The organism is Salinibacter grassmerensis (assembly GCF_947077765.1).
Taxonomy (GTDB): Bacteria; Bacteroidota; Rhodothermia; order Rhodothermales; family Salinibacteraceae; genus Salinibacter; species Salinibacter grassmerensis.
Genome location: NZ_CAMTTF010000003.1, coordinates 403207 through 460480 on the forward strand (window position 1 = coordinate 403207; position 57274 = coordinate 460480).

The following is a 57274-nucleotide window of genomic DNA, read 5'->3' on the forward strand; positions in this document are numbered from 1 at the left end:
AGTGCCGGCGAGGAACAGGCGCGTCCCCGCCTCGAGGGGGGCGGCAGCGTCGACGGCCGTCTCGAACGTGCCGTCGAGCCAGGCTCCAACCACTCGTACCCCGAACCGCTCCGAAAGCTGGAGGTCACGGAGCGAATGGTTTTGGGACGGGCCGTGCCGACTCACGATGAGTTCCGCAAAGTCGACTTCAGGCTCCACCGTTGCTTGCTTTTCGACGTTGGCCGCCGCGGCCACAGGAACCTGCGCGGCGAGGCTCCGCCCGAGCAGTTGCCGGGGCGACAGCGCCACGTCCGCCCCCGCCGCCCGATGGTATCGGGTCGCCGAGGCATCCTCGGCGAGCGTGATGATACGGCGTTCTGGACTGGCCTCACGGGCCGCGAGCACGATACTGGCATTTTCATCGTCGGCGACGTCGGCCACCAGGGCTTTCGCCGCCCCGACGGAGGCTCGCTCCAGGACGGCAGTCGACGTTGGGTCCCCCTCCATGACTTCGTAGTTCTGCTCGTGGAGCGACGCGGCCTGCTCCGTATTGGGTTCAATGAGCACGTACTCCTGCCCCCGCCCAATCATTTCGTCGATAAAGACCTCCACCCGGGGTGTGTAGCCGCACACGATGACGTGACCGGATCGACCCGGGAGCCCTTTTGGGGCCGTGGGCCGGAGGGCCTCGCGGAGCCAGGGCACCACGAACACGTCAACGGCACTGAGAATGAATCCGATGCCCGCGAGTTGGATGACGACCACAAGCAGATTCATCTGGGGACTGGTCCAGGGCGCGTCCTCGCCGTATCCGGTCGTCGTGAACGTCTGCACCACCACCTCCAGCGCCTGGTACCACGGCCGCGGCCGTCCCTCCCACACGCTCATGCCCAGGCTGTACGCCCCCGTTAGTCCCACGGTTGCGGCTACGAGCACCAGAAGGTAGTAGGCCGTGCGGCGGGTCAAGGACGTCATCACGCCGAAGAGTCGTCGGGAGGAGGAAATCAGAGTCTGAGGTGGTCGGCCGAACCGGAACTGGCCCCGTGGCGATTGGGGTAGCGGACGGGTTTAACCTATGCTTCGGCGCCCCAAGGAACAACGTCCTCGTGAGGCCTCCGTCCGACCGGCCGTCTCTGGAGCCGTACGGAACGACGCGACGGGCGTACAAATGCAACCAGAGCATTCACTTGCACATCACTTCTCCTCTGGTCGATGTCCGACGCCCCGGAGGCCCACCCCGAAGATCCTTCATCGAACCAAGGGGCTCCCTGCCAGAATTGCGGCGCGCCCCTCGTCGGCGAGTACTGCCACCAGTGTGGGCAACGGCACGTCTCTAAGCTTCGGGTGCTCTACCTGGTGCGGCGCTTCCTCGAATCCGCGCTGGACCTGGAGGACCTGGAACGGGGCGTCGGGCAGACGCTTCGTCGCGCCGCGCAGAATCCAGGCCGCGTGGCCCGCCGGTACGTGGACGGGGAGCGCCGGGAGTTCGTAAATCCCCTCGGCTATTTCTTGCTGACCGCCACGGCCACGTTTCTCGTCTTCTCAGTCTTCCAGGAGGCGTGGGTACAGGGGCAGGCCGAGGCGTACGAGACGATGTGGCGTTCCCTAAACGTTAATCCCGACGAGATCTTTCGAGCCGGATCCCCGCTTCGATCGTTCGGCTGGTCGTCCACTCAAGACCTGGCAAGGGGCCTTTTCCAGTGGTTTCAGCAATTACAGACCTACGTTGGCCTCGTCAACTGCGTCGTAGCCGGCCTGCTTCTCCAGTGGTCGCTCTCGGGATGGTCTTTCGCCGAGACCCTCGTGTTCGAGCTCTACGTCACGGCCCAGGCTACACTGTTCCTGGGCGTCCTCGGCCCCCTCTTCTTCTGGGGAGCCCCCGCCTTCATCGGTGTCCTGCCCCTCCTATTGCAGGCTGGCCTCCGTGCCCACGGCGCCGGGGCTTTTTTTGGAACGCGGTGGACGAGGCGACTTCTCCCCGTCTGCACCTACATGGCGAGCACGGTCGTGCTCATCGTCGCCTCAAGCCTTCTTACTGCAGAACTCCTCGCCTACTGGGCATGAGGTTGCGGACATCCACACACCGGCCGGCCCTTATTTCTCTACGGGGTGACGCGTCTCCCCCTGTCCGTACACCACAAACTTTTCGGTGGTGAGTGCCTCCAGGCCCATCGGGCCGTAGGCGTGCAGCTTGGTGGTCGAGATCCCGATCTCCGCGCCCAGCCCCAGCTCGCCCCCGTCCGAGAAGCGCGAGGAGGCATTTACGAGCACGACCGACGCGTCGACCGAGCGGACAAAGCGGCGGGCGGTCGGGAGACGGTCGGTCACGATGACCTCGGTGTGATTGGAGCCGTACTCGGCGATGTGGTCCAGCGCCTCATCGTCGCTCTCGACGACCCGCGCCGCGAGAGTGAGGTCGAGATATTCGGCGGCGTAGTCGTCCGGGCCCGCGGCTGCCACCCCCGGCAGGAGCTTTTGGGTCGGGTCATCGCCACGGAGCTCGACGCCCGCCTCTTCCAGGAGCGCTCGCGCACGGGGCAGTAAGTCCTGGGCCACTGCCTCGTGGACGAGCATCGTCTCGAGCGCGTTGCAGACGCTAGGGCGCGAGACCTTGCCGTCGAGCAGAAGGTCCTCGGCGACCTCCAGGTCCGCGTCTTTGTCGACGTAGAGATGGCAGACGCCCTTGTAGTGCTTGATGACAGGAATCTGGCTCGTCTCGTCCACGAAGCGGATCAGGCCCTCGCCGCCGCGCGGGATGACGAGGTCAAGGTGCTGGTTGAGCGTCAGCATCTCCTGCACCGCCGCGCGGTCGGTGGTGGGAACGAGCGTCACGGCCGCGGGCGGGACGCCCTCCGCCTCCAGCGCCTCATGCAGCGCCGACGCGACGGCCTGGTTCGAGTGGAACGCGTTGGAGCCGCCTCGCAGGAGCACGGCGTTGCCCGCTTTGAAACAGAGCCCGGCGGCGTCGGCCGTGACGTTGGGGCGGGCCTCGTAGATCATGCCAATGACACCCAGCGGAATGCGCATCTTCCCCACCTCGATGCCACTGGGCCGCCGGGTGGTGCCGCTCATTTCGCCCACGGGATCGGAAAACGATGCCACGTCGCGCAGCGCATCGGCCATCTTCCCAATGCGTTCGGGATTCAGGATCAGGCGGTCGATCAGGGCATCCGAAATCCCTTCGTCGCGGGCGGCCCTCACGTCCTTGCCATTGGCGGCCAGAATGGCCTCTTCATCTGCCTCCAAGGCCTCGGCCATGCGGCGCAGCGTACGGTTTTTCGTTTCGGTCGAGAGCGTGCTCAGCTCGCGGGCGGCCGCCTTGCAGTCCGCGGCGAGGGCGTCGACGGAGAGCGCTTCGGAGGTCGTGTCGGACATAGGAATGGCTGAACCCAGATGACATGGTGTCGGCGTGAAGAAATCATACACAGAGCTGCGTGTGGTGCTCCACACAAGTCCGCGACAGGTCCGCGGTGCGCAAGGCATCCGGCGCAGGCGGCCTATGGCGCCCCTAAACACATAGGGTGGAGGACCCTACGGCTCCACCACCAGATCGTCGCGGTGAATCACGTGGTCGGCGGGCACATTGTCGAGAACCTCGGCGATGGCAGAGCTCTGTTGCCCCTGAATCCGCTCCAGGTCGGCGGACCCGTACTGCGTGATGCCCTTCGCCACTCGAGTCCAACCCCCCTCCTCCCCGACCACAATCTCCACGGCGTCGCCTCGGGCAAAGCGGCCCTCCACCGCCACGATGCCCGACGGCAGCAGCGAGGCGCCATCGTGGCGCAGCGCGTTGGCCGCCCCGGAGTCGACCGTCAGGCAGCCCGCTGAGGGAAGCGCGTGGAGCATCCAGTGCTTGCGCGCCGAGAGCGGCTGCTCGGATCGTCGGACGAGCGTGCCTGGCATCTCGCCGCGCCCCAGCGCGTCGAGGTGGCTGCCCTTGGTCCCATTGACCAATACGGTATCGATCCCACGGTCCGTCGCTTTTTCCGCCGCCTCCACCTTCGTCTGCATACCACCCGTGGCCACCGCACGGTGCGAGGGTCCGACCATGTCGTAGATCTCATCGGTGATTTCGTCGACCTCTGGCAGGCGCTCTGCGTCCGGGTCGTCGTGGGGATCGGCGGTGTAGAGGCCATCCACGTCCGAGCAGATCACGAGCAGGTCGGCCTCGGCCAGCACCGCCACGTAGGCGGCGAGGTTGTCGTTGTCGCCTACCCGCAACTCCTCGGTGGCGACGGTGTCGTTTTCATTCACGATCGGAAGCGTGTCTCGGTCGAGCAGCTCGGCAATCGTGTTCTTGGCGTTCACGAAGCGGGACCGGCGCTGGAGGTCGTCGTAAGTGAGCAGGACTTGCGCGCAGGGCATATCGAAAAGACGGCGCCAGTGGGCCATCAGTAGCGGCTGGCCGAGCGCGGCGAGGGCCTGCCGCTCCGGGATGGTGAGGCCCGTGCCCGGTCCACTGCGGCCCTGTTCGGCAAGCCCGGCGGCCACGGCGCCGGAGGAGACCAGGATCACTTCCTTGCCCTGCCGACGGCTCTCCATGATGAAGCGTGCAATGGGCAGCAGGTGCGCTGTGCTACAGCCCCGTTCATCGGGCGCAACGAGCGCGCTGCCTACCTTCACGACGGCACGGGTCCAGTCCGAGAGCTCAACGGCGGCCATACGCGTCAAGGCGGTCGAACAGCAGAAAGAAAGAGGCAGGTGCTCCAAATGTACGGACGCCTCCGGATAACGTGAAGCCCTGCGGGCAGGGTCTCCCCCTTCGATCTTCGGACTTATTTCACAGAAACACCGGCCTGGGATATAATATCGCTTTCCTGGTCCTCGTTGCTTACCGATGGCATTCCGTTTTCCCCTGTAACTCCATGTCCACCATTCGTTTCACCCAACGGCGTTTCTCCTCATGAGCATCGCTGCGTCGAACCTGAGCAAGGTCTACGGCACCCAAAAGGCCGTTGACGACGTGAGCTTTGAGATGAGTACCGGCGAGGTGCTTGGGTTTCTCGGCCCCAACGGGGCTGGCAAGACGACGACGATGCGCATCCTAACGTGCTACCTGGATCCGACCGCCGGCACCGCGACGCTCGACGGCTACGACATCCACGAGCACCCGGAGGAGGTGCGGCGTCGAATCGGATACCTTCCCGAGGACACGCCGCTGTACACCGACATGCCGGTGATTGAATACCTCCGCCTCTCGGCGCGGCTGCAGTCGGTCCCCCCCGCGAAGATCGACGGGCGTATTCAGACAATGATGGACGTGTGCGGCCTCGGCCCCGAACGCCACAAGCGGATTGGCGAGCTGTCCAAGGGCTTCCAGCAACGGGTCGGCCTTGCACAGGCCCTCCTCCACGACCCGCCGGTCCTCATTCTCGACGAGCCAACGACCGGCCTCGACCCCAACCAGATCGTCGAGATCCGAGAACTGATCAAGGAGATCGGTACGGAAAAGACGGTCATGCTTAGCTCCCACATCCTGAAGGAGGTGGAGATGACCTGTGACCGCATTCTCATTATCGACCAGGGACGCGTTGTGGCCGATGCGCCCACCGAAGAACTGCGGGAGCAGTTTATGGGCGGCACGCGGCTGCGGGTATCGGTCGATGCCCCTGCGGAGGCCAACGTGGACGCGGCCTTCAGGGCCCTTGAGGGCGTGGCCTCGGTCCAGCACACGAACGGCACCTACGAGCTCTCTGCGTCGGGAGACGCCGATGCCGCCGCCCGCGTCTTCCACCTCTGTGCCGACCGCGACTGGGTGCTCACCGAGCTGACCCCCATCGAGTCGAGCCTCGAAGATGTCTTCCGGGATCTCACGGAGTCGCCAGAATCCCCCTCGGACACGACGTCCTCCCCCGACGCCCCGCCGGGAGCGCCAACAAACACGGTCTGAGCCCGGAGGCGTGATGAACGGAGCCCAAGCAGGTGTGCGCGCCGCCCATTCATCACGCAGCCCACATCCCGATTACGCACCACTCATTCCGCACCACTCATCTGCGACCATGTCCGCCGTCTGGACAATTTGCAAGCGCGAGATCAGCGCGTTCTTCGACTCCCTTACCGCGTACGTGCTCCTGGTGATCTTTCTCGGGCTCAGCGGCACGTTTACGTGGCTCTTCGGACAGGGCGACATCTTCTTCGTTGGGGAGGCGTCCCTCGATGTCTTTTTTCAGGTGTCGTTCTGGACCCTCTTCTTCTTCATCCCCGCGGTGACGATGGGCATGATTGCCGAGGAGCGCCGCAGCGGCACCCTCGAGCTCCTGGCCACCAAGCCGATCGACGACCTCGAAATCGTGACCGGCAAGTGGCTCGCGGCGTGGGGACTCGTCGCCATCGCCCTCGCCTTCACGCTGCCCTACTACGTCACCGTGGCCCAGCTCGGCCCCATCGACCACGGCGCCACGGTCAGCGGCTACCTGGGGCTCCTGTTCGTCAGCGCGGTGTACGTGAGCATTGGCCTCTTCGCATCGAGCCTCACGGGGAATCAGATTGTCGCCTTTTTGCTGAGCCTCTTCGTGGCCGCGTTCCTGCACCTGCTATTCGGGCAGATGGCCGCCATTCTCCCCGGTCCCGTCGCCAACGTCGCCGAGTTCCTGGACCTACAGGGCCACTTTCGCACGATGTCGCGGGGCGTGCTGGACGCGGCATCGGTGCTGTACGTGCTGACCCTCACGGGGCTCGGCCTGCTGGGGGCCACGGTGTCCCTGAAGAGCCGACGCTGGGGCTAACCTTCAGCCTCGCCCTGAATTCAAAACGCGAATCGATCCTCGGTCTTTTCCCATGTCGAACGCATTCGCAGGCTTCCTTGCGAACCGGCGCGAAGCCCTCCTCCAAGTGCTGCTCATCGCGGGCAGTCTCGTCGCGCTCACCTATACGGCCAGCCAGTTTTTGTGGCGGGCCGACCTCACGGAAAACAACCGCTACACCCTTGCGGGCGCGAGCCACGACGTCGCCCAGACCCTGGACGATCCGGTGACGGTCACCGCCTACTTCACGGACGACCTCCCGGCGCGCTTCGGGCGCACGAAAGAGGAATTTCGGGCACTCCTGCAAGAGTTTCGGGCTGCGTCGGACGGCAATGTGGAGTTTACGTTCGTCAACCCCAACGAGAGCGACGACGCGGCGCAGGAGGCCCGGCAGGCCGGCATCCGTCCGGTGACCATCGACGTGCGGGAGCGCAACCAGATGACGCAGAAGCGGGCGTACCTCGGGGCGGTCTTTCAGTATCAGGACCGGCGCGAGGTGGTGCCGTTCGTCGAGCCGGGGTCGGCGATGGAGTACACCATCGCGAATACCATGCAGAAACTGACCCGCTCGGAGCGTCCCGTTCTCGGCGTGCTGCAGGGGCACGGGGAGCCAGGGCTCGACGCGATGACCCAGCTCCGAGACGCACTGTCGGGCCGCTACGACGTTCAGACGGTTTCGGGCATCGACACCTCCGGGGTTCCGCCCGAGGTGGACGTGCTGCTCGTGGCTCGTCCGCAGGAGAAGCTCTCTGCGGAGGCGGCCCTGGCCGTTGATCAGTACGTGATGCGCGGCGGGCCGACCCTCTTTGCCCTCAACCGAGCCGAATCCAATATGCGCTTCGGCCAGGCCCGCCCAAAAACGACCGGCCTCGAACCACTTTTGGAATCCTACGGCCTGCCCATCCGCCCCGACCTCGTGCGCGACCGCAGCGCCAGCGCGGTGCGGGTGCAGCAGCAACGCGGCGGCTTCAACGTGGTGAACCAGGTCCGATACCCCTACATTCCCCAGGTCGCCGACTTCTCCTCTCACCCCATCAGTGAGGGGCTTGACCAGGCCGTCTTCCGGTTCGTATCGTCGCTGGACACGGCGCGGGCCGACACGACCGCGGACCTGACGGTGCTCGCCCGGTCGTCGGGACAGTCCGCTCGCGCCTCCCTCCCGACCAATATCCGCCCTCAGCAGGAGTGGACTGTCAGCGACTTTTCAGAGGGGGCCCTGCCGGTCGCCGGCCTGCTGGAGGGCACCTTCGCATCCGCGTTTGCGAGCTCGGACACCCTTGCCGTGGAGCGAACCCGGAGCCCAGAGACGCGGCTCATGGTCGTGGGCGACGGCGACTTTCTCGTGAACGGGACCGGGCAGCGACAGCAGCGCCTGCCCAACGGCAACATCAACCTCGTGGCCAACAGTATCGATTACCTCGCCGGCGACACTGGCCTTCTTGCGCTCCGCACACAGCGGGTTACCAGCCGCCCCCTCATGCAACTCACCCCCACGACCCAGACGATCCTGAAGTACACGAACGTGCTGCTCCCCCTTCTGCTCGTCATCGGATACGGGCTGGTGCGATACCGACGGAATCGAGCCCAACGGCGGCGCTGGAAGGAGGGCGGGCTAGACGCCTGACGTACTTTGCTGTTCTCGCTCACTGTCGCACGCTGCCCCTGCACTGTTTGAGACCCTCGGCATGACGAACGCAACCAAGACCCTGGCCCTCTTTTTTGCCGCCACGCTCGTCTTCGCCCTCGCCACCACCTGGGGCGGGGGCACCGCGTCGAGCGCGGCCTTTCAGGACAAGCTGCTCGCCGTGGACACGAGCGCCGTACAGGCCATCCAGATCGAGCGTCCGAACGGCCCCTCGGTTCGACTGGAGCGGTCGAGCGGGAACTGGTCGGTGCAGTCCTCCAATGCCTCCACGGCCTACCCGGCCAGTGCGCAGACCGTCCGTCAGACGTTGAACACGCTGCCCTCCCTAGAGGTCGGCGCGGTGGCGACCCGGCGGCCGGACAAGCATCCCCAGTACGGCGTCGACTCGACCGGCACGGCCGTCACCCTGCTCGGCGCCGCGGACGAGCCCCTGGGGCGACTCATTGTGGGCCGGACCCGCGTTCGGCAGTCCCAACCCGAGGGCTCGTCCCCAAATCCAGTTCAGCGACGCCGCCGGGGCACGCCCGTCACGTACGTCCGCACTCCCGACCGGCCGGACGTCTACTCCATCGAGCAATCCCTCCGATCGGTGACGTCCCGAGACGTGGAGGACTGGCGCGACAAGCAAATTTGGGGCCTCACCCGCGCGGACATTCAGCGGATCGACTTCCGCTACCCCGCCGACAGTTCCTTTGCGATGCAGCGGGTCACCATGAGCGATACGATGGCGGCCTCAGGCGCGTGGGTGTCGGCGGGCGACACGCTGTCGCAAACCGAGGTCTCGTCGATGCTGCGCGTTCTCTCCTCACCCCAGGCCGACGGCTTCGCGGAGTCGACCGGGCCCGACGACTTCGGCGAGGCGCTGTACGAGGTGCGTCTTCGCCTAGCGGACGGTGCTCGGCGGTCCATTCGCCTGCGCCCCGCCCCCGACGCGCAGCGGTACCTCGCCGTAGCCGACAGTCTCCCGTACGTCGTTGAGCTTCAGGCGCCTACATGGGACCAATCGGTTCTTCGGGGCCGCTCGGCCCTCCTGGATTCCGGTTGAGAAGCACTCTCGTTTGGTCATTCACGAGGGGGGCTTCTTCGGTCGTTTAATCGCTTTGAACCGACGGTGCAACTCCAAGCGGGGCTTCCTGTTTTCCCATGGCGTGTTGTCCGTCATTCTTCCCTGTGCCTCCATGGCCGCCCCCACGCAATACCGTGCGATTTGGATTTCCGATGTCCACTTGGGGACCCCGCAGGCCAAGGCCGCCTACCTGCTTGACTTTCTACGCAACCACGATGCCGACCGATACTACCTTCTCGGCGACATCATTGACGGGTGGGCGCTAAAGCGGTCCTGGTACTGGCCCTCGTCGCACAACGACCTGATCCGGGGCCTGCTCCAGAAGGCCGAGGGCACCAACGTCACCTACATCCCCGGCAACCACGACGAGGTGGCGCGCGATTTCCCTGGCCTCCAGCTCGGCGGCATCACCGTTCAGCGGAAGACCCAGCACACCACGGCGGACGGGCGTCGCTTTCTGGTGGTGCACGGCGACGAGTTTGAGGGGGTCGTGCGCCACTCCAAGTGGATCGAGCTTCTGGGGAGCTGGGCGTACACCGGCGTCCTCGCGGCCGACCGCTGGTACAACCGTCTGCGACGTCTCCTGGATCTGCCCTACTGGTCCCTCGCCAATTACATAAAGGAGACCCGTCACATCCGACAAGTCATTGCGGAATTCGAGGAGACGGCCGCGCGGGAGGCAGACGGCGAGGGGTTCGATGGCGTGATTTGCGGCCACATTCACCGGCCCCGAATGCGGGCCGTCACTAACACCCAGTACGTCAACACCGGCGACTGGATCGAGAACTGTACGGCGTTGGTGGAGCACCGGGACGGGCGGCTCGAACTCCGCCAGTGGATTCCGGACGGGGTGGGCCCGCGAGGCGCGATCGCGACGGAAGCATCGGCACAGCAGAACGGCACCCCCTCACTGGTCTCGTCCCTCGACACCGACCCACGGGACGGATAGCTGTGCTCGGGGGGCGGCCGTCCACCGATTTCTTGCCCGTTATTCGGCGACGGTTTCGGCTCCCTCCGCTCGCTGCAGGAGCCGATGCAGCTTCCCCGGAAACTCCTTGTCCAGAACCGACTCCACACGGGCCGACGCACGTCCCACCTCATCCCGGTCGACGCCCGTCTCAATCCCGAGTCCGTCGAGTAGATAGGCGGTGTCTTCCGTGGCGATGTTGCCGGTGGCCCCGTCGATGAACGGGCACCCCCCCATCCCCGCCAGGGACGTGTCGAAGCGCTCCACGCCGCACTGCAGCGCCGCGTAGACGTTGGCGAGGCCGAGGCCGCGGGTGTCGTGGAGGTGCAGCACAAGGGGCGTGTCGCCGATGACCTTCTGCACGGCCCGGACTCGCTCTTTGATCATTCGGGGATGCGCGAGGCCCGTGGAGTCGGCGAGGGACAGCGACTCGACGTTCAGGTCGGCGAAGTGGCGGCTCATGTCCACGACCTGGCCAAGCGGGGTGTCGCCCGGGGCCTCGTATCCGAATACAGTCTGGAACCCCATCTGCACGTTCAGCCCGTGCTCGTGGGCGTATCGCACCATGTCTTCCGCCTGCGCAACCGCCTCGCCGACTGTCCGGTTGGCGTTGTCTCGGCTGTGCTGGTCGTGCGTCGCAATCGAGAGGTCCACCTGTGACAGACCAGCCGCGTGGGCGCGCTCCAGCCCTCGCTGGTTGAGCGCGAGCCCAGTGTACGTCACGTCCTCACGGTCGGGCAGGCGGCTGCACACCTCCTCCGCGTCTTTCATCTGTGGGACCCACTTCGGATGGACAAACGAGGTGACCTGGATGCGCGGCAGGCCGGCGTCGGCCAGTGCCGTGATGATGTCGACCTTGCGGTCGGTCGGAATGAACTGCTCCTCAAACTGGAAGCCATCGCGGGGCCCGACGTCGCAGAGCGCAACGGACTGTGGGAGGGACATGGGGGGACACAACGCTGTGCACGAGAATGAACGGTACTCCAATGCCCCAGCGCGCCTGAACGTTCGGCCGGACGCTTCCTCTACACAATCAACCCAGAACGACGAAACGCCCGAGGCTCTACGGAGAGAGCCCCGGGCGCTTGTGGCGTTTCGCTTTTTCTCTCGGGGCACTACTGCGACGCACCGCCGCTCGACGAGGAGCCGAGCGTGAAGAGTCCGTCCTTCAGGTCCGCGTTGACATCGAGACTCTGGATGGTGGCCGTGACGGTGTTCTCACCGTCTCCCGTCGACTGGACCGTCTCGGTCGTGAACGGAAGCCGGACGCCACTGACGTCGCGGAAGTCGGTGAACGTCTGGGTTACTTGCACCTGCTGGCCCGTCCGCGGGTTGGTTTGCTTGAGCGTGAGACGCTCCGGCCGCATCGTCTCGGCGCTGAGGTAGAGGGTATACTCGGACCCGGCAGGGGGCTTCACGCGAGCCTGCTGGTAGCTCGTACCCCCCACGGTCGTGTCTCCCTGGGCCGTGACCGTCAGGCCGTCGTGGTCCAGGTTTGCCATGAGGTAGGGAAGACTGCGCCAGAGCTGACCCATGATCTGGCCACGGGCCGACGGCGGGGCGGTGCGGGTCCCCTGCGGGGTTTTCATCTTCATGGTCTCGCCGTCGTTGACCACGGTGATGTTGCCCATGGCGGTGCTGACCTCCGTCCGCAATTGATCGGGGAGCCGAACGACGAGCGTGCTCTCAGTTCCCTTTTGCTTGGTGACGACCCGCATGTTCTGGATCTGGTCGAAGGCCGACCCGCCAAGGGCCTCCTTGGCGCCCGCCATCAGCTTCTGCCCCGCCATCGCAGCCTCCTCCTCGGCGGCCGTCATCTCGGCCTCGTCCTCGCCGGGGGCCTCGCGGGGAATCGAGATGTCGAGGGTATCGACCGTCCCGTCCTGGCTGAGCGTAGACAGGTTCTCGCTAAACTGATCGCCGTTCCCGACGACCAGGATATGCGACTCGTCGGGATGGAGGTACGTCTGCGCCGCCGACAGCACATCATTCGGCGTTACCTCTTCGATGGCCTCCCGGGTCCGCTGCAGAAAGTCGGCGGGATAGTCGTAGTACTCGTAGGTCGCCCGACGCCCCAGAATTTCCCGCTCCGAGTCGAAGTTGAAGACGAACGAGTTTAGGTAGCTGTCCTTGGCGAGCCCGAGCTCCTCCTCGGTGGGCGGCTCCTCCCGCATCCGCTCCACCTCCGTCATCACTGCGTTCGTCGCCTCGACGGTGCTAGCACTCTGGGACGCGACGCCCGCGTAGAAGCGACCCGGCCGGTTGTAGCCCGCCGTGTAGGCCCCGCCGACGGAATACGCCAGGCCCTTTTCGCGACGCACCTGCTGAAACAGGCGACCGGAGAAGCCCCCGCTAAGCACCTCGTTCATCATCTGCACCGAGGCGTAGTCGTCACTCCGACGGGTCAGCTCCCCCGGGTGCCCCATGCGGATGTTGCTCTGGTTGACGTCGCTTTTCTGAACGAAGTTGACGGAATGGGCGCGCTCGGCATCCGGCTCCGGCGGGGTCGGCGGCTCAAAGTCGGCCGGGGCCTCCCAGTCTCCGAACTGCTCGCGGAGCTTCTGCTCCATCCGATCGGCCTCGAAGTCGCCCCACACGCTCAGGATGACGTTGTTCGGGTGAAAGTACTGGTCGTGAAACTCAACCAGGTCCTGCCGCTCGATCCGATCCACCGTGTACAGTTCCGGGGTGCGGGCGTACGGACTGTCGTCCCCGTACAGGACCTTGTCGAACTCCCGCCCCACAATGGAGCTGGCGTTGTCGTTCCGGCGCGAGATGCCCGACTTGACCTGGCTCTTGGCCTGCTGCAGCCGATCCTCCGCGAAGGCGGGGCGGCGGAGCACCTCGGCGAACACGGGAAGGACCGTGTCGACGTGGTCGGCGAGGGTGGACATGTAGGCCGACCCGGAGGTCTCACCGATGCTGGTCTCAACGGTGGCCGCGATGTTTTCGAGGACTGTGTTCAGGCTGTCCGGCGCCATCGATTCGGTTCCACCGGTCCGCATGACGGTTCCTGTGATGGAGGCAAGGCCCCGCTTCTCGGCGGGCTCGTAGACGGAACCCACCCCGACCTGGGCCGCTGCGTTTACCTGAGGCAGCTCAGGGTCCTCCAGCAGAAAGACGATCATGCCGTTGTCAAGCTCTACACGCTCCGGCTCCGGAACCTCGAAGTCGCGAAGCTCCGGGTACGTAAGCTCCGTCACATCGTAGTCGGCCGTCTGGATGTCCATCTCTTGGGCCGAGGCCGAGTGCACAGCCCCCAGTCCCATCAAGAGGAGACCCAGGGCCATCACGGACAGCAGACGAGAAGGCGAAAAGCGATCCATTGTACAAAGGGATTCTGGTCAGCGGGAGATACCAAAAGGGATGCGGAGGCAACAGGACGCGTCAGTTCGCGGCGGCCGTGGGCTGCTGCTCATCGTCGGTCGTTTTAATCATGGCGACGGTGCGGTTGCTCTGCTTGAACGTGTTCTGTGCCACCCGTTGCACATCGTCGGCCGTGATGGATTCGATGGCGTCGAGCCGCCGAAACACCGAGCGCCAGTCCCCCTTCAGCTCCTCCATCTGGGCAAATTGCAGGGCGAGTCCCTGATTGGAGTCGAGCTGTCCGATGAGATTGGACCGTGCCCGCGTCTTCGCCCGCTCGAGCTCTTCCTGCGTGATGCCGTTCTCCTTGATGGCTTCCAATTCATCGTAGATCATGTGCTCCACACTATCCGGCGAGACTCCCCGGTTGGGCACCCCGAAGATGCCGAACATGGTGTCGTACTTGCTACCCGGAAAAGCCGGCAGGGCCTGGACCTGAAGGGCCTTCTCCTCGGTCACCAGGCTCTCGTAGAGACGACTCGTGCGGCCGCCCGTCAGCACATCCGAAAGCACATCATAAACGGGCGCGTCCTCGTTCTGCATACTGCCACGATGAAACCCGACCATTACGAACGGCTGGGTCTGCTCGCGGATAACAGTCCGGCGTTCGCTAATCTGCTCCGGCTCTTCGGTCCGGACCGGAAGCGGCTCACCCCCACCGGTCAGGCTTCCAAAGTACTCCTCTGCGAGGGACCGCATCTGCTCCGGGTCGACGTCCCCGGCGATCCCGACAGTAAGGTTGCGCGGGCCGTAGTGCTTCTCAAAAAACTTCTTGGCGTCGGTCCGCGACAGCTTTTCGAGGTCCGACATGTGGCCGATGGTCGGATTGCCGTAGGGATGCGCCTTGAAGGCTGTGGTCAAGAACTCTTCGACCAAACGGCCTGTGGGACTCGACTCGGTGCGCTGGCGACGCTCCTCCATGACCACGTCGCGCTCAGTATAAAACTCGCGAAGGACCGGGTTCGCGAATCGGTCGGATTCGAGGGCAAAAAACAGCTCTGCCTTGTTGGCCGGCAGGCTGTAAAAGTACCGGGTCGCGTCGGACGACGTACTGGCGTTGATTCCGCTCGCCCCATTCCGTTCCAGGATGTTTTCAAACTCTCCCTTCTCAATGTACGACTCGGCCTCTTGCGTGGCCTGCTCAAACTGTTCCTCTAGCTCCGTGATGCGGGACGAGTCGGCCTGCGGGCCTTTCGCCCGCTCCCGTCGAAGCTGCAGGTAGACCTCCTCCTGGCGCTCCAGAGCCTGCATTTCGTTCTCGATGTCCTTCGTGCTGATCGTGGTCGTGCCCTTGAACGCCATGTGTTCGAACATATGGGCGATGCCAGTCTTGCCCTCCGGCTCGTCGACCGACCCCACGTCGGCGTACGTCGCGAACGAGGCAACGGGCGCATCATGGCGCTCGATCACCACGAAGTCCAACCCGTTGTCCAGCGTGAAGGTGGTTACCTTGTCCTCAAATTGCTGCAGCAAGTCTTGCCCCTGCGCGGGCAGTGCCGCACCCGCCAGCAGGACCAGGAGTGCCGTGAACGTGAGGCCGATCCGCGACCCGTACTCGCGAAGCGAAGTCCAATCCATAAAACACGGAGACGCTTTGAAATGAGAGTGACATCAAGCATGGTTAATAACGGCCCTACTCTGCTGATTTGATACAGCCCCACCCCCGCCCGCACTGTCGTTTATTGACAATTTCACACTTTCCCTACGTCCTGCTCCGAAGAACGAACCGATACCGCGACGCGTAAATGGGTTACCAAGGGCTTTCAAACCAACCTTCTTCTTTGATGCAGTTTATCAATCAGCCGGACGCCGAAAACGACGAGGCCTGGTGGGACCGTTTTGAGGAATTGCTCGACGACCAGAACGACTGGCCGACACAATACACCTTCAAATTTATCGCCCCGGCGGCCCGACTGGACGACCTGAAAGCCGTGTTCGACGACCACCCGGTCCGGGTTCGGGAGTCCAGCAAGGGAAACTACAAGAGCGTGACCGCCCACCTCCGCATGTCGTCCAGTGAGGAGGTCGTCGAGATCTACGAACGGGCCTCCGGCATTGAAGACGTGATCGCTCTGTAGGCGTCCTCTTCTTTCTTCCGAATGCCCTTCCCAACGATGCACAGGCTCTTCGCGTCGCTGCTGTGTGCGGTGGCCCTCCAGGCCGGTTGCTCAGAGGCACTGACCTGGCGGGCGGTCGACCACATGATCGCAACCGACTACCCAGATGTCACCGCCCTCACCACCGACTCGCTCGCCGAACAGTTGGCCGACGATGCATCCCCTACTCCTGTCTTGTTAGACGCCCGCTCGCCCGAGGAATACGCTGTGAGCCACCTGCGGGGAGCACGGCGTGTGAGCCCGTCGGCGGAGGCTTACCCGGCACTGGACAGCCTCGCAGCGGACACGCCAATCGTGGTGTACTGCTCGGTCGGATACCGGTCCGCAGGCGTGGTGGCGGCGCTGCAGACGCAAGGCTTTTCCCACGTCTACAACCTAGAGGGCTCCATCTTCCGCTGGGCAAACCAGGGGCGACCGGTCTACCGGGACGGCAAGCCGGTGTCCGCCGTCCACCCGTACGATGCGTCCTGGGGCCAGCTGCTGACGGATTCCTTGCGGGCCTACCAGGCGCCCGGGGACCGTACACCGCAAGAGCAGGGGTCCCTCGACGAATTGTAGATCAACCTGGGAGCTTCTATCCTTATCATAGCGCTATCACTGCAATAACAGAAGTAAGTGGCTCCCCTCGACGGGTACGCGAGGCCGCGGGGCGTTGGAGAGGGCCCTCAACTAGACGGCTTTCCCGACGGACAGTCCAGAGCTTTCGGAGACTACCCGCAATACTATTGGTCACCGAGCAAGGCCGTTCGCAAAGCGAGATGCTCATGTGCGCAGCTTAGGAGATCTGCTCGGCCTCCGTACACAATTGGATGCACAGCCCCCCGGACCCGGCGATGTAGTGAGGGTTCGGAGAACGGCGACGCCCGAATCGGGGACTGCAAGACCACCTTCAGCCAGTCGAAACGTAGAGAGAAGCTGCCCAGCTGACTGGCCCCGACCAATACAGTACGTTGAGCCCCGAAAGACGGGCTCATGGTGTAGACAGCGCTATTCGTCGGGCCCCGGTCGTTCAGACCTGTGAGGTTCGCTCGTGGAGGAGGCGAGGGCTCAGCGTATGTCCGTCTCGCGGATTGCATCGCCCTGGAAGCGTCTTCAGACTTCGCAGCGGGTGCGCATCCGGAGGTTACTGTTCTGAGTCCGCCGGGGCGGGGCGCATGACTCCATTCTCATCCCGCTGCAGCGGCTGGTCGTGTTCGGGGAGGGGCGCACCGGGCGCCTCGTCCATCGTTACGCCGTGCTCCCAGTCGGGCGGGCAGATGGCGACGTAGCGGGCATAGCCACCGGTGCCCCCCTTCGGCTTGGCAAACCCGATGGCGATAAGGGCACCACGCTCCGGCACCTGGTCCAGGTTCGTCACCCCCTCGGCCTGCGCATAGTTGTTGTTGAGGATCCAGTCTTCGGTGACAAGGCCAGCGGTCGTATCTGTGTCGAGCGGCTCGTGGCCGTGGAAGAGAATGTCCCGCTCCTCGTGGAGATACTTGGCCGTCTCCAGAGCCACACCGGGGAACGGCGTCTGGTTGTAGCGGTCCGGCTCGGTCGTCCACCGCTCGTGCCAGTCGGACCGAAACATCACCACCGCCCCGGCCGGAATCTCTCCGTGCTCCTCCTCCCAGGCCTTCACGTCGTCCACTTTCGCGTGGTAGCCCGGCTCCTTGGCAACCTTCTCATGCACGTCTACCACCACGAGCGGACGGACCGCGTAGGTTGGGGGCAGGTCGCTGATCGTAGCACCGCGCTTGTTCCAGTGAGCCGGCGGGTCGAGTTGCGTGCCGTACTGATCGGTTGGCAGCACGTAGGAGGTGGCGACGAAGCCATGCTCGTCGTAGGTGTACGTCTCCCCCTCCTCCACGTACCCCGGGATGGCGTTTCCGGCCGCCGCGGCGCCAAACTTGGCGTTGTTGAACCCGGGCCAGACGGGACTCGTGGGTTCGAAGGCGAACGTAAGGTCCACGTACTTCGCTCCCTTCAGGTGGTGCTGATACATGGTCCAAAGCCCATGATCCTGGGCCTGCGCGGAACCGGCTAGAACGAACGCTAAGAGAAGCAATCCGCAGCGGCGCATGGAACGAGGCATCAGTCTGATGAGCGAGGATTGACCGAAGAGCAGAGGGCGGGAATCCTTGATTCTTAACGTAGTCCTCATTCCGCACAGGGTCAATTCCTCTTGCCTGAACGCCACGTCCACGGCCGACAAAGAAAACCCCTCAGCCTCACAGGGAGACCGAGGGGGGACAGCAGATTAGAAAAGGCCTGCCCGGGAGGATTCGAACCCCCGGCCTCAGCCACCGCAAGGCTGCGCTCTGTCCAACTGAGCTACGGGCAGGTATGGTGATCGCGTCGTCTCTTTGCAAGAAGCATCGTATACACGCCCCGTCAAACCCAAAAGATCCTTTCGTCGACGGTCTTACGAAGTGTTCATGCTGTCGAGGCCCAGCGGCTACGTCGACACGGCGGTTACATCGGTCTCGGCAAGGGCCGCCTCGGGGTCGAGGTGAAAAAAGTGGTTCGTGGGCCCCCGTCCGTGCCCGAGCGGCAGGGCGTGGCGGATGGCGCCGGTCACGTACCGCTTTGCCCGGTCCACGGCCGCGCCCAGGTCGTGCCCCTTCGCCAGGTGAGCGGCGATGGCGGAGGCGTAGGTACAGCCAGTGCCGTGGGTATGCTCCGTATCGATCCGTGGGGCCTGGAAGCGCCGGGTCGTCTCGCCGTCTGTGAGCACGTCCACCGCATCGTCGGCTCCGGACAGGTGCCCTCCTTTTACGAGCACGGCGTCCGGGCCGTGCTCCAGCAGCGCCTCCGCGGCCGCCCGCAGGTCATCAGGCGTTTCGATCTCCACGTCGGTGAGGTGCTCCGCCTCGTGGACGTTCGGCGTGACGAGGGTGGCCAGGGGAAGGAGATCGTTGACCAGCGTGTCAATGGCCTCGTCCTGTAGCAGCTTGAATCCCGTCTTTGATATCATGACCGGATCAACCACGAACGGGCGTAGGTCGTGGGTCGCCACTCGATCGGCCACCGCCTCGATAATTGGGGGCGCCGAGAGCATCCCGGTCTTGGTCACCTGGACGTCCATGTCGGTCACGACAGCGTCGATCTGGGCGGCCACGAGTGACGGCGGCAGGTCGTGCGCCTGCGCAACCTCTTCGGTGTTCTGCGCCGTGATGGCTGCGAGGGCCGACGTGCCAAAGACGCCGTTCGCCTCCAGGGCCTTGAGATCGGCCTGGATGCCGGCGCCCCCTCCAGAGTCGCTTCCGGCGATGGTGAGGGCTACTGGTTTCGTGGGCATAAGCGAGACGGATGTTGGTCAAGGCAGTGCGGTAGTGGTGGAGCGCCTCCTAGGCGTGCTCGGCGAGTGCGCGCAGGTAGGCACGAGCCGCGGCGCGGGGCGTGTCTACGTTCATGATTCCCGACAGCACGGCCACCCCACGGGCGCCGGCTGCCCGGCACACCGAAACCCGTTCGGGGGTGATGCCGCCGAGGGCAAATACAGGCACCGGGGCCGCGGCGCGACAAAAAGCGCGAAGCGGCCCTACACCCGCTGGGGGCTGATCCGGCTTGCTGGAGGTTGGAAAAACCGGACTAAAAAAGTAATAATCAACCCCCTGTGTGCGTCCCCCCTCCGCCTCAACATGTTCGTGGGCGGAGTAGCCGATGAGGGCCCCCGCCCCCAGCAGCTCACGGGTCTTTTCCACCGAGGGCCCTCGCCACCCGACGTGTGCCCCGCCTCCGAGCGCCTCCGCGACATCGACGCGACTGTTGACCGTAACGGTGACGCCGTCGGCCGCGGCCCGGAGACGATCCGCAAGAGTGTGCGCCGCCGTCGCGAATGCCTCTGGGCCCGCCTCATGATCCCGCAGGTGCACCCAGCGCACCCCCGCCCGCACCGCCTCGATCGCCCGATCAGCCCGGGCGTCGCTCGTAAAGCCGTCGGCAATGAGGGCCAGGCGGGGATATGGAAGGGCGCCCATGAGTGGCATCGAAGAACTTAGGGTTCACTGCTGACGACACGTTCAGGGAGTACGCACCGGGAGGTCCGCAAAGGATGCACACCGGGAGCCCTGTTCTCCTTGTCACGTCCCAATCCGTCCCTCCATGGACGACGACGCATCGGCGTACAGACGCCGTGGCATGCGTCCGGCGTGGTGGGCCGTCCGCCCGGCCTCAACCGCCCGGCGCATGGCACGGCCCATGTCGACCGGATGCTGGGCCTGGGCAATCGCCGTGTTGAGCAGGATGCCGTCGTAGCCCAGCTCCATCGCCGTCACGGCGTCGCTCGCCGTCCCAATCCCGGCGTCGACGATCAGGGGCGTGTCCTCGATCATCTCACGGATGATGCGCAGGTTGTACGGATTGACGATGCCCATGCCACTCCCGATGGGCGATCCGAGGGGCATGACGGCCGCACACCCGAGGTCCGCCAGCTTGCGGCACGTAATGGGGTCGTCGTTGGCGTAGGCGAGGACCGTAAAGCCGTCGTCGACGAGCGTCTTTGCGGCGTCAAGCAGCTGCTCTACGTCCGGCATGAGCGTCTCGTCGTCCCCAATCACCTCCAGCTTGAGGAGGTCCGTGCCCAGGGCCTCTCGGGCAAGGCGCGCCGTCAAGACCGCCTCGCGGGCGGTGTAGCAGCCCGCCGTGTTCGGCAGGATCTCGTACCCGCCCCTGCGAAGAAGATCAAGGTGACTCTCGGGGGCCGGATTCTCGATGTTGACCCGCCGGATGGCAACGGTGACCAGTTCGGTCCCCGTCGCCTCCAGGGCATCAAGCATGACCTGCGGGTTTGGGTAGCGGCTCGTCCCCACGATGATGCGGGACGAGAAGGAATGGTCGCCCACCACGAGGGCGTCGTCCGTCTCGTTCGCGACCGTTCCGTTGGCGTGCGTGGCGTCACTCATAATCAGACTGTTCAACGCAAAAGACCTCGGTGCTCTCGATCCCCCGCTCTTACCCGCCCGGCTGTGCCTGGATCACCTCAATCGAGTCCTCCTCGGCCAGCCGCACGTCCTCCCAATCCTGTCGGCGAACCACGCTCTCATTGAGCGCCACCGCAACCCCGGCGGTCTCGTCCTCATTATCGGGATCGATCTCCAGGTCCCGGAGCAGCTCGGTCAACGGATACTCCTCGGGCACAGTGCGCCCGTTCCCGTTGACCGTGATGGGAATGGAGGTGTCGGTCGGGGAACTCATGCAGACCTTGTCGGGGACTTGGCATCGGAAAAACGACGGGGAGAAAACGGCTGTAGCCAGTCCGAGGTTTCTCCGGTGCGAATCAGTCGCGCCATCTCTTCGGCCGTGATGGGCGTCAGCAGGATCCCGTGACGATAGTGCCCAGTCGCCATGAGCACGCCGGGCGCCGCCGACCGTCCCAGGAGGGGGGCGTGGTCGCGGCTCGCGGGCCGCAATCCGGCCCATGTCTCGTCGACCGGCAGGTCTCGGATGCCCGGCACCACTTCCCATCCGCCCTCCAGGAGGTCGTAGAGCCCCCCCGCCGTCACCGTCGTGTCGAAGCCCATTTCTTCGCTCGTGGCCCCCATCACGATCCGCCCGTCACTCTTGGGAGCAAGGTATGCCTCCGGCCCCCGAATCACGTGCCGAAGGTCGAAGGGGCGTTTGCTGCGCAGTTGAATCGACTGTCCCTTCACGGGACGCACCGGCGGCGTCGCGTCGGGCGTGAGGCCGTCCAACTCGCGAGACCAGACGCCCGCCGCCACCACGACACGTTTTCCCTCGATGCGCTCGCCACCGGCCGTCCGGACCGCCGGGACCTCCCCGTCCGGCACGACGGCCTCAACGGGTGTGTCTTCGTGCAGCGTGCCCCCCTCCGCCTCGAACGCCGTCCGCAGGGCCTCCACGAGGCGGCGGTTGTCAACCTGGTGATCCGAGGGCGCGTACACGGCGGCGGCGAGGCTCGGGGACACGAACGGCTCCACGTCGCGCGCTTCCTCCCCGGTGAGCCACTCCACGTCCAGGCCCTGGTCTCGCTGGAACTCGTAGAGCCGTTCCAGCGCCTCGGCGGCGTCGCGGTCGTCGGCCACGATGAGCGTCCCCTCGTCGCGGTAGTCGACCGACTGGCCGGACGCCGCCTCCACCCGATCGGCGAAGTCGGGCCAGCGCCGCAGGCTTTCCCGGTTGAAGTCGTAGAGTTCCCGCTCCTCGAATTCAATCTCGGCGTCGGGGGCCAGCATGCCCGCGGCCTGGTACGAGGTACCGCGCCCCGCCGTCTCCTTCTCGAGAACGGTCACGGGCGTTCCGCGGCGGACAAGCTCAAAGCCAATGCTCAGTCCGACGGTGCCCCCTCCAACGATCAGTACGTCTCGAGTCATGGCAAAGCGAACGATTCGTGCAACGCGTCCAATGAAGTGTTCGGGAGGCTCTCCGTGAGGAGATGTGCTGGAGGGTACAGCAACACAGTTTTGAACGAGTCATTTTATAAAAGTGTCCCGAACGCAAAGGCACGGGACGCGTGTGGGAGGCGGCCGTTGCACAAATGTCTGCTGTTTTTCGTATGCGTTACGACGCCGACATCATCGTCGTGGGGGCCGGCCTGGCCGGGGCCTGTGCGGCCTTTACCCTGAGCCGCAACCACGAGGTCCACGTGCTGGAGGCCGACGCCCCCGCGTCCGGGGCATCGGGGGCCGCCGCGGGCCTCGTCAACCCGTTCATGGGCCGCCGCGCCCGCCCCATCTGGCGCCTGCGGGAGGCCCTCGACGCCGTGCCGACGCTCCTGGAGGCGGCCGGCGCCCCAACCCTCTTTCCCGACACCGGCGTGCTCCGACCCGCCGTGGAGCCGGATCAAGTCGAGCCATTCCAGGAGGCCGCCGAGACGCATCCAGACCTTGCCACCTGGCTCTCTCCGGCCACGGTTCGAGATCGACATCCCGCTGTGCAGCCCGACCACGGTGCGCTCTTCGTCCCCCAGGGCGGCGCCGTGAACGTCGGGGCGATGGTCCGGGAACTTCTGGACGGGGCGACGACCCGCGGGGCAACGGTCGAGACGCAGGCGCCCGTTCTATACTGGCGCGAGACGCCCGGTGCCGCGGTGGTGGAGGTCGATCGCGGCACCGACACTGAAGACCTCCGGGCCGACCGCGTGGTCCTCGCCCTCGGGCAGGGCTACCCCCCGTTCCCGGAATTGCGGCGACTGGGACTGGGCGGCGTAAAGGGCCAGACCGTTCGCATCCGCCGCCCCGAGGCCCCCTCGGGTTCTCTTCCGCCGATGTCAGGGCGGGGCTACATCGTGCCCGAGGGCGACACGTTCGTCCTCGGTAGCAACTACGAAAACAACTTTGAAGACCTCACGCCCACTCCGGACGCGACCGAATACATCCAGGGGAAAACCAGCGACATGATCCCAGGCGTGCAACACGCTGAGGTGCTGGACGAGGTGGCGGGCGTCCGGGTAAAACACTCCGAAACGAACCTGCCGCTCCTCGGCCCCCTCCCCCGTCGCGATCGGCTCTGGACGTTTACCGCCCTCGGATCGAAGGGCCTCCTCACCGCCCCCCTTCTCGCCCTTGATCTGCCCACCTACCTCAACGCTCCTGGCAAAATCCCCGATCCTGTCTCCACGCTGAAGGGGTAGCCACCGGGGTCCGACCGCTACCATTCCAACCGTCAAGCTTCCAACGTGTCCACGCAACCCTCCCCCACCGCCGACGCCCTCCTCCGTCGCGCCCTCCAACACGTCGAGGACTGGGAGCAGTCCTGGGGCGCATTCGACCGCCACGACTCCCTCGACGTCCACTCGGACCGCCTTGACAGCGCCCTCGATGAATACCTGGAGCGCCTGGAGGGGAACTACCCGTTTCACCACCCGCGCTACGCGGGGCAGATGCTGAAGCCGCCCCATCCCGTTGCCCTGGCGGCGTACGCGGCGGCCCAGCGCATCAACCCCAACAACCACGCGCTCGACGGCGGGCCGCCCACCAGCCAGATGGAAAAGGAGGTCGTGGCCGACCTGGCCGGCATGCTCGGGCTTCCCGACACCAGCCTCGGCCACCTCACCGGCGGCGGCACCGTGGCCAACCTGGAGGCGCTCTGGGTGGCGCGCGAACTGCACCCGGACCAGGCGCTCGCCGTGGCGGAAAGCGCCCACTACACCCACGGGCGCATGAGCGACGTGCTGGACATGGAAGTGGTGCCCGTGCCGGCGGACGCCCACGGCCGGATCGACCTGGACGCCCTCGACCGCGTTCTGGACCAACACTCGATCGGGACCGTCGTGCTCACGGCCGGGACGACCGGGCTCGGCACGGTGGATCCGATCGACGACGCGATTCCGCTGTGTGAGGCGCACGACGCCCGCGTTCACGTAGACGGCGCCTACGGAGGCTTTTTTCGGCTGCTGACGGAGGACGCGGCACCCGAGATTCCGGGCTTTCCGGCGGAGCGATTTCGCGCGATCGAGGAGGCCGACTCCGTGGCGATCGATCCGCACAAGCACGGGCTCCAGCCGTACGGCTGCGGATGCATTCTCTTCCGCGACCCGGCGGTCGGGCGCTTCTACCAGCACGACTCGCCCTATACCTACTTCACGTCCGACGACCTGCATCTCGGCGAGATCAGCCTGGAGTGCTCACGTGCCGGGGCGGCGGCCGGGGCGCTCTGGTGCACGCTGAAGGCTCTGCCCCTGGAGCCGGACGACGGGCTCGGCCCCATCCTTGCCGCCTGCGTGCGGGCGGCCCGCACATGGACCGACGCGGTAGAGGACACCGATGCCCTCGACGTCGTGGCCCCCCCGGAGACCGACATCGTCTCGTACGTGCCCGCGACAACGGAATCGTCCCTCTCCGCCGTCCACGAGGCGAGCCAGGCCCTCTTCGACGCGGCCATGAACGACCCGGACGATCCCATCTTCACCAGCGTCTACCGGCTCTCTGCGGACGTGCTGACGGCCCTTCGCCCGTCTCTCACCGCCGATCGGGACGAGGCCGCCGTCCTGCGCAGCGTGCTAATGAAGCCGGAGCACGAGACGTACGCTCCCGATCTGGTGGACCGGCTCGCGACCAAGGCCCAGTCGCTCAAGCCCTCGGCGTCGTAGTGCGCCCATCGCGCCCTTGCTTCTTCACCGTTACCTCGTCACCGTCACCGTGCCGCGGGAGATGAAGGCATTCGGATACGCGCTTCTGACGAACGCAAGCGCCTCCTCAGCCGCGTCGCGCCCGGCAAAGGCCCCCATCCGCACCCGGTAGTACGGCTGCGAGTACTGAACGACGATGGGCGGCTCCTCCCCCAGCACCGAGGTTGGGGCCTCCGCCTTGTGGTTCTCCCACCACTGCCGCACCTTCACCTGAAAGTCCTGCGCCGCCTGCTTGTCCCGCGCCGAGAACACCTGAACCCGAAACCCCTCGACGGTTTGCTGCACGCCCTCGTCCGCCCGCCCCTGTAGCAGCCGGTCGGGCACCTGGTGGGTTACCCCCACGGTGCGCTCCGGCGGGCGGGCGTCGTACGCCGACGGATCGAACGTCTCGTACTCGGCCACCGACGACGCCTTGTCCGTGGGCTCCGGCGCAGGCTCGGCGGGGCCGCCCTGCCCGGAGGTCTGCGACGTCCCGGTACAGGCACCCAGCACGACGGCTAGCGCGAGGACGGCGAGGGGTGAATAGAGACGCATGACGGAACGGAAATTGGCGAAGGAATGCATCAGGGGACGTCCGACACTATCGCCCGACCGGGTGCCAGGTGGTCTTGAACTCCACAAACGGCGTGATCCAGTAGGGCGACTGACTCTCGTCGGCCCGCCACTCAGCGGGCGAGCGATCCGGGCGAAACTCCATCCGCGTGACGCTCTCCGCTCCTTCTCGCTCCAGGATGGTCCGCTCCTCGGTCGACGCGCCGACGCTCAGTATGGCATCCACGTCGCGGTGCCCCCCCACGTGCCCCCGTAGCTCCTCCCGGTGGCCGGTGAGAATGTTTACGACCCCACCCGGCAGGTCACTCGTGTCGAGCACCTCCGCCAGATCGAGGGCCAATGCCGGGGCGTCGTTCTCCACGACCAGGACGACGGCGTTGCCGGGCACGATGATCGGGGCCATGCAGGAGACGAGCCCCAGGAGCGGCGCGGTCTCTGGACAGAACGCGGCGACGACGCCCGACGGCTCGGGCACGGAGAAGTCGAAGTGCGAGCTCGCCACGGGATTGATGCTCCCGAACACCTGCGCGAATTTGTCGGTCCAGCCCGTGTAGTAGACGAGCCGGTCAATCGCCGCGTCCACCTCCGCCGCGGCCGCGTCGGGGTCGTATCCGGCGGTGTCGACCAGGGCGTCGACGAATGCCTGTCGACGAGACTCTAGCATCTCGCCCATGCGGTACAGGATCTGCCCACGGTTGAAGGCACTGCGCGCGCCCCAGCCCTCCTGGGCATCGCGGGCCGCGACCACCGCATCCCGAAAGTCCTTGCGCGACGCGCGACAGATGTTGGCCACGAATTCGCCGGTCTGGTCAGTGGCGGTTATGTATCGTCCGCTTTCGGTTCGGGGGAAGTCCCCGCCGATGTAGAGCTTGCGGGTCTTGTAGACGGGGAGCCGTTCGTGGGCGTCTGTGCCTGCCATGACTGCGATGGACGTTCGAGGTACGGAAGAAGACCGTGGACACCCCCCTCGCGGCCGAAGCCGCTTTCTTTGTAGCCGCCGAAGGGGCTGGCGGGATCGAACTTGTTGTAGGTATTGCCCCAGATCACGCCGCTTTTGAGCGCCTGCGAGATCGAGAAGAGCTTCGAGCCCTTGTCGCTCCAGATGCCGGAGGCGAGGCCATACTCGGTGTTGTTGGCACGCTCGACCGCCTCCTCGGGGGTGCGGAACGTGGTGACCGACAGGACGGGCCCAAAGATCTCCTCCTGCGCAATCCGGTGGGACTGCGTCACGTTGGTGAAGAACGTGGGCGGAAACCAGAAGCCGTCGTCCGGCAGATCGCACTCCGGCTGGAACTTGTCGGCGCCCTCCCGCTCTCCGACATCCACGAGGCGGCGAATTTTCTCCAGCTGCTGCCTCGAGTTGATTGCCCCGATGTCGGTGTTCTTGTCAAGCGGATCGCCCACCCGGAGCGTCGCGATGCGCTGCCGCAGCTTCTCGGTCACCTCGTCGGCGACGCTTTCCTGAACCAGCAGTCGCGACCCCGCGCAGCAGACGTGCCCCTGGTTGAAGTAGATGCCGTCAACGATGCCCTCTACGGCCTGGTCGATGGGCGCGTCTTCGAAGACGATGTTGGCCCCCTTCCCCCCCAGTTCCAGCGTGAGGCGTTTCTTCGTCCCCGCGAGCTGCTTCTGGATGTGTTTGCCCACCCCGGTGGAGCCGGTAAATGCAACCTTGTCAACGTCCGGGTGCTCCACGAGGGCCGCCCCCGCCTCGCCCGCGCCCTGTACAATGTTGACGACCCCGGGCGGCAGGCCCGCCTCCTGGATGACCTCCGCGAGCTTGAGGGCCGTGAGGGGGGTGGTCTCGGCCGGCTTGAGCACGACCGTGTTGCCCGTGGCGAGGGCCGGGGCCAGCTTCCACGCCGCCATCAGGAGCGGAAAGTTCCAGGGGATGATCTGGCCACAGACGCCCAACGAGCGGGGACGGCCCGGACCCGGCAGGGCGTACTCCAGCTTGTCGGCCCATCCGGCGTAGTGGAAGAAGTGGGCCGCCACGAGCGGGATGTCCATGTCGCGCGACTCCCGGATCGGCTTGCCCCCATCCATCGACTCCAGCACCGCAAACTCGCGGGACTTCTCCTTGATCATCCGCCCGATCCGGTAGATGTACTTCGCCCGCTCTTTTCCGGGCAGGTCGCGCCAGTGCGACTCGTACGCCGTCCGGGCGGCCCCGACCGCCTCGTCGACGACGGTCTCGTCGGCGAGCCCCACCTCCGCGATCGTCTCCTCCGTCGCCGGATTGATCGATGGGAAGTATTCGTCCGTGTCCCGGAACGCCCCGTCGACGAACGCGCCGTAGCGATCCTCCAGGCGCACGTGATCGGCGGACTGCGGCGCGGGGGCGTACTCCCACTCGTCGCCAAAGAGCAGCTCGCGGGCGGTATCGGGGGCGGCTCCTAACTCAGCCATATCGGAAAAGTCGTTATCCACAAAGATGCAGAACAGTCCGCGCTGGGCCGTCACCCGAGCGACAGGTATCGCTTCGAGTGGTAGCGTCCGTGCCGCTCCTTCTCCAGTTGCAGGAGCAGGTCGTTGAGCAGCGACGAGGCCCCAATCCGGAACCGCTCGGGCGTGAGCCACGCGTCGCCGAGCACCTCCTTGACCATGACGAGGTAGCGCAGCGCTGGCTTTGCCTTCCGGATGCCCCCGGCCGGCTTCATCCCCACTTTTCGCCCCGTCTCACGGTAAAAGTCGCGAATCGCCTCCAGCATCACGAGCGTCACCGGCATGGTGGCGGCGGGCATCACCTTGCCGGTGGACGTCTTGATGAAGTCGGCCCCGGCGTCCATCGCGATGCGGCTTGCGAGGCGGACCGCGTCGTAGGTCTCCAGCTCGCCGGTCTCCAGGATTACCTTCAGGTGCTTCTCACCGGACGCTTCGGCCAGCGCGCTGATCTCCCGGTGCACCCGCCCGTACTCGCCGGACAGGAACGCGTTGCGGTTGATCACGACGTCGATCTCGTCGGCCCCAGCGTCCCGCACCCGTTCCACCTCGGCCACTCGCTCATCGAGGGCGGCCTGCCCACTCGGAAAGTAGCTCGCCACCGACGCGATCTGGATGTCCGTGCCCTCCACGTGCTCGCGGGCCACCGGCACCATCGGCGGGTACACGCAGACGGCCCCGACGGACAGGTGGTCTCGACTGCCACCGGGGGCGGGCGTGCGGGCCTTCTGGCAAAGCGATTTCACCTTGCCCGGCGTATCGGCACCCTCCAGCGTCGTGAGGTCGAGCATGGCGATGAGCCGTTTCAACCCCTCCACCTTCGCCTCCTTCTTGATGCTGCGACTGGCGAGACGAGAGGCGCGCTCCCGGGCGGCCACCTCGTCGACGGTGGGCACCTGCGGCGGGCGGTATGCAGCGGCGGGAGACTGTGGCATGGGGCGGGCCGGATGGGGCCGAAGCAATGCTGGTGGAGAGACTTCAACGGGGAACCAAAACGAATGGGATTCCGGACCGATCCCAGCCCGGACGGAACCGTGGCTACCGATCCACGACTTCGTCGAGGTCGTAGCGTTTGCGCTTGTCCCACAGCGTCTTCTTGGAGATGCCGAGGTCGTTCGCAATGTCGGCGTAGCTGTCGTCCGCCCGCGTCTCGAGCGTGCGCCGGATGTAGGCCTTTTCCACGTCCTTGAGCGTCTGTCCCAGGGCAAACTGAAACCCGTTGTTGCCCACCGGCTGCGCCTGGTCGTCGAGGCGACTGGGCGGGGCGAGCGTCAGGTCGTCGGCCTTGATTTGATCGCCGTCTACAAAAATCATGGCCCGCTCGATGACGTTCCGGAGTTCACGGACGTTTCCGGGCCAGGTGTGGTTTAGCAGCTTCTCTCGTGCCGGATTCGTGAAGCCGCTCACGTCGCTGCCGAACTCCCGGTTGAACTCGGAGACGATATGCTTGCCAATTAGCAGCACGTCGTCCCCCATGGACCGCAGCGGCGGCATCTTGACGTTCACGACGTTGATGCGAAAAAACAGGTCCTTTCGAAATTCCTCCTCCTGGACGCTCTTTTCGAGATTGGAGTTGGTGGCGCAAAGAATCCGCACGTCTGCGCTCTTGTCTTCCACCCCGCCAAGGCGCCGGAACTCTCGGCTTTCCAGAAACGAGAGCAGCTTCGCCTGCAGGGCAAGGCTCATCGAGTCGATCTCGTCAAGAAACAGGGTGCCCCCGTCGGCCACCTCGATCAGTCCCTCCTTCGAGTCCCGTGCGTCGGTGAAGGCCCCCTCCTCATAGCCAAACAGCTCGGCCTCAAGCAGGTTGTCGGGCAGGGACGCGCAGTCGATGTCGGTGAACGCCTCTTCGGCCCGTGGGGAGTTGTAATGAAGCGTCTGGGCCGCGAGGTTTTTCCCGGTTCCTGTTTCGCCGGTAAAGAGCACCGTCGTGTTGGACGCGTTGCAGAGCGTCTCAAGGGTTTCTCGGACCTTCATGACCGGCTCACTCTCGCCCAGGATCCCCTCGATGGGATACTGCTTCTGCTTTTCGGTCTTGATCTGCTTGAGCTCCTGCTGCGCCCCGTAAAGCTCAATGGCCTTCTCCAGGAGGGCCCGCATCTCCTCCAGGTTGACGGGCTTCTCTAGATAGTGAAACGCCCCCTGCCGCATGGCCTCCACGGCCGTCTGCACCGACGAGTGGGCCGTCATGATGATGATGGGCACATCGAGGTCTCGCTCGTTCAGGTTCTCCATGAGCTCCACCCCATCCATCTGCGGCATGATCATGTCGGTCACGACCACGTCCGGATCTTCACTGCTCTCGTCGAGCGCCTCCAGGAGCGAGTTCGGATTGACGAAGGCATTGACGTCATAGCCGTCCCGCTCCAGCACGTTGCTGAACAAGTTTCCAATTTTCGGCTCGTCGTCGACAACGAAAATTCGCTTGCTCATGGGAATCCTGGGGTCTCTGCACCGATAATGGACCGCGGCGGCTGTGCCCGTTTCCGCCCGCAACGGCTGATTTGGTTTGCAAGAAGAGATAACTAATGTAAAGAGCGTTCTCCTTCCTGTCCAACTCCCTGGAAGATTCTTCCATTTTGCGTCGCCCGGTCCGTAAATATGTAGATATTTTGCCTCGCCCCCCGCTCTGCCAACACCTCTTTCCCCCCGGAGTACAAGCGGGGCGATCGTCACTTGTCCCACTCCACACCGCTCTATGGCGCACCGTTCTCTCGGTCTACTGCTCTTCATCGTCGTGCTCATGGGCGGGTGTGGAGACACTGCCCCCGACGACGGGTCCCGAACCGTCACCGACGACCTTGACCGGACGGTCGCCCTTGATCCTGCCGTCCAGCGGGTGGTGTCCCTCGCCCCCAACCTCACCGAGATCGCCCACGCCGCCGGCGCTGGGGACCGGCTGGTGGCAATCACCTCGTCGGGCGACTACCCGCCCCCGGTGGACACACTGCCTCACGTGAGTGCCCTGCCCGTCGACTTTGAAGCCGTGGCGGCGCAGGAACCGGATCTCGTGCTGGCCACCGACCAAATCAACGCGCCCGGCGACACAGACACATTTGAGGCCCTCGACATGCCGATCTACTTCTTCTCGTTCGGGTCGGTCGACGACATCCTGACCAGCATCGAGACCATGGGGCAGCTTCTGGGGACCGAGGCCGCCGCCGCAGACAGTGCCGCGGCCCTGCAATCTTCCCTCGATGCCCTCCGCGCCCGAACAGACTCCATCCCGGACGCTGAGCGGCCTCGTGTGCTGGTGCTGGTTGGGGACGATACGCTCTACAGCTTCGGACGTGGGAGCTACGTGCACACCCTGGTCGACATGGCCGGCGGACGAAGCATCACGGCCGACGTCGACAACCAGGCCCCCACCCTCAGCGACGAGTACGTCCTTCAGGAAAAGCCGGACGTGATTCTCGGGTTGTGGGGCAGCGACTACGACCCGGATCGCCTGCTCGACCTTCATCCGACGTGGGACGTGGTGCCGGCCCTCAAGAACGACCGTGTCCTGAGCGTCCCCACGTCCCTCATCGCCCGCCCCGGCCCTCGCGTCCTGCGGGGCACCCGGCGACTGGCGCGTGAGCTCCATCCCGGTCGCTTTCCGGCCCCGTCGGACTCCGCCGAGCACGTCCTCTCTTCCTCGATGTCGTCCCCCGCGGCCCCATGAAGCGCCCCTGGCTCGTCGGTTTGGGGCTAACGGCGGTCTTGATCGTCACGGTCGGGGCGGCCGTGGCGGTGGGCAGCACCACCACGGCCTGGGTCGACGTGTACCGGGTCCTTGCCCACCGGCTCTTCGGCCTCGGCCCGGCCCCGGACCCGACGGTCGATCGCATCGTGTGGCGCCTGCGCCTCCCGCGGGCCGTCCTGGCCTGTGTCGTCGGCGGTGGGCTCTCCATCATCGGGGTGGCGATGCAGACGCTCGTGCGCAACCCGCTCGCGGAGCCCTACATTCTGGGCATCTCTAGCGGCGCCTCGGCCGGGGCGTCGTTTTTCTACCTCGGCTTCCTGCCGCCCCTGCTTAGCAAAACCCTGACGATGCCCCTAGCTGCCTTCATCGGCGGACTGGCCTCCATCACGATCGTTTATCTCGTGGCCCGCGATGGCCTTCGCGTGTCGGTGGCCCGGCTGCTACTGGCCGGGGTGGCGATGTCTGCCCTCATGGCCTCCCTGACCTCGTTCGTCACTTTTTCCTCCCCGGAGCCGGACAAGCTGCGGGCGGTGCTCTTCTGGCTGCTCGGCTCGCTGAGCGGGGCGCGGTGGGAAATTCTCCCCATCCCGGCCGTCACAACCGCCCTCGGCCTCGGGGCGATGATGGTCCTCGCCCGCCCGCTCGACACCATGCTCGTGGGCGAGGAGCCGGCACAGAGCCTCGGGATGCCGGTCGAGGCCCTCAAGCGCGGCCTCATTGTCCTGGCGACGTTGGTTACGGGCACACTGGTGGCCGTCTCCGGCGCCATCGGATTCGTCGGGCTCATCGTGCCACATGCCGTCCGCCTGCTCGTGGGCGTGCCGCACCGGCGCCTCGTGCCCCTGAGCTTCGTCGGCGGGGCCATCTTCCTCTGCTGGGCCGACCTCGCCGCCCGCACGGTCTTGCCAGGCCAGGAGCTGCCCGTGGGCATCCTCACCGCCCTGTGCGGGGTGCCCTTCTTCCTGGTGCTGCTCCGCCGCCGCGCCTACCACTTTGGGTGACCGGCCATTTCGAGGAACTGGATCGCCGATCGCGGGACGAGCCCCAGTCCTCTTCTCACAGGCCCCGCAATGCCCCTAGCAAACCTTTTCCCGGGCCCCGACGTATCGCAGACAGACGCCTTGTTCTAAACTGAATCCCCAGATGCCCGACGCCTCGTCCGCCGCCACGAACGGCCGCGCCTCCGCCGACGCCTCCAGCGCCGACGGAGAGTCGCTCCCCCTGGATCGCCCCGTCCCCACCACGCTCGATGACATCCGCGTGCCGGTGGAGGACGACCTCGATGCCTTCCGCTCGTACTTTCGGGAGGCGATGCGCTCGGACCATATGCTGCTGGACAAGGTCACGCAGTACGTCTTGTGGCAGAAGGGGAAGCGCATCCGCCCCATCCTCGTGCTCCTGTCGGCCCAGGCCTGCGGGGGGGCCGCAACGGACCAGACCCACCGTGCCGCCGCCCTCGTCGAACTCCTGCACACCGCAACGCTCGTGCACGACGACGTGGTGGACGACGCGGAGGAGCGACGAAGCGCGTTCTCGATCAATGCCCTCTGGAAAAACAAAATCGCGGTCCTGCTCGGCGACTTCTTGCTGAGCCGCGGGCTTCTTCTCTCGCTCGACCACGACGACTACTCGGTGCTCCACACCCTCTCCGACGCGGTGCGCCGGATGAGCGAGGGCGAGCTGCTCCAGATCGAGAAGTCCCGCCTGCTCGACATCGACGAGGAAACGTACTTCCGCATCATCTCGGACAAGACCGCCTCTCTCATTTCCGCCTGTACCAAGAGCGGCGCCGTCAGCGTCACCGACGACGAGGCGCTCATCGAACGCATGGATGAGTTCGGGGAGACCCTGGGCCTCGCCTTCCAGATCCGGGACGACCTCTTTGACTTTAGCGCGGAGGACGCTGGGAAGCCGATCGGCATCGACCTGCAGGAGAAAAAGATGACGCTGCCCCTCATCGTGGCCCTGCGCGAGGCGGGACGACGCGAGAAGAAGCGCATCCTCGCCATCGTGGACCAGGACGAGAAGGACCGCGATGACCTCCGTACCATCGCGGACTTCGTGGACGAGTACGGCGGGATCGAACACGCCCGCCGGAAAATGGAATCGCTGGCGGCGGACGCCCGCTCGCTGCTGAGCGCCCTTCCGCCCTCTGAGGCGCGCGCCTCACTCGCCGGACTCACAGAGTTTGCCATCCAACGCTCCCGGTAGGGCCACTGCGGGGTTTCGATTTTCGGCGGGCGAATCGATCTGGCTGCAGCCTCCCTGGAGCTCGCCGCTCGACACTCGCAATTCGGCCCCTTCCCCTATGCCCGCGCTTCACCTCCTCGGCACCGGCGCCGCCCTCAGCGACTCGCACCGCACCACCACCATGCTGGCGGTCTCGGACGACGCGTCCCCCTCGAATACGCTCGTCGTGGACTGCGGCGGCGATGTGCTTCAGCGCCTGCAGGCCTGCGGCCGGTCCATCGATGACGTCGACGGCCTGATCGTGACACACGCCCACATGGACCACGCGAGTGGCTTTCCGCTCTTCATGGAGAAAATCTGGCTGGACGGGCGCGACCGCCCGATCCCAGTCTGTGGCATCGAGCCCGCCCTGGCCCAGGCCCAGCGCATGTGGGATGCGTTTGCGCCGGTGCACGAGGGCTGGGACGGCATCCCGCCCATCGACTGGCGCACGGTGCGGCACGAGCACGGGGCCTCCGCCTGGACCCAGGCCCCGTGGACCGTGACCGCGGCCCCGGTGGATCACGGCGATACGGCAAACGTGGGTCTCCGCTTCGGGCACGCCGACGGCGACGGCGTGCTGGCGTACTCCTGTGACACGGCCCCTACCTCCAGCGTCGTAGACCTGGCGCAGGGCGCCGACGTGCTGGTGCACGAGGCCAACGGCGTCGGGGACGGCCACTCGACCGCAGCGGGGGCGGCAGAGGTGGCCGCCGAGGCAGCGGTGGACCGGCTCGTGTTGGTCCACCTGCCCCCTGGGGACAAGAGCGAGGCACTCCGCGAGGCCCGGCGGGTCTTCCCCCATACAGACCTGGGGGAGGAACTCGGGACGTACGCGTGGTAACGGCGCTACAGGACGTATAGCACGACCGCGGCGTAGTGGCACGCACTGCCCACCAGCACGAAGACGTGCCAGATCGCGTGGCTGTAGCGCAAGGAGTGCCACCCGTAGAACAGGACGCCGATCGTGTAGGCCAGTCCGCCCGCCACGATCAGGAGCAGCCCCCCCACAGGGAGGGCCGTGCTCATCGGGTCCGCAAAGAGCACCCCCAGCCAGCCCATGAGCAGATACAGCGTCGTGGCCGCGGGGTGAAAGCGGTGCGTCGAGAACAGCTTGAAGAGCAGCCCCGCGAGGGCAATTCCCCACACCAGCGCAAGCACAGACCAGCCCCAGCCCTCGCGCATGAGCACCCCGGCAAACGGCGTGTAGGTGCCCGCGATGAGCAGAAAGATGGCGACGTGGTCGAGGATGCGAAGCGTCCGCTTTAGGCGGGCGGTGCCGACGCTGTGGTAGAGGGTGGAGGTGGCGTAGAGGAAGACCAGCGTGCCGCCAAAGACCGCCGAGGCGGCCAGGTCCCACCCACCGCCCGCCAGCCCCGACAGGACGAGCAGACCGATCCAGCCAATCAGACTCAACACGAGCCCAATCCCGTGGGTAATGGCGTTTGCCAGTTCTTCCTCGTAGGACTGCCGCTTGTGCGGCGCCATTGTCGGGTCTTGGGCAGGCTCGGAGACATCGCCCTCAAAGTTCCATGGAAGCATGAGAGACACCGCCTTTCGGCAACCAGTCAGGGAGGGGTGGAGACTCCATTCATAGCGTATGACGCATGTCGGCACCTACTGTTGCGAGGCAAGTCGGTCCTCGTCAGCCTCCGTCAGGGAGGGTTCCTCATCGTGCCGTGCACGCCGCCAGGTTCGATAATCCCGCAAATCTTGCTCCACAAGAGACAGGCAGGCCGACACGACGGCCGCGTCGTCGAGGAATCCCACAAGCGGGAGGGCATCCGGCACCAGATCGAACGGGTTGAGCACGTAGAGGAGCGCGAACCCGATGGCACTGAGGGTCCACACCGGAAGGGCTCGATAGCGCCCATCCCGGGCGTCCTGAACCAGCTGCAGGAGCAGGCGCCCGTCGTCCCAGAGACGACGAAGGCTCCCATCTTTTCGGAAGCGTGCCTCAATGGCCTCGGCGCGCTCGACCACCGTGTCGAGATCCGCCTCGGTGACCTGGCGGGCCTTCCTCTTCACATACCCCGTGTCGATGCGCGCAAGCCGGTCGGCAAGGCCTGAGTCGCGAAGGGCGCGGGCACGTGCCCTGAGCCGCGCGAGGACCGACGCCGGGGGCGTCTCCGGGGGCGCGTCTTGTGGGGCAACGGACCCGCCTGCCTGGCCATCAGCCATCGTGAAAGGAAGTAATTAGAGTAATGCGGAGTCTCTGAACGAGGCAGTCCGACGAGTGCTCCGCACGTTCACGCCGTAGGGGGTGCCGCCCTTGACGACCGCAGCCGTCTTCCCGTGCCGTTTCGGTCACTCAGTCCCGCTGATTCTCTGCCCCTTCGTTTCTATGTTGAGGTCCGAGCTCTTTTCCATCTTTCTCTTTCCGAACGCATGCACCTCAGCTTAGATCAAATCAACGATGCCATCCAGTTTCGGGGCACGAACGGCTCGTACGACGTGGCGATCGCCTCGACGGACGAGCAGGAGGGCCTGAGCCCGATGGAAATGGCGGCACTGAGTGTCGTCGGCTGCAGCAGCATCGACCTCCTGACCATTCTGGAGAAGCAGAAGCAGGACATTGAAGACTTCAACGCCGATATCGACGGGGAGCGGGCCGACGACTCTCCACGCGTGTTCACCGACCTACACATGCACTACGAGTTCAGCGGCGACGTGGACCCGGAGAAGGTCCGCCGGGCCATCAACCTGAGCCTCGACAAGTACTGCTCGGTGTCGAACATGGTCGACCAGACCGCCACCATTACGTTCGCCTTCACCGTCAACGGCGAGCGGTACGAGCAGGGCGAATAGTCGCTCTTCAAACAATGATTTCTCTTCGACGAGGGGCACGCAGATCGGAGCCCCTCCCCTCCTTTCGGCCTACGTCTGAATCACGCCGGGGTTGAAGCGCTCCAGCGTGGGGTTGTGGTCCACCATGTCCAGGCCGCGGGCAAGCCACTCACGTGTATCGTGCGGGTCGATGAGGGCATCCACCCACAGACGGGCCGCCGCGTAGTACGGCGTCGTCTGCTCCTCGTAGCGATTCTGGATTTTGGACAGCAGTTCCTGCTCGTCCTCCGTGGATAGCTCCTTTCCCTGCTTCTCCAGCTGTCGCACCTTGATTTGCTTGAGCACCTTCGACGCCTGCGTGCCCCCCATCACCGCGATCTTGGCCGTCGGCCACGCCAGGACGAGACGCGGGTCGTAGGCCCGCCCGCACATCGCGTAGTTGCCGGCGCCGTACGAGTTGCCCACCACGACGGTGAGCTTAGGCACAGTCGAATTTGACACCGCGTTGACCATCTTCGCCCCATCCTTAATGATGCCCCCCTGCTCGGCCCGTTTCCCCACCATGAAGCCCGTGACATCCTGGAAAAAGACGATCGGGATTTCCTTCTGGTTGCAGTTCATGATGAAGCGGGCCGCCTTGTCGGCAGCGTCGGCGTAAATGACGCCCCCCACCTGAATCTCGCCCTTCGAGTCGAGGTCCGTCCGGTTGCGCACCACGGCTCGCTGATTCGCCACGACCCCCACGTTCCATCCGTCGATGCGGGCGTAGCCGGTGAGGAGGGTGCGCCCGTAGCCCTCCTTGTACTCGGTCCAGGACTCCGCGTCGACAATCCGGGCCAGAATCTCGCGCATGTCGTACTGAGCGTTCCCCTCCGCTGGAAAAAGGCCGTACAGCTCGTCCGCCGGGTAGGCGGGCTCGACCGGCTCCTTTCGAGCGTATCCAAAGCGCTCTACCGGGCCGGAATGATCCACGATCGACCGGATCTTGTCGAGCGCCGCCTCGTCGTCCTCGACCTTGTGGTCGACCACGCCGGAGATTTCGGAATGGGTGGTGGCGCCCCCGAGCTCGTCCTTCTCCACGTCCTCCCCAATGGCCGCCTTCACGAGGTACGGCCCCGCCAAAAATACGGAGCCGGTGTCCTCCACAATGATGGCCTCGTCGCTCATGATGGGCAGGTAGGCCCCACCGGCCACACAGCTCCCCATGATGGCCGAAATTTGCGGGATGCCTTTGCTCGACAGCTTCGCGTTGTTGCGAAAAATGCGCCCAAAGTCGTCCTCGTCGGGGAAGATTTCGTCCTGCATCGGCAGGTAGACGCCCGCCGAGTCGACGAGGTAGATGATGGGCACATGGTTCTCCAACGCGATGTTCTGTGCGCGAAGGTTTTTCTTGGCCGTGATCGGAAACCAGGCCCCCGCCTTCACGGTGGCGTCGTTCGCCACGATCATGCATTCCTGGCCGCTGACGGGCCCCAGCCCCATGACCGTCCCCCCTGCCGGGCATCCCCCCTCGTCCTCGTACATCTCGTATCCGGCAAACAGCCCCAGTTCGCCAAACGCCGCCGGGTCGTCGACCAGGTACTCAATCCGTTCTCGGGCCGTGAGCTTTCCGCGTTCGTGCTCGCGATCGAGCTTTTCCTTACCGCCCCCCTTTCGCACCTCCGCGGCGCGCTCCTTCATCGTTTCGACGAGGGCCTCGTAATGGGCCGCTTGCTCCTGGAAGGAAGCGCTTTCAACTGGAGATTCGGTGCCTAGCGTACCAGAGTCGGACATGCAGCGACAAACGTTCCGGATGACGGGATGAGCGCGATATTGATTTCAAGCTAACCGACGCGGCCCCCAATCCAAAATGCTTCACCATCCCCGAACGGGCTGTTCACTGGGCCATACCGTCGAGAGAGAATGAGGCAGAAGGAATTATAAATATTCGGAAACATTTTGAGGGCAAGGCGTCCAAGTGCTGGGGATTTTTCAAATATCGCGCATTTGCCTGCTGCGGGAGGAAACAGACGTATGTACAAGCAACAAAAATTCTTCTCTGGCCCGTTTCGGCGGGTACATCGGCCCCGCCAGCGGGTTCGGCTGGACGACCTACGGGCCCGAAAGAAACGACGAGCGAGGCAGGTGCGAAAGGCTCGCCACCGGGCAGAGCAGAGCGAAAAATAGTAGCAACTCGGCCTTGCCCCGCAGATTAGTCTTGCCCAGAGGACCGACGATTGGCTCGATGGCCTCCCCTACCCTTTCGCCCCCCCCAACGCCTGTTTCGGGGGGGAGAAGACGAGCAACGTGCTTTCACGGGCCCGCGTTTTTTTGCTCCGCCCCGACCAGACCATCTTCATACCCGTCAGCTGACCCACTGGGTCTGTCCAGGACGGGCCTGCCAAGTACGGCGGGACACGGATGCAACAATGCCCCTGTGGTCCAACGCCGAACCCAAGCGAACCTGGGAAAACAGTCCCGATTGGGGCTCCTCCCGTTCTCCACAAATACAAAAAGCCCGTCCCCCGGCAGGGGACGAGCCCTTGTGGATGGGACCCGGTAGGTGCGTTAACCAGGAGCGTCCGGCTGACTCGGACGTCGCTAAGCCCTCAGCTCCGAACAAGCTACAGGATGGCGCTCATCTTGCGGCGAATTTCGTCGATGGGCTCTTCTGTCTTATCGTGGATCAGGCCCACGATTTTTGTGAAGTTGCCCCGAGCCCGCTTCATTTGTTTGTTGTCGAAGTCCGCCTCATCCCAGATGTCTTTGATCTGGTCTCGGACCCGACGCCAGTCCTCGTTCATTTTTTCCGTCGCCATAACCGGCCTTATGTAGTTTGTGAGCAGAACTACGTGTTGACAAGAAGGTAGTACTGCGGTCTTGGCGTCGTAGTTTCTTGTGAGGCCCGGAGACTAGGAGGAAGAAGTGGCCTCTCCACTGCTTACTCAAAGAACACGCCGCATGTCGGCTCCACCGTCGGCCGAGGTCGCATCCTTTGACTGGAACTGCCGGACAAGTCGACCCACAGCGTCATCCGCCTCCTGCCGTTCCGGAATAGCCTGTGTGATGTCTCGGATTGCCTGGATGTTCTGATGAGAGACCGCGAGAGCAGGGACAAGGGTAGCTCGGTCACATATCGACTTGCAACTCGGAAACCTGAGCGCAGTCACAGATCGATTCACCCGATGCGCTAAACGGCGGACGTAGCTTTCAGTATAGTCCTCCCCGATTCACCACAAAGCAGCAGCGTCTTCGTCCATGCCCAACGTTGGGATCGTCGGAGCCGGCATCAGCGGCCTTGCGGCCGCGCACCGACTCCAGCAGCACGGCCTCTCGGTTCAGGTTCTGGAAGCCTCCGGGCACGCGGGCGGCGTGATCCGCTCGGAATCGTCGGACGGCTTCCTGGTTGAGCACGGCCCCAACTCGATCCGGGCCGGTGCCGCTGCCCTGGAGACGTTGATCGACGCCCTTGACCTCCACGAGGAACGCGTCTGGGCCAACGATGCGGCCGACACCCGGTACGTGGTGCGCGACGGCCGGCCCACGCCCCTGCCCCGCTCCGTCGGCTCTTTCCTCACGACCGATTTGTTCTCGACCCGTGCAAAGCTGCGTCTCCTGGCGGAGCCCTTCATCGGACGGGCCGCGGCGGACGAAGAGAGTGTGGCCCGGTTCACGGAGCGACGCCTGGGCCCCGAGGTGCTCAACTATGCCGTGGCCCCCTTCGTCGGGGGCGTGTTCGCGGGGACGCCCGAGGACCTGTCGGTCCAGCACGCCTTCCGTCGCCTCACCGAGCTCGAAGAGGAGTCCGGCTCCCTCCTCCTCGGCGCGATTCGACGGGCCCTCACCAGCGGCGACGATGACACCCCAGACACCCCCTCGGGCCTCTTCTCTTTCCGCAACGGCCTGCAGACGCTCCCCAACGCACTGGCCGACGCGCTCGGCGATCGCGTCCACCTGAACGCTCCCGTCCACGCCCTCACGCACGACGGCACTGCGTGGCAGGCGACGGTCTCCCCCGCCGACGCCCCCTCGCACACTCGCTCCTTCGACGCCCTCGTCTGTACCGTCCCGCTCCATCGGCTTGCCGAGATGGAGCTCGACACCTCCGTCGACCTCTCGCCCCTCAGAGAGGTCGACTATCCCCCGCTCAGCGTGCTCGCCCTCGGCTATGAGCGGGACGCCATCGACCACCCCCTCGACGGGTTCGGGATGCTCGTGCCCCCTGTAGAGGACACACTGGACATCCTCGGGTCCATCTTTTCCTCGACGCTCTTTCCCGGCCGCGCCCCGGAGGGGCACGTGCTCCTCACCACCTTCGTCGGCGGCGCACGCGCCCCGCGCCATGCGACGTCCGACGCGGCAGCCCTCCAGGACCGCGTGGCCCGCGACCTGGATTCGCTGCTCGGCGTGGATGCCTCCCCGGTCTTTCGGCGTCTCGTCCACTGGCCCCGCGCCATTCCGCAGTACGAGCTCGGGTATGGGGCGGTCAAAGATACGTTTGATGCCTTAGAGGCGGCCCATCCTCGGCTTGCCTTCGCCGGCAACTACCGGGCGGGCGTGTCGGTGGGCGATGCGCTCACGTCCGGCCTGGAGGCGGCCGACCGCCTGCTCGAGGCGGACGAGCGAGCCGCGCAACCTCACTGACGCCGCGCATCGGTCGCTCCCGTCTCGGCGGCTAGTTGCCGTACCAGCCGACGCTTCACGACCGGCAGGAGCGTTTCCTGATACGGAACGTCGCGGTCGGTTTTTGAAACGTACGTGGCCGGATTGGGGAGGTCGCGACGTTCTTCGATGAGCTGGAGCTTGATCGTCGACGGATTCGTGTCCACGTCTCCTTCCGGGACGGTCTTGCAGTGGACCGTTTTCAGGGCGCGGTGGGTCTCTCCTTCCCCCTCAATGAGCGATAACGTGTAGCGGAGGACGTGGAGCTCTTCGTCGTGCCGGTGTGGCACCATGAGATATCCCTCCTGCATGTAGGACGGCATGATGCCCACCGTCTCGAGCTCCAAGTCGTCCTCCACCTGCTCGTAGACGGCCTTTCCTTCCTCAATGACCTCTCGGATGTGGGGCAGCGCCCACCGGATCAGGTCCTCCACATCGGCCATCTCACACCCGTCGAGGTCCGGCCACTCGTAGGTGAGGGTTTTTTTCTCCCAATCGACGCCCGCGATGCGGCCGGTGTCGGGCGTGCGGAAATTTTCCGTCCGGTTCAGGACGGTCGTGAGCGCGCCATGCAGCTCCACGAGACGACCGAGGTGGGGGTAGACGCGCTGCTCGTCAAACGCGGAGCGGGCCCTCTCCAACCCCGCGAGCACCTTGTACTGGGTGCGCTCAACATCCTCGACGGCACTGGTGAACAGGTTGAGGCTGAGAGGATCCATGTGACTGGGTCTGAACGCGTGAATATGAAGCGACGGACAACGTTATGCATAGAAACTATGCACTTGGTCGTCAATCGCCCAAAAACCATTCCGGTTCAGCACCGTCCCGGGTCACTCCGGACGCATCTGCTCCATGAGGGCCTTCACCTGACGGCGGGGCATGCGGGTGAATGTGTTGAACTGTCCCCCCGCGGACAGGGCCTCTCCGCCGTCGAACGTGACAACCTCACCGTTCATGAACGCGGACAGGTCACTGAGCAGGAAGCTGGCCAGGGTGGCCAGTTCTTCGGGCTCCCCGAATCGACGCACCGGGATGCGCTCCCGCATTTTCTGCTCCAGGTCCTCGTCGGGCACGAGCCGGTCCCACGCCCCTTCGGTCGGAAATGGGCCAGGGGCAACGGCGTTGAGGCGAATCTCCTCGCTTCCCCATTCCGCCGCCAGCGAGCGCGTCATGGCGACGACACCGGCCTTCGACATGGCGCTGGGGACCACGTAGGCGCTGCCCGTCTCCGCGTAGGTGGTGGCGATGGAGAGCACAACACCCTCCACGCCCCGCTCCAGCCACCGCTGCCCGCAGGCCTGTGTGCAGTAGAACGACCCGTACAGGTTCGTCTTTACAATGGCGTCGAAGCCGTTCGGGGAAATGTCTTCCGTCGGCGCCAGGAAGTTGGCCGCGGCGTTGTTGACCAGCCGCGTCACGGGGCCCTGCCGGTCCTCGGCCTCTTCGAAGAAGGCCTGCACGGCTTCGTGGTCGCGAACGTTGCACTGAATGCCCTCCGCGGCGCCCCCTGCCTCTTCAATGTCGCTCACCGTCTCGGCTAGCGGATCGGGGCGGCGTCCGTTGATCGTCACGGTTGCCCCCAGGTCGGCGAATTGGAGGGCCATCGCGCGCCCCAGACCGGTCCCGCCCCCGGTGACAACGACATGCTGATCGGCGAGGAGGTCGGGCGCAAAAGAATCGGACATAATGAGAGATGGGGGAGTGCGTTCACGTGAGAACCGAGAGGTACAGTCCGTATGCCGGAGCACCTACGCCGGTTCGTGCGCCCCCGAGGGGTCGGCGGTCTCCGACTCGTCTCCGTCCGCCGCGTCGGGGGCCCCGTCCCCCCGCGGGCGCGGCGCTGCACCCTCTACATCCTCCGCCGTTACCTCCACGTCCGTCACGTCCCGCTCCAGCCCCTCCACGATCGAGGAATCGAGGGCGCCGCGGTCGGCGGGCCGTCCCGGAAGCATGCGGCGCTGCCGGTACTCCTCCAGGTCGAAGGCGTCCACCTGGATGTAGCGCTCCCGCGCTTCGTCGGCGCGACGGACGAGGTCACGTTCCTCTTCGGTGATCACGTCGTGCTCCACCGCTTCGTCCAGGAGTTGATGGGGACGCCGCTTCGGCAGGTGGCCGGCACGGATCGCCTCCTTGATTTTCTGGCCAACGTGGTAGGCATCGCGGCTCAGGTGGAATGCGTGCTCCAGCTCCCCCAGCGGCTGATCGGTATCGTCGGGGACGTATAAGTCCTCCGTGAGCCACTCGCGAGCCCCCTCCTTCTCCTGAATGGCCCGTGCGAGCGTGCCGCCCAGGTCGTCCCCCGGCATCTCACCGATCGTATTGAGGCGCGACCACGGTGCCACCACGCCGCGCAGGAGCCAGGTAAGCCCCGGCACCTTCACGTTCTCAAACAGGCCGTCGAACGCCTCCTGAATCTGCGCGAAGGCGTACTGCATGCTCCAATGCAGGAAGGCTTCCTGATCCTCCGGCCGGCCCTCTTTTTCGAACCGCGTGAGCACCGCCGTGCCCAGGTACATCCACGACAGCACATCCGCAAAACGGCCGGTGATCTTCTCCTTGCGCTTCAGCATGCCTCCCAGGCTGCCCATCGCGAGGTCGGCAAAGAAGGCGAAGCTGGCCGAGGCCCACGCCATCTTTCGGTAGTACGGCGCGGCGGGGCCGTCCACGGGACTGCTCGCCAGTCGACCGCGCGTCAGGCTGAGGCCAACGGCGCGGAAGCCGTTGCGCACCACGTGCCCGATGTGGCGCCAGAAGGCGTCGTCGAAGGCGTCCACGTCCCCCTCCATCAGGGCCTCAATTTCGTCGAGGGCGTACGGGTGGCACCGGATCGCGCCTTGTCCAAAGATCATCATCGTCCGCGTCAAGATGTTCGCTCCTTCCACCGTGATGCTGATCGGCTGCGCCTGGTAGGCCAGCCCCATCAGGTTGTTGGGCCCCCGCGAGATCCCGTTGCCCGCCAGCACGTCCATCCCGTCGTTCACCAGGTCACGCTGCAATTCGGTGGTGTTGTACTTCATAATGGCCGATACCACACCCGGCTTCTCTCCCCGGTCCACCGCGCCATTCGTGTACGTCCGTGCGGCATCCATGATGTACGTATACCCGGCAATGCGCGCCAGCGGCTCCTCGATGCCCTCAAACTTCCCAATCGAAAGGCCGAACTGCTCGCGCACGGCGGCATGGGCTCCGGCGGTCCGGGTGACGAATTTGCCCCCACCCACGGCCTGTGCCGGCAGCATGATGCCCCGGCCGGCCGAGAGCGCGTCCATCAGCATGGCCCAGCCTTCGCCCGCTCCTTCCTCCCCTCCAATGATGGCGTCCAGGGGCAGCACCACGTCCTCCCCTTCCGTCGGGCAGTTGAAGAACGCCACGCCGAGGGGATCGTGGCGGCGCCCCAGCCTCACCCCCGGCGTGTCCGTGGGCACGAGCGCACAGGTGATGCCCAGGTCTTCGCCTTTGCCCAGGTGGTTCTCGGGGTCGTGCAGCTTGAACGCCAGGCCGAGCACCCCGGAAATGGCGGCCAGCGAAATGTAGCGTTTCTCCCAGTTGAGGCGCAGCTTCAGCTCCCCGTTCTCGTCCTCAAACACCTCCCCGGTGGACTCCATCGCCCCCGCGTCCGACCCCGCGTTCGGTTCCGTGAGGGCAAACGAGGGCAGGATCTCGCCACGTGCCAGCTGCGGCAGGTAGTGGTCCTGCTGCTCGTCGGTGCCGTAGTGGAGCAGCAACTCGCCGGGGCCCAGGGAGTTGGGCACCATCACCGTAATGGAAAGGGGGACGGAGTGCCCGCCCAGTTTCTGTACCACCGCACTCCGGGCGGCGACGGAGAAACCCTTCCCGCCATACTCCTCCGGAATGATGAGCCCGAAGAACCCGTTCTCCTTCAGGTGGTCCCACGTCTCGGCCGACAGATCACCGCGCTGGTGAACCCGCCAGTCATCGACCATCTCGCACACCTCCTCGCACGGCCCGTCCAAAAACGCCTGCTCTTCGTCGGAGAGCTCCGGGTAGAGCTGATCAAGGGTCTTTTCGAAGTCGGGCTTTCCGGAGAACAGCTCCCCCTCCATCCACACGGTTCCGGCGTCGATGGCCGTCTGCTCGGTCTCCGAGATGGTCGGCAGGAACTGAAGCGCTTCCATCAATCTCATGACGCCCACGGACACCTGACGCCGGAGTGGGCCGACATTGAAAACGGCCACGAGGACCCCGTATGGGATCCAGACCCACAGCGACGCGCCTCCCCCGTAGAGCCCGACGGCTCCGGCCAGGGCCCACGACCAGAGCGGCGCGCCGGTGTAGCCGAGTACGAGGAGCACGAGGAGAATTCCTCCGACAACACCGACCGTCGGCATGCCGGCAAAGAGGTCAAACAACGGAAGAGTCATGGCGGGCCCTCCTGATTGATGAACAGGTCCGTGCGTCCCGGCTCGACCGTCCCGCCAGGGACAAGTCGCTACGGGGCGATGGTTAACACCGTTAATTCACATCATCATTATAGTTAACGGTGTTATCCATTGCAAGCTCACCGGTGGATCCGGCCCGAATCGATCACGCATGCGACGGTCCGGCTCCCTGCCCGGACGCCCGATCGCTCCACGACCGGTAGGGCTCAGTACGTCTTTTATCACGGCATAGAGTCCGTGTAGCCCCCAGAGATGGATTTCGGTTCTCCAGAACATCCCTCGACACGCTGAGCGTAACTCAGGGCCCATCTTAACGATGCCCGTCGTCCTCGGGCGTCCGCCAGGGCATATCCGGGGCCCGACACTCCTTCTATCTGGGGGCTGGCGCGCACATGTTAAACGGCAGCCCCCAAACAACAGCACAATGCGGTCTCGGGCTCGCAGGAGTTCGGGCTCACCGCGGCGCAAGAGCCTCAGCGCGCTCCGCATTGCACGTGGTGGTAAGGATCGACGTCAGAGATTCTGGGTGGTGGGCCGGTAGAGGATCTCGTTCACGTCGACGTCCTCCGGCTGCTCAATCGCAAACGCGACGGCCCGCGCAAACGAATCGGCCGACACGGCGTGGTTGTCGTAGAGCGCGTCGGTCTTCTCGGCCACGTCTCCTTCGGAGATCGTATCCGGCAGTTCTGACTCAACGGCCCCGGGCGAGATGATGGTCGTGCGGAGGCCGTAGGGCGTTGCCTCCTGACGCAGCCCGTCGGAGAGGGCCCGCACTGCGTGCTTCGTGGCCGCGTACACGGCACTTCCCGCGTGCACGTCATGGCCCGCATCGGAGGAGACGTTGATGATGTGGCCGGACTCCTGCTCCTTCATGTAGGGAAGTGCCGCCGCGATGCCGTACAGGACGCCCTTCACGTTCACGTCGATCATCTGGTCCCACTCGTCGACGTTAAGCCGATCGAGCGGGGAGAGCGGCATGACGCCGGCGTTGTTCAGCATCACGTCGATGCGGCCAAACGCGTCGACCGCAGCATCAACCAGGTCCTGGACCTGTTGGCGCTCGGTGACGTCGGTGGGGACGGCGAGCGCCTCCCCGCCGTCCTCAACGATCTCATCGGCGATCGCTTCGAGGCGCTGGGTGCGCCGCGCCCCCAGAACGACGCGGGCGCCGTGTTCGGCCAAATGACGTGCGGCCGCCTCGCCCAGCCCACTGCTGGCTCCCGTGATCACGACCACCTTCCCTTCGATTCCTGCGCTCATACACAAAACGGGTAGTTCGGAAAAACCTGATGTGTCTGGTACGGGGACGCCCCCGGCCCGTCAGAGCCGAAGATTTTCGATAACGCCCGCGGCGCCCATCCCGCCCCCTACACACATCGTGCAGAGGCCATAGCGCACCTCGCGGCGAATCATCTCGTGCAGCAGCGTCGCGGTGAGCTTTGCCCCGGTGCAGCCGAGCGGGTGCCCCAGCGCAATCGCCCCGCCGTTCACATTGATGATGTCCGGGTCGAGCCCCACTTCTCGAATCACAGCCAGCGACTGCGACGCAAACGCCTCGTTCAGCTCCACGAGCCCAATGTCGTCGAGCGAGAGTCCGGTCTGCTCCAGCACCTGCGGGATCGCCTCCGCCGGCCCGATGCCCATGAGCTCCGGATCGACGCCCGCCACGGCGAACCCCTTCAGCATCCCGAGCGGGTCCACGCCGAGGTCCGTGACCCGGTCGCCGCTCATCACGACCGTCGCGGCGCCCCCGTCGGACCGCTGGGAGGAATTTCCCGGCGTGACGCTGCCGCCCTCCCGGAACGCGGCGGGAAGCGTCGAGAGCACGTCCAGGTTCGTGCCGCGACGCGGTCCCTCGTCGACCTCCAGCGTCTCGGTTTCGGTCGTAGCCTCCCCCGCGTGCCCGTTCGCCGACTGGTAGTGCGTCTCCTCCACGGTCAGCGGCACCAGCTCATCCTCGAATCGCCCGTTGTCGATGGCATCCACCGCTCGCTCGTGGGAGCGCAGCGCGAAGCGGTCCTGGTCGGCCCGCGACACTTCGTACTCGTCGGCCACGTTTTCGGCGGTAATGCCCATGGAAACGTACGTGCCCCCCTTTTCCTCCGTTAGCCCCGGGTCTGGCTGGAAGAAGAACCCGCTCATCGGCACCTGGCTCATCGACTCCGTCCCGCCCGCCACGATCACGTCGGCCGTGCCCGTGGCGATTCGCTGCGAGGCCTGGGCGATCGTCTGCAGGCCCGACGAGCAGAAGCGGTTCACCGTTGCGCCCGGCACGTGGTCCGGCAATCCGGCCTTCTGGGCGATCAGGCGGCCCACGTTCATTCCCTGTGGGCCCTCGGGAAACGCGCAGCCCATGAGCACGTCCTCGACCATGTCGGGCTTCAGCCCATCTACACGATCCAGGGCCCCAGTCACAGCCTCGGCGCCAAGATCTTCCGGCCGATAGTGTGCGAGCGTGCCCTTCTCGGCCTTGCCGGCCGGCGTGCGGACGCTGCTGACGATGTAGGCCTCGTTTTGTGCATTCATTGCGTTGACGGTTGGAACGGTGGAAGGGTGAACGGTGAACGTTAAAACGCCGGCACGTTTGAGATTGAGTCTTGCCTGCCGAACGAGAGAGCGCGCAACGTCAAACGTGCCGACGCGCGACGCTTAATTTCGGAGGGGCTTATTGTGCTCTAGCATGTGCTGGATGCGGGCCTGGGTCTTCTCTTCCCCCAGGAGACTCAGGAAAACCTCCCGCTCCAGCTCGATCAGGTAGTCCTTGTGGACCTCCTGCGGACTGCTCAGCTCCCCACCGCACATCACTTTTCCGAGTTGCGTCGCGAGGTGCTCGTCGTACTCGGTGATGTAATTCCCTTCGCGGTACTGCATCAGGGCCACCTTGAAGGTGGAAAGGGTTTTCTCCCCCAGCACCTTGATCTTGTTCATCACGGGCGGCGGGGCGTAGCCCTGCTCACTGAGGCGCAGCACCTCCTGCTTCGCGGCGTAGAGGCGTCGGTCCTCGTGCATGACGACGCGCGTGTTGTCGGGCAGGAAGCCCATCTCGATCCCCTGCGCGGCACTTTCGGCCACCTCGGCCATTGCCACCGTCTCAAAGTAGGGGCGCAGGTGATCCTGAATCGCGTTGTGGTTGTCGTTCGGAGCGTTCTGCGCGGCCTTCGCGGCGAGGCGCATGGTGCCGGTCCCGGCGGGAATGAGCCCCACGCCCAGCTCCACGAGGCCGATGTAGGTTTCGGCGGCCGCAACCGGGTGCGGGCAGGCCATCGCCATCTCGCAGCCGCCCCCCAGCACGCGCTGGTGCGGGGCCACCACCACCGGCGACGAAGCGTACCGCACCTGCTGGATCGTCCGCTGAAATTCGTCGATGTACTGGTCGATCACGTCGAACGCACCTTCCGAGGCGGCCATCGCCATCTCTCCGAGGTTGGCCCCGACGGAGAAGTTTTTGCCCTCGTTGCCCACGATCATCCCGCGCAGGTGAGCATTCTGTTCCACCCGCCCAACGCACTCCCGGAGCCCCATCATCACGTCGCGCCCAAGGGTATTGGCCTTCGACCGAAACTCGAAAAGGGCCACCCCATCGCCCACGTCGAGCAGGGCCGCGTCGTCAGTGCTCCAGAGCTCATTCGCAGCGTCCTGCTTGATCGGGGCGAGGCGAAGTTCGTCTCCCGGCCGCGGATCGGGCTCGTGTCGATCGGCGTGGGGCATGAAGACCGCCTGCCCGCCGCCACGAGTGTCGTAGAAAGTCTCACCCCGCTCGTGCATCGTGTGGACCCAGCCCGGCACGTCGAGGGCGTGCTCCTCCAGGCCGTTCAGGACGGTCTCCATCCCAAGGGCGTCCCACATCTCGAACGGCCCCATCTTCCACCCAAACCCCCATCGGATGGCCCGATCCACGTCCGCCGGATTGTCAGACACCTCTCCGAGGCGGTTCGCACTGTAGGCCAGTAGCTCCAGCGTCGTTTCTCGAAAGAACCGACCCGCTCGGCCGTCGTCCTCGTACAGGGCCTGGAGGCGAGCGGACAGCCCCCCCGCGTTCCAGATTGCCCCCAGGTCGCCGAGCTCTTCGCCCACCGCACTCGTGTAGCCGAGGGTCTCCGGGTCGATCGACTTGATCTCCCCATCTTCCTTCTTGTAAAATCCGGCCTTCGTCTTCTCCCCCAGCCGGCCGTCGTCCACGAGACGCGCCAGGACGTCCGGCACGGCGAAAGCTTCGCGCTGCGCCTCGTCGTCGACCAGTTCTCGCAGGTTGGTGGCAACGTCCATCAGCACGTCGAGTCCCACGAGGTCGGCGGTGCGAAAGGTCGCAGACTTGGGCCGGCCCGAGATCTTGCCCGTCAGCGTGTCGATCTCCTCGATCGTGTAGTCGCCATCGGTGAAGTGACGGATCGCCTGAAGCTGGGCGAAGACGCCAATCCGGTTGCCGATGAAGTAGGGCACGTCGTTGGCCACGATGATGCCCTTCCCCAGTCGCATCCGCCCAAACTGCGCCACCCGTTCCGTAACGTCTGGATCGGTGGCGTCGGTGGGCACCAGCTCCAGCAGCTTCAGGTAGCGCGGCGGGTTGTAGAAGTGAGTCCCCAAGAAGCGGCGCTTGAATTCCGCGGACCGCCCTTCGGTCATTTCGTGGATGGGCAGCCCGCTGGTGTTCGTGGAGATGACCGCATCGTCCGCGGCGTGCGCCTCGATGCGGGCATGCATGTCGCGCTTCACGTCCATCCGCTCCACAACCGCCTCCACGACCCAGTCGACCGTCCCGATGCGGCCGAAGTGCTCTTCAAAGTTGCCGAGGTGAATCCGGTCGGCCTGCTCGTCGGTGAAGAAGGGGGCCGGGCTCGCCTCGCGGGCCTGCTCGAAGCCCTCACGCACGACGGCGTTCGGGTCGTCGCCGTCCTCCGACGCAATATCGAGCAGGTGTACCTCCAGCCCAGCGTTGGCGAGGTGCGCCGCAATCTGCGCGCCCATAGTGCCCGCCCCCAGCACGGCCGCGGTGCGGAATGGAGGGTGCGTGGGGGGGGCCTCCAGGTCAAGGGCGCGCGTGTCGAGGGATGTGGTGTCCATGGCGTCGGTTCGGGACGTGAATGAGAACAGCGTTGTGAACGTTAACGGCGTTAACCGCAGGCGTCAAGGGGATGGAACCGCTTTCGGCCCGGCGGGAGGCACCTGGGGAGATACGCGTCCCCCGAGCCTATTACACCTCCACCAGAACCACTCCCTGGCCGCCCGCCGACTTTTCTTCGTCGTACAGGGCCTCAATCTCATCGGCGTAGGCCTTTCGCACCTCCGGCCGGCGGATCTTCATGGTCGGGGTCATAAGGTCCGATTCGACGGTCAGCTCGTCGGGGATGAGGGCCAGACGCTTAACGGTAGACCATGGCTCCATCCCCTTGTTTGCGCTCTGCACAATTGTCCGGTACGCATTTACAATGTCCGGCTCAGTCAGGAGATCGTCAATGTCCCGCTCGGCGCCCACGCCCCGCTCGTCCGCCAGCGCCCGGACCTGATCCTGGGCCGGAAACAGCAGGGCCGCACAGAACTTGCGGTCCCGGCCCACGACGACGGCGTTGTCCACCAGCGGATCACTCCCCATGCGATTCTCGATGGGCTGGGGCATCACGTACTTCCCGGTCGAGAGTTTGAAGAGGGCCTTCTTGCGGTCGGTGATTTTGAGAAAGCCATCCTCATCAAACTCGCCGATGTCGCCGGTGTGAAGCCACCCTTCTGCTTCCAACACGGAGTCCGTCTCGTCGGGGGCCTTGTAGTAGCCCTGCATCACGTGGGGCCCACGCGTCAGGATCTCCCCGTCCTCCGCAATCTTGACCTCCACGCCGGGCAGCGGCTCGCCCACCGTGCCGGGCTTGTTGCGCTGCGGGCGGGTGTAGGCGATCACCGGACTCGTCTCGGTCAGGCCGTATCCCTGAAGCGTCGTGATGTCCGCCGCCGCTAAAATGTTGGCGAGGTTCGGCTGGAGGGCCGCCCCCCCCACGACCACGTATTTGACCCGTCCCCCGAAGGCGGCCCGCCACTTGCGAAACACGAGCCGATCCGCCGCCGCGTGCTTGAGGGCGTACAGGGTGGGCTTCGACCGGGTCATGTCGTAGTCCTGCGCCACCTGGAGGCCCCACTCCCCGATGCGCTTCTGAAGCCCCTGCATGCCCATCACCTTCTTCTTGATGCCGGCGTACACCTTTTCGAGGACGCGCGGGACCGACGCGAAGACCGTCGGCCGCACCTTCGGCAGGGCGTCCACGAGATTGTCGGGGTGGACGAAGTAGATGCTGATGCCCCGCATCATGTACGCGTACTGCAGCATGCGGGCAAACACATGCGTGAGGGGCAGGAACGAGATCACCACCTCTCCTTCCGGGCCGGTCTCGAAATCGTCGATCTCCGCGATCGACGTGATGGCGTTCGAGGAGATGTTCTCGTGGGACAGCATCACGCCTTTAGGCCGCCCCGTAGTGCCACTCGTGTAGATGATGGTCGCGAGGTCCTCGGGGGCGATGTCCGCCCGAAGATCATCGACGGCCGCGGACGGATTCTCGACGTCGGCGCGGCCCAAGTTCTGAACGGCCCCGAGCGTCTTCAGCGTCACCCGGTCCGGCAGTTCCGGGCGGTCCTCCTCGTCGCCGGGGTCGCAAACGATAACTGTCTCGATTCGGGGCAGGTCTGGGAGCAGGGCCGCGGCCTGGGCGAGGCGCTTCGGGTTGGACACGACGAGGGCCTCGGCCTCGGCGTGGTCGACGACGTACTGCATCTGCTCCGCCGCGCTCGACAGGTACAACGGCACGTCGACGAGTCCCCCAATGAGGCACCCCATGTCGACGACACAGTAGTGCACATCGCTCTCCAGGAGGAGGGCTACCTTCGTCCCCCGCTCCAGACCGAGCGCACGCAGGCCCAGGGCCGTCTCTTCCGCTCGCCGCCGAAATTGGTCGAGCGACATGGGGACCCAGCCCTCATCCGTCGGCTGGTTTAGGGCTTGGGGATTCTCGTACGCGTCGGAGGCCTCGTACAGTAGATCGGGAATGGTCCGCCCCCGCACGCATGAACCGGCATCCGGGGGCGCCGCGTGAATGGGACCGGACATGGACTGCGGGGAGGCATCGGTGAGAGGAAACCGGACGCCGCGCCGACGGGCTTCCGGAAAGGCGTCAGGGCGTGGACGAAGCGGGCGCCCGAAACCCGCGGAGGACCTGGCGAATGGCGGTCTCAATGAACGCATCCGGGTCGATGTGGACGTCCACCCGGTCGGCGAGCAGCAGCGACACGGTGCCGTGCAGCGACGACCACGTGGTACTCGCCGACACCTGGCTATCGTCCACCTCAAAAATCCCCTGCTCCACGCCTTCGTCAAGGGTTCGAGCAAAGAACTCCAGGTTCTCCCGGGCCGCCCGGTACTTCTCAGGCGGGTAGCGTTCCATCCGTTCCGGCCGGAGCTGAAACATGATCTCGTAGTACTCCGGGTTGCCGAGTCCGAACTCGACGAAGCATTCGCAGAGGGCTCGGAGTCGCTGGACCGGAGACTCGGGGTGTTGCGCCGCCGAGTCCCGAAGACGATCTCGCAGATCCATCATGCCCTCGTGGATGAGGGCGTGGAGCAACGCATCCTTGCTGTCGAAGTGAAGATAGATGCTAGTGGCACTGTACCCGATAGCGTCGGCAATCGTGCGCATCGACAGCGCCTTGTAGCCCTCCTGCACGAGCAGGTGACGCGCCGTGTCCAAAATGCGGCGGCGGAGTTCGACCTCCTCCGACCCGTTGGTCGACGTAGTCATGCGGGGATCCCTTTGCACCTCGTAACTGGCGAACACGACGGGGCCACAGGCATGCGGTGACTCCCGGACCTACGAGGCAATGTACTACACGATTAGCACTGATCCAACCCCTTCATGGACGGGCGCACAATCGCGCCTCCGGACCTCCATCGTGGAGGATATACTCACCGGAGCGCCCCCGCCTCCTTCCACAGGTCCTACTGGAAGTTGAACAGAAGTGAGAAGCGGAGGGTGTTGGCCAGAGGACTTTCGTCCTCCGCGGTGTAGAGGTAGGAAATATCCACGCCAACGATGTTGTACCGGAGCCCGGCCCCGAACGTAAGGAACTGGCGGTCGCCGTTGTCCGGATGCTCGTAGTAGTACCCGGAGCGGAGCGCAAACAAATCGCTGTACCAGTACTCCACACCCGTTCCGACTGTAAACTGCTGCACCAGGGACAGGCTAGTGGCCTCCCCGTCCGGACCGACCTGCCCGCGGGCCGAGCCCCACGAATCGAAGAGAGCCTCGAACCCAGTATTCCCCACACGAACTTGTTCAGTCACAGTAGAATCGCCCTGCTGCTTCTGGATTTCTCTTTGCTCCGTACTGACTAATGACTTGTTGAAGTCCGTGGTAACGGTCAGCGAGTTATATTCGTCGAAGTCGATGGTCAGGGCCGGACCAAATCGCAGGTTGGCGGGAATGGGGTCTTTGTCCGGGCTGTTTTCGTTGAAGTCCAGCGTTCCGCCCAGGTTTGCGATGTTAAGGCCCGCCGAGAACGTGGCGTCTGCCCCACCCAACGTGAAGGGGGCGGACCGGTAGAGGGCTGAGATATCAGTGGCGAGCGTGGCCGCGTTCCCCTCTCCGGTGCCTTCCCGCAAGCCGGAGGTGAGCTTCGAGTGGATGTATCGGAGGGACGTCCCCACCCCCAACCGCTCGGAGACCTTCACGCCGTAGGATGTGGAAACGGCAAGCTGGTACGAGTTTGTCACACCGAGCCGGTTCCCAGACGGATCACGGATCTCGGTCTCACCAAGGTTGAGGTATTGGACGTTGCCCCCAAACGTCCCGACGCCGTCGACGTGGTACGACCCGACGAGGTACTCGTAAAACAGGTTGGCGTTAAATTCCGGTAGCCAGTTCGCGTGCGTAACCCCAACCTGCGTGTCCTTCTGGAACGCGAGGCCGGACGGATTCCAGAAGATCGTGTTGGCGTTGTCGGCGGTGGCCACCCCGGCGTTGCCCATGCCGGCCGCCCGGCTGTCGGGCTCGATGCGGAGGAAGAGGGCCGAGGACTGGGCGACCTGCCCGTGGGCAGGCACTACCAGCCCCCCCACGAGTAGCAGCCCAGAGGCAACAACGAACCAGCGGGACAGGCGCGGAAGAACCTGATCAGTCATAGCAGAAAAGATTGGTCGCGTACAGAGTGAACGTCAACGCCGGACACGACAAGGAAGTGCTCGTCTCCGGGCACCGATGCGCGAGCAGAGCAGAACCGCGACTCCGGTCCGGCGCACCGTGCCATTCCGGAATTCACTAGCGGAGATGCCCTGGTCGGCTCGGGATGCCCCTCATCCAATTCAATTCGCGCGGCGTCGTCTGTAGCGTTTGTGGATCAACAGGCCGTAAGGGATCTGCGGGGAAAACCAACGGGAATGTTTGACGCGCTAGAACCCATTTCGCTGTCCAGTACGAATGTAACAGCCATTCCGGACATATTCCAAAGACAAAAGATGTTGCGGATCTCCACTTAGGCGGACGGCGCCTGCGGGTTTCGTTGTTCAACCCTCGTCACGCCTCTTCTTGATCTTCGAGCGCGTCCCGAAGGCGGGTCAGCCGCTGAAGAGATTCCGCCATCCGCTGGCTGGCTTCCTGGATGTCCTGGGCCGACGAGGCAAACTGCTCGTCGAGCTCTTCCTCCTGACTCAGTTCAAGTAAAAACTGCGCGTTCCCGGAGATAATGGAGAGGGGATTGTTGAGATCGTGGTAGACAGTGGACAGGGTCTCGTGGAGCTCGTCCGTCGTTTCAGGCTCTTCGAAGTCACTCATTATACCGGGTCGCTACTGGCGGAATGGAAAGGGACGGTGAGGCAGGAGGGACCGCACTGTTGCAAAGCTTTACAAAGCATGGAGGGGACGTTTATTGACGACCTGAACACCACGGTCGGTGCGTTTCACATCGGCAACCGCGACGTCCGGGTCATGTTCGAAGAACAATTTCCATTCCGAATCCGCCGCCTGCCCCAAAAACTTGCGTTTCTCCTCAATTGTCCGGAGTGGGCGGACGTCGTAGGCCATCGTCCAAGCCGGGGATAGATGGTGCGTGGTCGGGAGAAGGTCCGCCACGTAAACGAGGGTCGTCTCGTCGTCCCGTACCATTACAATTTGTTGCGCCTCGGTGTGGCCGTGTACGAGGGACACGTCGACGTGTGGCAGAAGTGTTGTCTCTCCCTCCACACGGTTGAGCCGCCCCGTTTCTTCGATGGGGGCGAATGTGTCGGGGCGGAAGGACTGGGCCTCTTTCGGGTTCGGATCGGTGGCCCAGTCCCAGTGTCGTTGCTGGACGTGGTAGGTCGCGTTGGGGAAGGCAACTGCAGGATCCCCGTCGACCCGGCGTGTGCTCCCGCCCGCATGATCGAAGTGAAGGTGCGTGAGGATGACATCCGTCACGTCCGCCGGCGCTACCCCCTGTGCCGCAAGCGAACTCTTGAGGGTGGATCCGCTGTGATCCACCGCGAAGATGTCCTGGAACTTCGTGCCTTCGAACGTGTCGCCGACCCCAGTGTCGATCAACACGACGCGATCGTTTCCTGTCAGCAGGAGGCACCGCATGCTCAGTGGAATGCGGTTCTGTTCGTCCGGCTCAATGCGTTCCGACCAGAGGGGCTTCGGCACGATCCCGAACATGGCACCGCCGTCCAACCCAAACCGACCGGTTTCAATGCTGTGGAGCGTGTAGGGGCCAATTTCGGGCATCGGGGGATCGGCGTGTTTGTGACGAGAGATGTGGGCGCGTAATCTCTCGAACACCGACCTCAATGTCCACGGCTGTCATACCTCTTCGGGCGGAAAGTCTTTGAAGTGCCCGTTAGAACGAATCCGCCGCCGGACTCCCTCCTGCTCTTCAATACGAGGGATAACCGACTCGAAGTGGTTGATGAGGTAGCGGATTCGTTCGTTCTCGGTTTTCCCTTCGAGCACTTCTTGCTTTTGGTCCCCGTCCAGGGCGCCGTTTTGGGCCAGGACGAACGACAGGCGGTCCACATCCTCGTACAGATCGGGGCGGACCGTGCGGCCAGCCAGTTCCAACAGCTTCATGTGTTGTGTAATGGCTCGCTCTTTCAGATCGAGGTCGATGGTCGTCTCCTCATCCTCAATCAGCGCAATGTCGGCGGTGTAGTAGCTCGCCTGGTCGTCGCGAACGGTGTCAATTCGGAATCGCTCCTCCCCGCGCACCACGATGTCCGAACGCCCGTCGTCGTACTGCTTCACGACCTCTTCGATGCGGGCCGTCGTGCCCACGTCCGCCCGCGACTCCCCATCGGTTCGGACGATGCCGAAGGGCACCTCGTGCTCTAGGCAGTACGCGGTGAGGGCCCTGTATCGGTCCTCGAAGATATGGAGGGACAACTGCTCACCCGGATACAGGACAAGGCTCAGCGGAAATAGAGGAAGAGAATCAATCGAATCCATGGAAATACAACACCTAGTGTCGCAAAGATAGCACCCGAGCCGACCAGTCGGTTCGGCTCCTGTTCGAGGACAGGACGACAGTTATCTTCTGTTCTACACCCGGGATTCTTCCCTTGAAGAACTTCGTCTCGCTCC

The 57274-nt window shown here is 64.8% G+C and carries 49 protein-coding genes and 1 tRNA gene (1 of these 50 cut by a window edge); 16 read left to right on the plus strand and 34 right to left on the minus strand.

Going from position 1 to position 57274, the window contains the following annotated elements:
* On the minus strand, positions 1–954 hold the 5' portion of the coding sequence (locus tag OJB03_RS08960) for a potassium channel family protein (protein ID WP_263786651.1). It extends 696 nt beyond the left edge of the window; 954 of the gene's 1650 nt are visible here — the first part of the coding sequence; it begins with the start codon at positions 952–954; its stop codon lies off the left edge, out of view.
* 237 nt (positions 955–1191) lie between these two features.
* On the opposite strand from OJB03_RS08960, the gene OJB03_RS08965 reads away from it, so the two are divergent.
* On the plus strand, positions 1192–2043 hold the full coding sequence (locus OJB03_RS08965) for a DUF3667 domain-containing protein (RefSeq protein ID WP_263786652.1): 852 nt from the start codon (positions 1192–1194) through the stop codon (positions 2041–2043).
* 30 nt (positions 2044–2073) lie between these two features.
* Here the strand turns inward: OJB03_RS08965 and OJB03_RS08970 are convergent, their stop codons facing one another.
* Together OJB03_RS08970 and proB are read right to left on the minus strand one after the other, a co-directional pair.
* Positions 2074–3354 carry a glutamate-5-semialdehyde dehydrogenase gene (locus tag OJB03_RS08970; protein WP_263786653.1) on the minus strand — a complete coding sequence of 427 codons (1281 nt, stop codon included), beginning with the start codon at positions 3352–3354 and terminating at the stop codon, positions 2074–2076.
* A gap of 156 nt (positions 3355–3510) precedes the next feature.
* Positions 3511–4641: a glutamate 5-kinase gene (gene proB / locus OJB03_RS08975; protein WP_263786655.1), complete on the minus strand. Its 1131-nt coding sequence runs from the start codon at positions 4639–4641 to the stop codon at positions 3511–3513.
* A gap of 241 nt (positions 4642–4882) precedes the next feature.
* Between proB and OJB03_RS08980 the strand changes: the two genes are divergently transcribed.
* From OJB03_RS08980 to OJB03_RS09000, 5 genes are all read left to right on the plus strand, one after another.
* The gene (locus OJB03_RS08980; protein WP_263786656.1) at positions 4883–5869 is read left to right on the plus strand and encodes an ATP-binding cassette domain-containing protein; all 987 of its coding nucleotides are present in this window, start codon (positions 4883–4885) and stop codon (positions 5867–5869) included.
* 109 nt (positions 5870–5978) lie between these two features.
* Positions 5979–6704 carry an ABC transporter permease gene (locus OJB03_RS08985; RefSeq protein ID WP_263786657.1) on the plus strand — a complete coding sequence of 242 codons (726 nt, stop codon included), beginning with the start codon at positions 5979–5981 and terminating at the stop codon, positions 6702–6704.
* 52 nt (positions 6705–6756) lie between these two features.
* Positions 6757–8346: a GldG family protein gene (locus tag OJB03_RS08990; protein ID WP_263786658.1), complete on the plus strand. Its 1590-nt coding sequence runs from the start codon at positions 6757–6759 to the stop codon at positions 8344–8346.
* 61 nt (positions 8347–8407) lie between these two features.
* Positions 8408–9412 (plus strand): DUF4340 domain-containing protein, encoded by a 1005-nt coding sequence (locus tag OJB03_RS08995; protein ID WP_263786659.1) that lies wholly within the window; start codon positions 8408–8410, stop codon positions 9410–9412.
* Between the two features lie 133 nt (positions 9413–9545).
* Positions 9546–10382, plus strand: coding sequence for a UDP-2,3-diacylglucosamine diphosphatase (locus tag OJB03_RS09000; RefSeq protein ID WP_263786660.1), 837 nt, complete (start codon positions 9546–9548; stop codon positions 10380–10382).
* Positions 10383–10421: 39 nt separating this feature from the next.
* Here the strand turns inward: OJB03_RS09000 and OJB03_RS09005 are convergent, their stop codons facing one another.
* The 3 genes from OJB03_RS09005 to OJB03_RS09015 form a co-directional block, all read right to left on the minus strand.
* A complete protein-coding gene (locus OJB03_RS09005; RefSeq protein ID WP_263786661.1) occupies positions 10422–11345 on the minus strand; it encodes a hydroxymethylglutaryl-CoA lyase in 924 nt (307 codons plus the stop codon).
* A 170-nt stretch (positions 11346–11515) separates the two neighbouring features.
* The gene (locus OJB03_RS09010) at positions 11516–13726 is read right to left on the minus strand and encodes a M16 family metallopeptidase (protein WP_263786662.1); all 2211 of its coding nucleotides are present in this window, start codon (positions 13724–13726) and stop codon (positions 11516–11518) included.
* A 61-nt stretch (positions 13727–13787) separates the two neighbouring features.
* Positions 13788–15344, minus strand: coding sequence for an insulinase family protein (locus OJB03_RS09015; protein ID WP_263786663.1), 1557 nt, complete (start codon positions 15342–15344; stop codon positions 13788–13790).
* A gap of 206 nt (positions 15345–15550) precedes the next feature.
* On the opposite strand from OJB03_RS09015, the gene OJB03_RS09020 reads away from it, so the two are divergent.
* Together OJB03_RS09020 and OJB03_RS09025 are read left to right on the plus strand one after the other, a co-directional pair.
* The gene (locus OJB03_RS09020) at positions 15551–15844 is read left to right on the plus strand and encodes a DUF493 domain-containing protein (RefSeq protein WP_103021327.1); all 294 of its coding nucleotides are present in this window, start codon (positions 15551–15553) and stop codon (positions 15842–15844) included.
* A 36-nt stretch (positions 15845–15880) separates the two neighbouring features.
* Complete coding sequence (locus tag OJB03_RS09025; RefSeq protein WP_263786664.1) at positions 15881–16441, plus strand: rhodanese-like domain-containing protein; 561 nt, start codon at positions 15881–15883, stop codon at positions 16439–16441.
* A 565-nt stretch (positions 16442–17006) separates the two neighbouring features.
* Here the strand turns inward: OJB03_RS09025 and OJB03_RS09030 are convergent.
* From OJB03_RS09030 to thiO, 7 genes are all read right to left on the minus strand, one after another.
* On the minus strand, positions 17007–17957 hold the full coding sequence (locus OJB03_RS09030) for a cyclase family protein (RefSeq protein WP_263786665.1): 951 nt from the start codon (positions 17955–17957) through the stop codon (positions 17007–17009).
* A gap of 175 nt (positions 17958–18132) precedes the next feature.
* Positions 18133–18206, minus strand: a tRNA-Arg gene (locus OJB03_RS09035).
* Positions 18207–18320: 114 nt separating this feature from the next.
* On the minus strand, positions 18321–19163 hold the full coding sequence (thiD, locus tag OJB03_RS09040) for a bifunctional hydroxymethylpyrimidine kinase/phosphomethylpyrimidine kinase (RefSeq protein WP_263786666.1): 843 nt from the start codon (positions 19161–19163) through the stop codon (positions 18321–18323).
* Positions 19164–19212: 49 nt separating this feature from the next.
* Complete coding sequence (locus OJB03_RS09045; RefSeq protein ID WP_263786667.1) at positions 19213–19854, minus strand: thiamine phosphate synthase; 642 nt, start codon at positions 19852–19854, stop codon at positions 19213–19215.
* A gap of 93 nt (positions 19855–19947) precedes the next feature.
* The gene (thiG, locus tag OJB03_RS09050; protein ID WP_263786668.1) at positions 19948–20769 is read right to left on the minus strand and encodes a thiazole synthase; all 822 of its coding nucleotides are present in this window, start codon (positions 20767–20769) and stop codon (positions 19948–19950) included.
* Positions 20770–20818: 49 nt separating this feature from the next.
* The gene (gene thiS / locus OJB03_RS09055) at positions 20819–21061 is read right to left on the minus strand and encodes a sulfur carrier protein ThiS (protein WP_263786669.1); all 243 of its coding nucleotides are present in this window, start codon (positions 21059–21061) and stop codon (positions 20819–20821) included.
* Entirely contained in the window at positions 21058–22197 is a 1140-nt protein-coding gene (gene thiO / locus OJB03_RS09060) for a glycine oxidase ThiO (protein ID WP_263786670.1), read from the minus strand. The genes thiS and thiO overlap by 4 nt, the downstream gene beginning before the upstream one ends.
* A gap of 182 nt (positions 22198–22379) precedes the next feature.
* On the opposite strand from thiO, the gene OJB03_RS09065 reads away from it, so the two are divergent.
* Both OJB03_RS09065 and OJB03_RS09070 read left to right on the plus strand, forming a co-directional pair.
* Positions 22380–23456, plus strand: a complete 1077-nt coding sequence (locus OJB03_RS09065; RefSeq protein ID WP_263786671.1) for an NAD(P)/FAD-dependent oxidoreductase — start codon at positions 22380–22382, stop codon at positions 23454–23456.
* Between the two features lie 45 nt (positions 23457–23501).
* Positions 23502–24914, plus strand: coding sequence for a pyridoxal phosphate-dependent decarboxylase family protein (locus OJB03_RS09070; protein WP_263786672.1), 1413 nt, complete (start codon positions 23502–23504; stop codon positions 24912–24914).
* Between the two features lie 30 nt (positions 24915–24944).
* Here OJB03_RS09070 and OJB03_RS09075 read toward each other — a convergent pair whose 3' ends face one another.
* From OJB03_RS09075 to OJB03_RS09095, 5 genes are all read right to left on the minus strand, one after another.
* Entirely contained in the window at positions 24945–25487 is a 543-nt protein-coding gene (locus OJB03_RS09075; RefSeq protein WP_263786673.1) for an SPOR domain-containing protein, read from the minus strand.
* A gap of 46 nt (positions 25488–25533) precedes the next feature.
* Positions 25534–26424: an aldehyde dehydrogenase family protein gene (locus OJB03_RS09080; RefSeq protein ID WP_263786674.1), complete on the minus strand. Its 891-nt coding sequence runs from the start codon at positions 26422–26424 to the stop codon at positions 25534–25536.
* A complete protein-coding gene (locus OJB03_RS09085) occupies positions 26325–27914 on the minus strand; it encodes an aldehyde dehydrogenase family protein (protein WP_263786675.1) in 1590 nt (529 codons plus the stop codon). The genes OJB03_RS09080 and OJB03_RS09085 overlap by 100 nt, the downstream gene beginning before the upstream one ends.
* A 50-nt stretch (positions 27915–27964) precedes the next feature.
* A complete protein-coding gene (gene deoC, locus OJB03_RS09090; protein ID WP_263786676.1) occupies positions 27965–28882 on the minus strand; it encodes a deoxyribose-phosphate aldolase in 918 nt (305 codons plus the stop codon).
* 103 nt (positions 28883–28985) lie between these two features.
* Positions 28986–30380: a sigma-54-dependent transcriptional regulator gene (locus tag OJB03_RS09095; protein ID WP_263786677.1), complete on the minus strand. Its 1395-nt coding sequence runs from the start codon at positions 30378–30380 to the stop codon at positions 28986–28988.
* A gap of 265 nt (positions 30381–30645) precedes the next feature.
* Between OJB03_RS09095 and OJB03_RS09100 the strand changes: the two genes are divergently transcribed.
* From OJB03_RS09100 to OJB03_RS09115, 4 genes are all read left to right on the plus strand, one after another.
* Positions 30646–31611 carry an ABC transporter substrate-binding protein gene (locus OJB03_RS09100; protein WP_263786678.1) on the plus strand — a complete coding sequence of 322 codons (966 nt, stop codon included), beginning with the start codon at positions 30646–30648 and terminating at the stop codon, positions 31609–31611.
* The gene (locus OJB03_RS09105; protein ID WP_263786680.1) at positions 31608–32633 is read left to right on the plus strand and encodes a FecCD family ABC transporter permease; all 1026 of its coding nucleotides are present in this window, start codon (positions 31608–31610) and stop codon (positions 32631–32633) included. Before OJB03_RS09100 ends, OJB03_RS09105 begins: the two co-directional genes overlap by 4 nt.
* A gap of 142 nt (positions 32634–32775) precedes the next feature.
* Positions 32776–33843 (plus strand): polyprenyl synthetase family protein, encoded by a 1068-nt coding sequence (locus OJB03_RS09110; RefSeq protein WP_263786681.1) that lies wholly within the window; start codon positions 32776–32778, stop codon positions 33841–33843.
* 97 nt (positions 33844–33940) lie between these two features.
* Entirely contained in the window at positions 33941–34705 is a 765-nt protein-coding gene (locus tag OJB03_RS09115) for an MBL fold metallo-hydrolase (protein ID WP_263786682.1), read from the plus strand.
* Between the two features lie 5 nt (positions 34706–34710).
* Here OJB03_RS09115 and trhA read toward each other — a convergent pair whose 3' ends face one another.
* Complete coding sequence (gene trhA / locus OJB03_RS09120) at positions 34711–35403, minus strand: PAQR family membrane homeostasis protein TrhA (protein ID WP_263786683.1); 693 nt, start codon at positions 35401–35403, stop codon at positions 34711–34713.
* Positions 35404–35478: 75 nt separating this feature from the next.
* Entirely contained in the window at positions 35479–36042 is a 564-nt protein-coding gene (locus tag OJB03_RS09125; protein WP_263786685.1) for a YkvA family protein, read from the minus strand.
* A 207-nt stretch (positions 36043–36249) separates the two neighbouring features.
* On the opposite strand from OJB03_RS09125, the gene OJB03_RS09130 reads away from it, so the two are divergent.
* On the plus strand, positions 36250–36669 hold the full coding sequence (locus OJB03_RS09130; protein ID WP_263786687.1) for an OsmC family protein: 420 nt from the start codon (positions 36250–36252) through the stop codon (positions 36667–36669).
* Between the two features lie 69 nt (positions 36670–36738).
* Here OJB03_RS09130 and OJB03_RS09135 read toward each other — a convergent pair whose 3' ends face one another.
* Positions 36739–38421: an acyl-CoA carboxylase subunit beta gene (locus OJB03_RS09135; RefSeq protein ID WP_263786690.1), complete on the minus strand. Its 1683-nt coding sequence runs from the start codon at positions 38419–38421 to the stop codon at positions 36739–36741.
* An 830-nt stretch (positions 38422–39251) separates the two neighbouring features.
* Positions 39252–39446, minus strand: coding sequence for a general stress protein CsbD (locus tag OJB03_RS09140; RefSeq protein WP_263786692.1), 195 nt, complete (start codon positions 39444–39446; stop codon positions 39252–39254).
* 439 nt (positions 39447–39885) lie between these two features.
* Here OJB03_RS09140 and hemG point away from each other — a divergent pair, with 439 nt between their 5' ends.
* Entirely contained in the window at positions 39886–41271 is a 1386-nt protein-coding gene (gene hemG, locus OJB03_RS09145) for a protoporphyrinogen oxidase (RefSeq protein ID WP_263786694.1), read from the plus strand.
* On the opposite strand, the gene OJB03_RS09150 is transcribed toward hemG, so the two are convergent.
* The 12 genes from OJB03_RS09150 to OJB03_RS09205 all read right to left on the minus strand — a co-directional run bounded on the left by OJB03_RS09150 (position 41265) and on the right by OJB03_RS09205 (position 57139).
* Complete coding sequence (locus tag OJB03_RS09150; RefSeq protein WP_263786697.1) at positions 41265–42008, minus strand: hypothetical protein; 744 nt, start codon at positions 42006–42008, stop codon at positions 41265–41267. The two genes, hemG and OJB03_RS09150, sit on opposite strands and share 7 nt — an antisense overlap.
* Positions 42009–42119: 111 nt before the next feature.
* Positions 42120–42974 carry an SDR family oxidoreductase gene (locus tag OJB03_RS09155; RefSeq protein WP_263786698.1) on the minus strand — a complete coding sequence of 285 codons (855 nt, stop codon included), beginning with the start codon at positions 42972–42974 and terminating at the stop codon, positions 42120–42122.
* A 63-nt stretch (positions 42975–43037) separates the two neighbouring features.
* Positions 43038–45671 (minus strand): acyl-CoA dehydrogenase, encoded by a 2634-nt coding sequence (locus OJB03_RS09160; RefSeq protein ID WP_263786700.1) that lies wholly within the window; start codon positions 45669–45671, stop codon positions 43038–43040.
* Positions 45672–46202: 531 nt separating this feature from the next.
* On the minus strand, positions 46203–46949 hold the full coding sequence (locus tag OJB03_RS09165) for an SDR family oxidoreductase (RefSeq protein ID WP_263786702.1): 747 nt from the start codon (positions 46947–46949) through the stop codon (positions 46203–46205).
* Between the two features lie 60 nt (positions 46950–47009).
* On the minus strand, positions 47010–48215 hold the full coding sequence (locus OJB03_RS09170) for a thiolase family protein (RefSeq protein WP_263786704.1): 1206 nt from the start codon (positions 48213–48215) through the stop codon (positions 47010–47012).
* A gap of 123 nt (positions 48216–48338) precedes the next feature.
* The gene (locus OJB03_RS09175) at positions 48339–50750 is read right to left on the minus strand and encodes a 3-hydroxyacyl-CoA dehydrogenase/enoyl-CoA hydratase family protein (RefSeq protein WP_263786708.1); all 2412 of its coding nucleotides are present in this window, start codon (positions 50748–50750) and stop codon (positions 48339–48341) included.
* 130 nt (positions 50751–50880) lie between these two features.
* The gene (locus OJB03_RS09180; protein ID WP_263786711.1) at positions 50881–52779 is read right to left on the minus strand and encodes an AMP-dependent synthetase/ligase; all 1899 of its coding nucleotides are present in this window, start codon (positions 52777–52779) and stop codon (positions 50881–50883) included.
* 64 nt (positions 52780–52843) lie between these two features.
* A complete protein-coding gene (locus OJB03_RS09185; RefSeq protein ID WP_263786712.1) occupies positions 52844–53467 on the minus strand; it encodes a TetR/AcrR family transcriptional regulator in 624 nt (207 codons plus the stop codon).
* A 197-nt stretch (positions 53468–53664) separates the two neighbouring features.
* A complete protein-coding gene (gene porV / locus OJB03_RS09190) occupies positions 53665–54846 on the minus strand; it encodes a type IX secretion system outer membrane channel protein PorV (protein ID WP_263786713.1) in 1182 nt (393 codons plus the stop codon).
* Positions 54847–55237: 391 nt separating this feature from the next.
* Positions 55238–55495, minus strand: coding sequence for a histidine kinase dimerization/phospho-acceptor domain-containing protein (locus OJB03_RS09195; RefSeq protein ID WP_263786715.1), 258 nt, complete (start codon positions 55493–55495; stop codon positions 55238–55240).
* A 69-nt stretch (positions 55496–55564) separates the two neighbouring features.
* Positions 55565–56422, minus strand: coding sequence for an MBL fold metallo-hydrolase (locus OJB03_RS09200; protein ID WP_263786717.1), 858 nt, complete (start codon positions 56420–56422; stop codon positions 55565–55567).
* A 75-nt stretch (positions 56423–56497) separates the two neighbouring features.
* Positions 56498–57139: an LON peptidase substrate-binding domain-containing protein gene (locus OJB03_RS09205; protein ID WP_263786719.1), complete on the minus strand. Its 642-nt coding sequence runs from the start codon at positions 57137–57139 to the stop codon at positions 56498–56500.
* Positions 57140–57274: the final 135 nt, after the last annotated feature.

Coding starts and splice junctions, on each gene's coding strand:
- OJB03_RS08965 (WP_263786652.1), top strand. CDS start 1,192: ATGTCCGACGCCCCGGAGGCCCACCCCGAAGATCCTTCATCGAACCAA.
- OJB03_RS08970 (WP_263786653.1), bottom strand. CDS start 3,354: ATGTCCGACACGACCTCCGAAGCGCTCTCCGTCGACGCCCTCGCCGCG.
- proB (WP_263786655.1), bottom strand. CDS start 4,641: ATGGCCGCCGTTGAGCTCTCGGACTGGACCCGTGCCGTCGTGAAGGTA.
- OJB03_RS08980 (WP_263786656.1), top strand. CDS start 4,883: ATGAGCATCGCTGCGTCGAACCTGAGCAAGGTCTACGGCACCCAAAAG.
- OJB03_RS08985 (WP_263786657.1), top strand. CDS start 5,979: ATGTCCGCCGTCTGGACAATTTGCAAGCGCGAGATCAGCGCGTTCTTC.
- OJB03_RS08990 (WP_263786658.1), top strand. CDS start 6,757: ATGTCGAACGCATTCGCAGGCTTCCTTGCGAACCGGCGCGAAGCCCTC.
- OJB03_RS08995 (WP_263786659.1), top strand. CDS start 8,408: ATGACGAACGCAACCAAGACCCTGGCCCTCTTTTTTGCCGCCACGCTC.
- OJB03_RS09000 (WP_263786660.1), top strand. CDS start 9,546: ATGGCCGCCCCCACGCAATACCGTGCGATTTGGATTTCCGATGTCCAC.
- OJB03_RS09005 (WP_263786661.1), bottom strand. CDS start 11,345: ATGTCCCTCCCACAGTCCGTTGCGCTCTGCGACGTCGGGCCCCGCGAT.
- OJB03_RS09010 (WP_263786662.1), bottom strand. CDS start 13,726: ATGGATCGCTTTTCGCCTTCTCGTCTGCTGTCCGTGATGGCCCTGGGT.
- OJB03_RS09015 (WP_263786663.1), bottom strand. CDS start 15,344: ATGGATTGGACTTCGCTTCGCGAGTACGGGTCGCGGATCGGCCTCACG.
- OJB03_RS09020 (WP_103021327.1), top strand. CDS start 15,551: ATGCAGTTTATCAATCAGCCGGACGCCGAAAACGACGAGGCCTGGTGG.
- OJB03_RS09025 (WP_263786664.1), top strand. CDS start 15,881: ATGCACAGGCTCTTCGCGTCGCTGCTGTGTGCGGTGGCCCTCCAGGCC.
- OJB03_RS09030 (WP_263786665.1), bottom strand. CDS start 17,957: ATGCCTCGTTCCATGCGCCGCTGCGGATTGCTTCTCTTAGCGTTCGTT.
- thiD (WP_263786666.1), bottom strand. CDS start 19,163: ATGCCCACGAAACCAGTAGCCCTCACCATCGCCGGAAGCGACTCTGGA.
- OJB03_RS09045 (WP_263786667.1), bottom strand. CDS start 19,854: ATGCCACTCATGGGCGCCCTTCCATATCCCCGCCTGGCCCTCATTGCC.
- thiG (WP_263786668.1), bottom strand. CDS start 20,769: ATGAGTGACGCCACGCACGCCAACGGAACGGTCGCGAACGAGACGGAC.
- thiS (WP_263786669.1), bottom strand. CDS start 21,061: ATGAGTTCCCCGACCGACACCTCCATTCCCATCACGGTCAACGGGAAC.
- thiO (WP_263786670.1), bottom strand. CDS start 22,197: ATGACTCGAGACGTACTGATCGTTGGAGGGGGCACCGTCGGACTGAGC.
- OJB03_RS09065 (WP_263786671.1), top strand. CDS start 22,380: ATGCGTTACGACGCCGACATCATCGTCGTGGGGGCCGGCCTGGCCGGG.
- OJB03_RS09075 (WP_263786673.1), bottom strand. CDS start 25,487: ATGCGTCTCTATTCACCCCTCGCCGTCCTCGCGCTAGCCGTCGTGCTG.
- OJB03_RS09080 (WP_263786674.1), bottom strand. CDS start 26,424: ATGGCAGGCACAGACGCCCACGAACGGCTCCCCGTCTACAAGACCCGC.
- OJB03_RS09085 (WP_263786675.1), bottom strand. CDS start 27,914: ATGGCTGAGTTAGGAGCCGCCCCCGATACCGCCCGCGAGCTGCTCTTT.
- deoC (WP_263786676.1), bottom strand. CDS start 28,882: ATGCCACAGTCTCCCGCCGCTGCATACCGCCCGCCGCAGGTGCCCACC.
- OJB03_RS09095 (WP_263786677.1), bottom strand. CDS start 30,380: ATGAGCAAGCGAATTTTCGTTGTCGACGACGAGCCGAAAATTGGAAAC.
- OJB03_RS09100 (WP_263786678.1), top strand. CDS start 30,646: ATGGCGCACCGTTCTCTCGGTCTACTGCTCTTCATCGTCGTGCTCATG.
- OJB03_RS09105 (WP_263786680.1), top strand. CDS start 31,608: ATGAAGCGCCCCTGGCTCGTCGGTTTGGGGCTAACGGCGGTCTTGATC.
- OJB03_RS09110 (WP_263786681.1), top strand. CDS start 32,776: ATGCCCGACGCCTCGTCCGCCGCCACGAACGGCCGCGCCTCCGCCGAC.
- OJB03_RS09115 (WP_263786682.1), top strand. CDS start 33,941: ATGCCCGCGCTTCACCTCCTCGGCACCGGCGCCGCCCTCAGCGACTCG.
- trhA (WP_263786683.1), bottom strand. CDS start 35,403: ATGCTTCCATGGAACTTTGAGGGCGATGTCTCCGAGCCTGCCCAAGAC.
- OJB03_RS09125 (WP_263786685.1), bottom strand. CDS start 36,042: ATGGCTGATGGCCAGGCAGGCGGGTCCGTTGCCCCACAAGACGCGCCC.
- OJB03_RS09130 (WP_263786687.1), top strand. CDS start 36,250: ATGCACCTCAGCTTAGATCAAATCAACGATGCCATCCAGTTTCGGGGC.
- OJB03_RS09135 (WP_263786690.1), bottom strand. CDS start 38,421: ATGTCCGACTCTGGTACGCTAGGCACCGAATCTCCAGTTGAAAGCGCT.
- OJB03_RS09140 (WP_263786692.1), bottom strand. CDS start 39,446: ATGGCGACGGAAAAAATGAACGAGGACTGGCGTCGGGTCCGAGACCAG.
- hemG (WP_263786694.1), top strand. CDS start 39,886: ATGCCCAACGTTGGGATCGTCGGAGCCGGCATCAGCGGCCTTGCGGCC.
- OJB03_RS09150 (WP_263786697.1), bottom strand. CDS start 42,008: ATGGATCCTCTCAGCCTCAACCTGTTCACCAGTGCCGTCGAGGATGTT.
- OJB03_RS09155 (WP_263786698.1), bottom strand. CDS start 42,974: ATGTCCGATTCTTTTGCGCCCGACCTCCTCGCCGATCAGCATGTCGTT.
- OJB03_RS09160 (WP_263786700.1), bottom strand. CDS start 45,671: ATGACTCTTCCGTTGTTTGACCTCTTTGCCGGCATGCCGACGGTCGGT.
- OJB03_RS09165 (WP_263786702.1), bottom strand. CDS start 46,949: ATGAGCGCAGGAATCGAAGGGAAGGTGGTCGTGATCACGGGAGCCAGC.
- OJB03_RS09170 (WP_263786704.1), bottom strand. CDS start 48,215: ATGAATGCACAAAACGAGGCCTACATCGTCAGCAGCGTCCGCACGCCG.
- OJB03_RS09175 (WP_263786708.1), bottom strand. CDS start 50,750: ATGGACACCACATCCCTCGACACGCGCGCCCTTGACCTGGAGGCCCCC.
- OJB03_RS09180 (WP_263786711.1), bottom strand. CDS start 52,779: ATGTCCGGTCCCATTCACGCGGCGCCCCCGGATGCCGGTTCATGCGTG.
- OJB03_RS09185 (WP_263786712.1), bottom strand. CDS start 53,467: ATGACTACGTCGACCAACGGGTCGGAGGAGGTCGAACTCCGCCGCCGC.
- porV (WP_263786713.1), bottom strand. CDS start 54,846: ATGACTGATCAGGTTCTTCCGCGCCTGTCCCGCTGGTTCGTTGTTGCC.
- OJB03_RS09195 (WP_263786715.1), bottom strand. CDS start 55,495: ATGAGTGACTTCGAAGAGCCTGAAACGACGGACGAGCTCCACGAGACC.
- OJB03_RS09200 (WP_263786717.1), bottom strand. CDS start 56,422: ATGCCCGAAATTGGCCCCTACACGCTCCACAGCATTGAAACCGGTCGG.
- OJB03_RS09205 (WP_263786719.1), bottom strand. CDS start 57,139: ATGGATTCGATTGATTCTCTTCCTCTATTTCCGCTGAGCCTTGTCCTG.